General features: G+C 67.5%; 50 protein-coding genes and 1 riboswitch (2 of these 51 cut by a window edge). Of the genes, 22 read left to right on the forward strand and 28 right to left on the reverse strand.

Annotated elements, in window-relative coordinates:
* From A9K58_RS13215 to aceB, 4 genes are all read right to left on the reverse strand, one after another.
* Nucleotides 1-607: the beginning of a putative peptide modification system cyclase gene (locus tag A9K58_RS13215; protein ID WP_065199755.1), read on the reverse strand. The gene continues 1883 nt to the left of window position 1, outside the view; 607 of the gene's 2490 nt are visible here — the first part of the coding sequence; its start codon is at nucleotides 605-607; its stop codon lies beyond the left edge, outside the window.
* Entirely contained in the window at nucleotides 604-1662 is a 1059-nt protein-coding gene (locus A9K58_RS13220; RefSeq protein ID WP_065199756.1) for a GGDEF domain-containing protein, read from the reverse strand. The genes A9K58_RS13215 and A9K58_RS13220 overlap by 4 nt, the downstream gene beginning before the upstream one ends.
* Before the next feature lie 331 nt (nucleotides 1663-1993).
* Nucleotides 1994-3286, reverse strand: coding sequence for an isocitrate lyase (gene aceA / locus A9K58_RS13225; protein WP_065199757.1), 1293 nt, complete (start codon nucleotides 3284-3286; stop codon nucleotides 1994-1996).
* 64 nt (nucleotides 3287-3350) lie between these two features.
* Complete coding sequence (aceB, locus tag A9K58_RS13230; protein WP_065199758.1) at nucleotides 3351-4973, reverse strand: malate synthase A; 1623 nt, start codon at nucleotides 4971-4973, stop codon at nucleotides 3351-3353.
* A gap of 109 nt (nucleotides 4974-5082) precedes the next feature.
* Between aceB and A9K58_RS13235 the strand changes: the two genes are divergently transcribed.
* Nucleotides 5083-6051, forward strand: a complete 969-nt coding sequence (locus A9K58_RS13235; protein ID WP_065199759.1) for a LysR family transcriptional regulator — start codon at nucleotides 5083-5085, stop codon at nucleotides 6049-6051.
* A gap of 325 nt (nucleotides 6052-6376) precedes the next feature.
* Nucleotides 6377-7294 carry a LysR family transcriptional regulator gene (locus tag A9K58_RS13240; RefSeq protein ID WP_065199760.1) on the forward strand — a complete coding sequence of 306 codons (918 nt, stop codon included), beginning with the start codon at nucleotides 6377-6379 and terminating at the stop codon, nucleotides 7292-7294.
* A 94-nt stretch (nucleotides 7295-7388) separates the two neighbouring features.
* On the opposite strand, the gene A9K58_RS13245 is transcribed toward A9K58_RS13240, so the two are convergent.
* Together A9K58_RS13245 and lepB are read right to left on the reverse strand one after the other, a co-directional pair.
* Nucleotides 7389-8645, reverse strand: coding sequence for an MFS transporter (locus A9K58_RS13245; RefSeq protein ID WP_065199761.1), 1257 nt, complete (start codon nucleotides 8643-8645; stop codon nucleotides 7389-7391).
* A gap of 122 nt (nucleotides 8646-8767) precedes the next feature.
* A complete protein-coding gene (lepB, locus tag A9K58_RS13250; protein ID WP_065199815.1) occupies nucleotides 8768-9394 on the reverse strand; it encodes a signal peptidase I in 627 nt (208 codons plus the stop codon).
* 273 nt (nucleotides 9395-9667) lie between these two features.
* Between lepB and A9K58_RS13255 the strand changes: the two genes are divergently transcribed.
* The gene (locus A9K58_RS13255; protein ID WP_065199762.1) at nucleotides 9668-10069 is read left to right on the forward strand and encodes a hypothetical protein; all 402 of its coding nucleotides are present in this window, start codon (nucleotides 9668-9670) and stop codon (nucleotides 10067-10069) included.
* A 3-nt stretch (nucleotides 10070-10072) separates the two neighbouring features.
* Complete coding sequence (locus A9K58_RS13260; RefSeq protein WP_065199763.1) at nucleotides 10073-10513, forward strand: 3-dehydroquinate dehydratase; 441 nt, start codon at nucleotides 10073-10075, stop codon at nucleotides 10511-10513.
* Nucleotides 10514-10665: 152 nt separating this feature from the next.
* Here the strand turns inward: A9K58_RS13260 and dcp are convergent, their stop codons facing one another.
* The 3 genes from dcp to arfB all read right to left on the reverse strand — a co-directional run bounded on the left by dcp (nucleotide 10666) and on the right by arfB (nucleotide 13973).
* Nucleotides 10666-12822, reverse strand: a complete 2157-nt coding sequence (gene dcp, locus A9K58_RS13265; RefSeq protein WP_065199764.1) for a peptidyl-dipeptidase Dcp — start codon at nucleotides 12820-12822, stop codon at nucleotides 10666-10668.
* A 112-nt stretch (nucleotides 12823-12934) separates the two neighbouring features.
* On the reverse strand, nucleotides 12935-13537 hold the full coding sequence (locus A9K58_RS13270) for a lysophospholipid acyltransferase family protein (RefSeq protein ID WP_065199765.1): 603 nt from the start codon (nucleotides 13535-13537) through the stop codon (nucleotides 12935-12937).
* Between the two features lie 4 nt (nucleotides 13538-13541).
* Nucleotides 13542-13973: an alternative ribosome rescue aminoacyl-tRNA hydrolase ArfB gene (gene arfB, locus A9K58_RS13275; RefSeq protein ID WP_005420755.1), complete on the reverse strand. Its 432-nt coding sequence runs from the start codon at nucleotides 13971-13973 to the stop codon at nucleotides 13542-13544.
* Between the two features lie 113 nt (nucleotides 13974-14086).
* Here arfB and A9K58_RS13280 point away from each other — a divergent pair, with 113 nt between their 5' ends.
* Complete coding sequence (locus A9K58_RS13280) at nucleotides 14087-14635, forward strand: DUF2059 domain-containing protein (RefSeq protein ID WP_407070829.1); 549 nt, start codon at nucleotides 14087-14089, stop codon at nucleotides 14633-14635.
* Nucleotides 14636-14716: 81 nt separating this feature from the next.
* Here A9K58_RS13280 and A9K58_RS13285 read toward each other — a convergent pair whose 3' ends face one another.
* Both A9K58_RS13285 and A9K58_RS13290 read right to left on the reverse strand, forming a co-directional pair.
* The gene (locus A9K58_RS13285; protein WP_065199767.1) at nucleotides 14717-15457 is read right to left on the reverse strand and encodes a pseudouridine synthase; all 741 of its coding nucleotides are present in this window, start codon (nucleotides 15455-15457) and stop codon (nucleotides 14717-14719) included.
* An 85-nt stretch (nucleotides 15458-15542) separates the two neighbouring features.
* Nucleotides 15543-16127 carry an O-methyltransferase gene (locus tag A9K58_RS13290; RefSeq protein WP_065199816.1) on the reverse strand — a complete coding sequence of 195 codons (585 nt, stop codon included), beginning with the start codon at nucleotides 16125-16127 and terminating at the stop codon, nucleotides 15543-15545.
* Between the two features lie 164 nt (nucleotides 16128-16291).
* Between A9K58_RS13290 and A9K58_RS13295 the strand changes: the two genes are divergently transcribed.
* From A9K58_RS13295 to A9K58_RS13310, 4 genes are read left to right on the forward strand one after another with little or no spacing between them, the layout of a single operon-like run.
* Entirely contained in the window at nucleotides 16292-16903 is a 612-nt protein-coding gene (locus tag A9K58_RS13295) for a PIG-L deacetylase family protein (protein WP_065199768.1), read from the forward strand.
* On the forward strand, nucleotides 16903-18042 hold the full coding sequence (locus tag A9K58_RS13300; RefSeq protein ID WP_065199769.1) for a glycosyltransferase family 2 protein: 1140 nt from the start codon (nucleotides 16903-16905) through the stop codon (nucleotides 18040-18042). The genes A9K58_RS13295 and A9K58_RS13300 overlap by 1 nt, the downstream gene beginning before the upstream one ends.
* A complete protein-coding gene (locus tag A9K58_RS13305; protein WP_065199770.1) occupies nucleotides 18029-18634 on the forward strand; it encodes an LbetaH domain-containing protein in 606 nt (201 codons plus the stop codon). Before A9K58_RS13300 ends, A9K58_RS13305 begins: the two co-directional genes overlap by 14 nt.
* 4 nt (nucleotides 18635-18638) lie before the next feature.
* Entirely contained in the window at nucleotides 18639-19424 is a 786-nt protein-coding gene (locus A9K58_RS13310; protein WP_065199771.1) for a YaiO family outer membrane beta-barrel protein, read from the forward strand.
* A 52-nt stretch (nucleotides 19425-19476) separates the two neighbouring features.
* Here the strand turns inward: A9K58_RS13310 and ubiB are convergent, their stop codons facing one another.
* Both ubiB and A9K58_RS13320 read right to left on the reverse strand, forming a co-directional pair.
* Nucleotides 19477-21132, reverse strand: a complete 1656-nt coding sequence (ubiB, locus tag A9K58_RS13315; RefSeq protein ID WP_065199772.1) for a ubiquinone biosynthesis regulatory protein kinase UbiB — start codon at nucleotides 21130-21132, stop codon at nucleotides 19477-19479.
* Nucleotides 21129-21764: a ubiquinone biosynthesis accessory factor UbiJ gene (locus tag A9K58_RS13320; RefSeq protein WP_065199773.1), complete on the reverse strand. Its 636-nt coding sequence runs from the start codon at nucleotides 21762-21764 to the stop codon at nucleotides 21129-21131. The genes ubiB and A9K58_RS13320 overlap by 4 nt, the downstream gene beginning before the upstream one ends.
* A 446-nt stretch (nucleotides 21765-22210) precedes the next feature.
* Here A9K58_RS13320 and ddlA point away from each other — a divergent pair, with 446 nt between their 5' ends.
* Nucleotides 22211-23329, forward strand: coding sequence for a D-alanine--D-alanine ligase (gene ddlA, locus A9K58_RS13325; protein WP_065199817.1), 1119 nt, complete (start codon nucleotides 22211-22213; stop codon nucleotides 23327-23329).
* A 67-nt stretch (nucleotides 23330-23396) separates the two neighbouring features.
* Here ddlA and A9K58_RS13330 read toward each other — a convergent pair whose 3' ends face one another.
* From A9K58_RS13330 to oleC, 3 genes are all read right to left on the reverse strand, one after another.
* A complete protein-coding gene (locus tag A9K58_RS13330) occupies nucleotides 23397-23552 on the reverse strand; it encodes a DUF1328 domain-containing protein (protein WP_065199774.1) in 156 nt (51 codons plus the stop codon).
* A gap of 82 nt (nucleotides 23553-23634) precedes the next feature.
* Nucleotides 23635-24627, reverse strand: coding sequence for a 2-alkyl-3-oxoalkanoate reductase (oleD, locus tag A9K58_RS13335; protein ID WP_065199775.1), 993 nt, complete (start codon nucleotides 24625-24627; stop codon nucleotides 23635-23637).
* A complete protein-coding gene (gene oleC / locus A9K58_RS13340; protein WP_065199776.1) occupies nucleotides 24624-26282 on the reverse strand; it encodes an olefin beta-lactone synthetase in 1659 nt (552 codons plus the stop codon). The genes oleD and oleC overlap by 4 nt, the downstream gene beginning before the upstream one ends.
* A 104-nt stretch (nucleotides 26283-26386) precedes the next feature.
* On the opposite strand from oleC, the gene A9K58_RS13345 reads away from it, so the two are divergent.
* Nucleotides 26387-26818 carry a YkgJ family cysteine cluster protein gene (locus A9K58_RS13345; protein ID WP_065199777.1) on the forward strand — a complete coding sequence of 144 codons (432 nt, stop codon included), beginning with the start codon at nucleotides 26387-26389 and terminating at the stop codon, nucleotides 26816-26818.
* A gap of 115 nt (nucleotides 26819-26933) precedes the next feature.
* On the opposite strand, the gene A9K58_RS13350 is transcribed toward A9K58_RS13345, so the two are convergent.
* From A9K58_RS13350 to A9K58_RS13365, 4 genes are all read right to left on the reverse strand, one after another.
* Nucleotides 26934-27824 carry an alpha/beta fold hydrolase gene (locus A9K58_RS13350; RefSeq protein WP_065199778.1) on the reverse strand — a complete coding sequence of 297 codons (891 nt, stop codon included), beginning with the start codon at nucleotides 27822-27824 and terminating at the stop codon, nucleotides 26934-26936.
* A 140-nt stretch (nucleotides 27825-27964) separates the two neighbouring features.
* Complete coding sequence (locus A9K58_RS13355) at nucleotides 27965-28981, reverse strand: 3-oxoacyl-ACP synthase III (RefSeq protein WP_065199779.1); 1017 nt, start codon at nucleotides 28979-28981, stop codon at nucleotides 27965-27967.
* 102 nt (nucleotides 28982-29083) lie between these two features.
* Nucleotides 29084-29401 (reverse strand): DUF4156 domain-containing protein, encoded by a 318-nt coding sequence (locus tag A9K58_RS13360; RefSeq protein ID WP_065199780.1) that lies wholly within the window; start codon nucleotides 29399-29401, stop codon nucleotides 29084-29086.
* 160 nt (nucleotides 29402-29561) lie between these two features.
* A complete protein-coding gene (locus A9K58_RS13365) occupies nucleotides 29562-32411 on the reverse strand; it encodes a M16 family metallopeptidase (RefSeq protein WP_065199781.1) in 2850 nt (949 codons plus the stop codon).
* Nucleotides 32412-32827: 416 nt separating this feature from the next.
* Between A9K58_RS13365 and A9K58_RS13370 the strand changes: the two genes are divergently transcribed.
* Nucleotides 32828-33304: an XAC0231 family protein gene (locus A9K58_RS13370; protein WP_065199782.1), complete on the forward strand. Its 477-nt coding sequence runs from the start codon at nucleotides 32828-32830 to the stop codon at nucleotides 33302-33304.
* A 69-nt stretch (nucleotides 33305-33373) separates the two neighbouring features.
* Nucleotides 33374-33853 carry a tRNA (cytidine(34)-2'-O)-methyltransferase gene (locus tag A9K58_RS13375; protein ID WP_065199783.1) on the forward strand — a complete coding sequence of 160 codons (480 nt, stop codon included), beginning with the start codon at nucleotides 33374-33376 and terminating at the stop codon, nucleotides 33851-33853.
* 386 nt (nucleotides 33854-34239) lie between these two features.
* On the opposite strand, the gene A9K58_RS13380 is transcribed toward A9K58_RS13375, so the two are convergent.
* Entirely contained in the window at nucleotides 34240-35403 is a 1164-nt protein-coding gene (locus A9K58_RS13380; RefSeq protein WP_065199784.1) for an acyl-CoA dehydrogenase family protein, read from the reverse strand.
* A gap of 258 nt (nucleotides 35404-35661) precedes the next feature.
* Here A9K58_RS13380 and A9K58_RS13385 point away from each other — a divergent pair, with 258 nt between their 5' ends.
* Together A9K58_RS13385 and A9K58_RS13390 are read left to right on the forward strand one after the other, a co-directional pair.
* The gene (locus A9K58_RS13385) at nucleotides 35662-37338 is read left to right on the forward strand and encodes an electron transfer flavoprotein-ubiquinone oxidoreductase (RefSeq protein WP_065199785.1); all 1677 of its coding nucleotides are present in this window, start codon (nucleotides 35662-35664) and stop codon (nucleotides 37336-37338) included.
* A 66-nt stretch (nucleotides 37339-37404) separates the two neighbouring features.
* Entirely contained in the window at nucleotides 37405-37806 is a 402-nt protein-coding gene (locus A9K58_RS13390; protein WP_065199786.1) for a c-type cytochrome, read from the forward strand.
* Here A9K58_RS13390 and A9K58_RS13395 read toward each other — a convergent pair.
* On the reverse strand, nucleotides 37800-41405 hold the full coding sequence (locus tag A9K58_RS13395) for an ATP-binding protein (protein WP_065199787.1): 3606 nt from the start codon (nucleotides 41403-41405) through the stop codon (nucleotides 37800-37802). The genes A9K58_RS13390 and A9K58_RS13395 overlap by 7 nt on opposite strands.
* A gap of 75 nt (nucleotides 41406-41480) precedes the next feature.
* Between A9K58_RS13395 and A9K58_RS13400 the strand changes: the two genes are divergently transcribed.
* The 5 genes from A9K58_RS13400 to pnuC all read left to right on the forward strand — a co-directional run bounded on the left by A9K58_RS13400 (nucleotide 41481) and on the right by pnuC (nucleotide 47012).
* Nucleotides 41481-42119 (forward strand): response regulator, encoded by a 639-nt coding sequence (locus tag A9K58_RS13400; RefSeq protein WP_065199788.1) that lies wholly within the window; start codon nucleotides 41481-41483, stop codon nucleotides 42117-42119.
* A 189-nt stretch (nucleotides 42120-42308) separates the two neighbouring features.
* Nucleotides 42309-42707, forward strand: coding sequence for a glycine zipper 2TM domain-containing protein (locus tag A9K58_RS13405; RefSeq protein ID WP_065199789.1), 399 nt, complete (start codon nucleotides 42309-42311; stop codon nucleotides 42705-42707).
* A 126-nt stretch (nucleotides 42708-42833) separates the two neighbouring features.
* Entirely contained in the window at nucleotides 42834-43958 is a 1125-nt protein-coding gene (locus tag A9K58_RS13410; protein ID WP_065199790.1) for a phosphotransferase enzyme family protein, read from the forward strand.
* Nucleotides 43959-44074: 116 nt separating this feature from the next.
* Nucleotides 44075-44170: riboswitch (TPP riboswitch) on the forward strand.
* A 71-nt stretch (nucleotides 44171-44241) separates the two neighbouring features.
* Nucleotides 44242-46431, forward strand: a complete 2190-nt coding sequence (locus A9K58_RS13415) for a TonB-dependent receptor (protein WP_065199791.1) — start codon at nucleotides 44242-44244, stop codon at nucleotides 46429-46431.
* An 8-nt stretch (nucleotides 46432-46439) separates the two neighbouring features.
* On the forward strand, nucleotides 46440-47012 hold the full coding sequence (gene pnuC, locus A9K58_RS13420) for a nicotinamide riboside transporter PnuC (protein ID WP_065199818.1): 573 nt from the start codon (nucleotides 46440-46442) through the stop codon (nucleotides 47010-47012).
* A 4-nt stretch (nucleotides 47013-47016) separates the two neighbouring features.
* Here pnuC and A9K58_RS13425 read toward each other — a convergent pair whose 3' ends face one another.
* Both A9K58_RS13425 and A9K58_RS13430 read right to left on the reverse strand, forming a co-directional pair.
* Nucleotides 47017-47991 (reverse strand): Dyp-type peroxidase, encoded by a 975-nt coding sequence (locus A9K58_RS13425; RefSeq protein ID WP_065199792.1) that lies wholly within the window; start codon nucleotides 47989-47991, stop codon nucleotides 47017-47019.
* Nucleotides 47992-48205: 214 nt separating this feature from the next.
* Complete coding sequence (locus A9K58_RS13430) at nucleotides 48206-48781, reverse strand: OmpO family porin (RefSeq protein WP_065199793.1); 576 nt, start codon at nucleotides 48779-48781, stop codon at nucleotides 48206-48208.
* 206 nt (nucleotides 48782-48987) lie between these two features.
* On the opposite strand from A9K58_RS13430, the gene A9K58_RS13435 reads away from it, so the two are divergent.
* Nucleotides 48988-49935 (forward strand): DUF2268 domain-containing putative Zn-dependent protease, encoded by a 948-nt coding sequence (locus A9K58_RS13435; protein WP_065199794.1) that lies wholly within the window; start codon nucleotides 48988-48990, stop codon nucleotides 49933-49935.
* A 304-nt stretch (nucleotides 49936-50239) separates the two neighbouring features.
* Here A9K58_RS13435 and kdpC read toward each other — a convergent pair whose 3' ends face one another.
* The 4 genes from kdpC to A9K58_RS13455 all read right to left on the reverse strand — a co-directional run bounded on the left by kdpC (nucleotide 50240) and on the right by A9K58_RS13455 (nucleotide 55508).
* Nucleotides 50240-50863: a potassium-transporting ATPase subunit KdpC gene (kdpC, locus tag A9K58_RS13440; RefSeq protein ID WP_065199795.1), complete on the reverse strand. Its 624-nt coding sequence runs from the start codon at nucleotides 50861-50863 to the stop codon at nucleotides 50240-50242.
* 9 nt (nucleotides 50864-50872) lie between these two features.
* Nucleotides 50873-52936: a potassium-transporting ATPase subunit KdpB gene (gene kdpB, locus A9K58_RS13445; protein WP_065199796.1), complete on the reverse strand. Its 2064-nt coding sequence runs from the start codon at nucleotides 52934-52936 to the stop codon at nucleotides 50873-50875.
* 10 nt (nucleotides 52937-52946) lie between these two features.
* A complete protein-coding gene (gene kdpA, locus A9K58_RS13450; protein ID WP_065199797.1) occupies nucleotides 52947-54674 on the reverse strand; it encodes a potassium-transporting ATPase subunit KdpA in 1728 nt (575 codons plus the stop codon).
* A gap of 105 nt (nucleotides 54675-54779) precedes the next feature.
* On the reverse strand, nucleotides 54780-55508 hold the full coding sequence (locus tag A9K58_RS13455; protein ID WP_065199798.1) for a TorF family putative porin: 729 nt from the start codon (nucleotides 55506-55508) through the stop codon (nucleotides 54780-54782).
* Between the two features lie 356 nt (nucleotides 55509-55864).
* Between A9K58_RS13455 and A9K58_RS13460 the strand changes: the two genes are divergently transcribed.
* Nucleotides 55865-56077, forward strand: the 5' portion of a protein-coding gene (locus A9K58_RS13460) for a hypothetical protein (protein ID WP_065199799.1). The gene runs 60 nt beyond the window's last position; 213 of the gene's 273 nt are visible here — the first part of the coding sequence; it begins with the start codon at nucleotides 55865-55867; the stop codon falls past the right edge of the window.

A 56077-nucleotide genomic window follows, 5' to 3' on the forward strand; every position in this document is an offset into this window, starting at 1 on the left:
GCGGCGCCGAACCGATCTCGCCCACTTCGATCACTTCCTGCACCACCGGCATGCCTTTGAAGCGCCAGCGTCCGTGCGACTTCCACACCAGCCGCGCGCTGCGCTCGCCCAGCGCGTCGGTGGCACGCCGGGCCAGGGATTCGGCCACGGGTGACAACAGGATCTGGCCCGGGCGCGCCAGCATCATCAGCCGTGCCGCCATCGGTTTGGCCAGCCCCTCCACCTCCATCGACTTGGCGCCGGCGCGGACCGCTTCCGGGCTGTTGTCCCAGGTCAGCACATCACCTACATGCAGGCCGGCACGCGCGCGCATTTCGATCGAACGCTGGCGGCCCAGTACCTGCAGTTCGCGCTGGTAATCCAGGGCGAAACCGAGGGCATCGATGGCGCGCTCGAACAGCATGAACAAGCCATCGGAGCGATCGATCAGCTGGCCGTGCCAGCGTTGCTGCAGCACCAGCACCAGGCGGTCGTGCTCCTGGAACAGGCTCGCAGCCGCCACGTCGCCGATCCGCTCGACCAGTTGCAGCGAATCACACAGATCAGTGAACAGCAGCGCGCGCAGGCGGGGGCTGTGCGGGGTTGGCGCTGCGTTGTCGCCGTTCATTGCCTGCCCTCCGCCGGCTGCCGATCGCCCGGATCCACCCAGCGCAGGCAGTTGCCACCGTCGCGCTTGGCCTGGTACAGCGCCCGGTCGGCGCTGGCATACCACTCGCTCCAGCCCGCATCAGGCGCCAGCAGGGTGGCACCGATGCTGACCAGGCTGACATGCGGCGTGCCATGGCTGCGCTCCAGCAGGCCGTGCACGGCGCTGAGGATGAACTCGGCTGCATGCTGCACGATTTCCCGGTTGCCCCGGCGCAGGATCAGGCAGAACTCGTCGCCGCCGAGGCGGCAGGCCAGGTCCTGCTCACCGGCCATCGAGCGCAGGATGTTGCCCATGCTCTGCAGCACGCGGTCACCGGCCTGGTGGCCGTGGCGGTCGTTGATCTGCTTGAAGCGATCACAGTCGATCAGCAGCAGTGCCTGCGGCAACCCCGCGCCGTCGGCCCGGCAGTCCTGCAGGTACAGGGCGAGGCCACGGCGGTTGTGCAATCCGGTCAGTTCGTCGGTACGTACCAGTTCGCGGGTGTGGCTCAACTGGTGGGCGGTGACGTACAGGTTGTCCAGCGCGGTTTCCAGGTCATGGTTGCGCCGGCGCAGCTGGCTGATCAGGGCCTGCTCGTTGGCCAGCACGCGCATGATCGTGCGGCGCAGGAAATAGGCCACCAGCCCGGGATCGGACTCAACCAGCTGATGGAAATCGGCCGGGCCAAGCTCCAGCACATCGCAGTCGGTCAGCGCGCGCGCGCTGGCACTGCGCAGGTGATCGCCAACCAGCAGGCCAAGCTCGCCGAAGAACTCGTATCGCCCGAGCGTCTTGATCACCAGGTCCTCGCCGAAGTCCAGTTCGATCTGCCCTTCGAGGATCACATACATGCGTTCGCCGCGGTGCCCGCGCTGGAACAACCACTGCCCGGCCTGGAGCTTGCAGGGGCGGGCGAATCTGGCGAACAATGCGACCTCGGCCCCGGACAGCAGCGCACGCACGATCTCGGCCATCGCCACCTGGGCGATACCTGTCCTCGTGTTACCGTTCTCGGCCGCACCCCTGCCGGTCATTCCCTGCACCCGCCGCCAGCGTCCCCTGGTGAGCCGCGGAGCATAGCACCGCTTTAAAATGTGCGCCGCATCTCATTTTGCCCCTCCAGCACCCTTTTCCGGCCAGACACGCCGGCATGGCCCTTTCCGGTTACGGATGTCCGGAAAAAACGCTGCCGGATCAACCTGATGCCGGCCTTCACAGGATTCCGGCCAAGTTGCCGTGGCGGCTGCGCCGATTGACGCCGCCCGCCGCAGCCCCTCGATATAGCAACGCCGGCCGGTCCCCCGACCGGCCGGCGTTGCCTGGCCCTTCCCTGGCCACCCTGATTGATCGATCCGATGTCCCCGGTCAGGCGGCGCGCTCGCTGCGGAACTGCTCCTCTTCGGTGGAGCCGGTCAATGCGGTGGTGGACGACTGGCCCTGCTGGATGGCCTGGGTGACCGCATCGAAGTAGCCGGTGCCAACCTCGCGCTGGTGCTTGACCGCGGTGAAGCCACGCTCGGCCGCTTCGAACTCGGCCTCCTGCAGTTCCACGAACGCGCTCATCTGGCGGCGCGCGTAGCCGTGGGCCAGGTTGAACATGCCGTAGTTCAGTGCATGGAAGCCAGCCAGGGTGATGAACTGGAACTTGTAGCCGTAGCTGGCCAGCTCACGCTGGAACTTGGCGATGGTGGCGTCGTCCAGGTTCTTCTTCCAGTTGAAGCTGGGCGAGCAGTTGTAGGCCAGCAGCTTGCCCGGGAACTTCGCGTGGATCGCCTCGGCAAACTTGCGTGCGAATTCCAGGTCCGGCTTGCCGGTCTCGCACCACACCAGGTCCGCATAGGGCGCATAGGCCAGGCCCCGGCTGATCGCCTGCTCCAGGCCATTGCGGGTCCTGTAGAAGCCTTCGACGGTGCGCTCGCCGGTGGTGAACGGCTTGTCGTTGCCGTCGATGTCGCTGGTCAGCAGATCGGCGGCTTCGGCATCGGTGCGCGCCACCAGCAGGGTCGGCACACCCAGCACGTCGGCAGCCAGCCGCGCGGCGTTGAGCTTCTCGATCGCCTCGCGGGTCGGCACCAGCACCTTGCCGCCCATGTGCCCGCACTTCTTCACCGAGGCCAACTGGTCTTCGAAATGCACGCCGGCGGCACCAGCCTCGATCATCGCCTTCATCAGTTCGAACGCGTTGAGCACGCCGCCGAAGCCGGCTTCGGCATCGGCCACGATCGGCTGCAGGAAGTCGATGTCATCCTTGCCTTCGGCGTGGTGCAGCTGGTCGGCGCGCAGCAGCGTGTTGTTGATGCGCTTGACCACCGCCGGCACCGAATCGGCGGGATACAACGACTGGTCGGGATACATCTGGCCGGCCAGGTTGGCGTCGGCCGCCACCTGCCAACCGGACAGGTAGATCGCCTTCAGGCCGGCCTTGACCTGCTGCATGGCCTGGTTGCCGGTCAGTGCGCCCAGCGCATTGACGAACTCGCGCTCGTGCAGCGACTTCCACAGCTTCTCTGCGCCCAGGCGGGCCAGCGAATGCTCGATGTGGACGGTGCCGCGCAGGCGCACCACGTCGGCGGCGCTGTAGTTGCGCTGGATGCCTTCCCAGCGCGGGTGGGTATCCCAGTCGTGCTGGATCTGTTCGGCAGTGGGCAGCGTGCTCATGTCTTTGCTCCAGTTCGGTTCGTGCGTGCAGCAGTGAGGGAATCGGTGGAAACGCGGGCAGCGGTCAGTCGATGCGCGCGTAGGCCGGCAGGGTCAGGAAATCGGTCAGTTCGCTGTTGCGGCTCAGTTCGCCGAGCAGGGCGATGGCCTCGCCGATGCGCGCGCCGCCGGGCAGCGCGGCGGTATCGCCCAGCCGTGCGGGCAGCTGCGCCAGCGTGGCGTCGAGCAGGGCCAGATCGATGGCGGTGCCGTCGTCCAGCTGCTGGCCTGGCGTGTGCAGCCACTGCCACAGCTGGCTGCGGCTGATCTCGGCGGTGGCGGCGTCCTCCATCAGGTGATGGATCGGCACGCAGCCGTTGCCGTCCAGCCACGCGGCCAGATACCGCACGCAGACTTCCACGTTGCCGTCGAAGCCAGCGCGGGTGATGGTGCCCGCCGGCCGCGCGATCAGTTCGTCGCGGCCGACGCGCACGTCCTGGCGCAGCACGCTGTGCTGGTTCGGGCCGGGCATGTGCTCGTCGAAGATCGCCATCGCCACCGGAATCAGCGCCGGATGCGCGACCCAGGTGCCGTCATGGCCGGCGGTGACCTCGCGCAGCTTGTCGGCGCGCACGCGGGCCATCGCCTGTTCATTGGCGGCAGCATCGTTGTTGATCGGAATCTGCGCGGCCATGCCGCCCATCGCATGCGCACCGCGGCGATGGCAGGTCTGGATCAGCAGCTCCGAATACGCCTTCAGGAACGGCTGGGTCATGGTCACCTGGCCACGTTCGGGCAGCACCCGGTCGGCATGGCGGCGGAAGGTCTTCAGGTACGAGAAGATGTAATCCCAGCGCCCGCAGTTCAGGCCGACGATGCGATCACGCAGCGCGTGCAGGATCTCGTCCATCTCGAACACTGCCGGCAGCGTTTCGATCAGCACGGTCACCTTGATCTGGCCGTGCGGCAGGCCGAGCATGCCCTCGATGTGCGACAGCGCGGTTTCCCACAATGCGGCCTCTTCCATGCTCTGCAGCTTGGGCAGGTAGAAGTACGGGCCACGGTCCTTCGCCTGCAGGGTGCGGGCGTTGTGGAAGGCGAACACCGCTGCGTCGAACAGGCCACCGGCGAGGAACTGGCCGTCGATGCGCACGTGCTTCTCGTCCAGGTGCCAGCCACGCGGGCGCACGATCAGCACCGCCTGTTCGTCGTACGGGCGCAGCGTGTAGTGCTTGCCATTGGGGGCGGTGTATTCGAGATCGCCGCGCACCGCCGCAGCCAGCGACTGCTGCCCGGCCAGCAGGTTGCGCCAGGTCGGCGAGGTCGAATCCTCGAAGTCGGCCATGAACACCTTGGCGCCGGAGTTCAGCGCGTTGATGACCATCTTCGGGTCGGTCGGGCCGGTGATCTCGACGCGGCGGTCCTGCAGCGCGGCCGGCAGCGGCGCAACACGCCAGTCGCCGCCGCGGATCGCCGCAGTGTCCGTGCGGAAGTCCGGCAGGCCCCCCTGGTCGAAGAATGCCTGGCGCTCGCGGCGGGCCTGCAACCGCGCCTGCCGGCCCGGTTCCACCGCACGGTGCAGCGACACCAGCAGGGCCAGCAGCGGCGCCGGCAGCACGCTGTCCTGGCCCGCCACCCGGGTCGCCAGGGCGATGCCGGGGGTGGCCTTGGCGGCAGGGAAGGGAACAGCGGAAGCGACGGCGGACATGAGACGACTCCAGCAATGGGGAACGCCTCCACCGTGGGGCCAGGGTCCAGTATTTGGCAAAACAGTTTTTGCAATGCTTTACATAAATTGTGCTAATACTTATGACGCCATGACCACGCGCTCCTCTCCAAGTCCGCGTTTTTCCTACAAATCCGACCGGCTGAAGCCGCTGCGTGCGTTCTGCCAGACGGTGCGCCTGGGCTCGGTCTCACGGGCAGCTGAGGCGCTTTTCGTCAGCCAGCCGGCCATCAGCCTGCAGCTGCAGGCGCTGGAGCGCGAGCTGGGGGTCCCGCTGTTCGAGCGCAGCGGGCGCCGCCTGGTCCCCAGTCGCGAGGGCCAACTGCTGTACGAAATGGCGCAGCCGCTGGTGGAGAACCTGGATGGGCTGGAGGCGCGATTCCGGGACAAGGTGCGGGGGCTCGACGCGGGCGAGCTGAACATCGCTGCCAACAGTTCGACCATCCTGTACCTGCTGCCGAAGATCGTCGAACGCTTCCGCATGCACCACCCGGACGTGCGCCTGACCCTGCACAACGCGATCAGCGCCGACGGCACCGACCTGCTGCGCGAGGATGCCGCCGACCTGGCGATCGGTTCGATGACCGACGTGCCAGCCGACCTGACCTATGCTCCGGCCTACCGCTTCGAACAGGTGCTGATCGCGCCGCACGACCATCCGCTGGCCAGTGGCGCAGAGCTGGAGCTGGCCGACATCGCGCGCTATCCATTGGTGCTGCCGCCGAAACGGCAGATCACCTATCGCCTGGTCGACCAGGTGTTCCAGCGCCATCGCATCGCCTACACCGTGGCGCTGGAAGTCGGCGGTTGGGAGGTGATCAAGCAGTACGTGGCGATGGGCATGGGAATTTCGATCGTCCCGGCGCTGTGCCTGAACGATGCCGACCGCGAACGGTTGGCGGCGCGGTCGATGAAGCGCTGGTTCCCCGAGCGCAGCTACGGCGTGATCGTGCGCCGGGGCAAGGCACTGTCGGCGCAGGCGCGGGCGTTCATCGAGCTGATCCAGCCGGAGTTGTTCAGTCCACGCGATTACGACCAGAGCGGGCATTCTGAGCGGTGAGGGTGTTCGGCAGGGCTGCGCCCTGCACCCGCAGAGGCCGAAGCAACAGCAACGGCGACCGCGGGCTTTCCGTGGGATGGCGGGGTGGGTCCGGTTACGGGGGACGCCGTAAATCCGTCCATGGAGGCTCGGTCGCGCCATTCATGGCGCTCACGCCCCGCAACCGGACCCACCCCGCCTTCGACAGTTTTCTGCGAACTGTGGGAAATGCTCCCCATGGTGGGTGCCGACCGTTGGTCGGCACGGGGTCGGATCCCGTTGCTGCGCAACGGGATCCGACCCCGCCTCTGATTCATTTCCGGCTGACGATGAATAAACTGGACCCATGTCCATCGAACTCCGCCACCTGCGTTACTTCCTCGCCGTTGCCGATACGCTGCACTTCGGCCAGGCGGCGGAGCGGCTGGGCATGTCGCAACCACCGCTCAGCCAGCAGATCCGCCAGCTGGAGGATCTGATCGGTGCGCGCCTGTTCGTGCGCAGCCATCGTCGCGTGCAGCTGACACCTGCCGGTGAGCTGCTGCAGGAGCGTGCACGGGCCATCGTGCAGCAGGTCGAAACGGCGGTGGATGAGGTGCAGCGCGCGCAGCGCGGCGAGCAGGGAGAGCTGCGCATCGGGCTGACCCGGGCCACGCCGCTGTCGCCACAGATTCCGCGTTCGATCCTGCGCTACCGCCAACGGTATCCGCAGGTGCGCTTGCAGCTGAGCGAGATGAACACCCTGCAGCAGATCGATGCGCTGCTCGATGGCCACCTGGACGTGGGCATCATCCGCAAGCGCGCACTGCCACCGGAACTGGTGGCGCACAGCCTGTTCGTCGATCCGCTGGCGTTGATCGTGCATGCCGACCATCCTGCCCTGCGCAGACTGCCGAAGCAGGGCACGCTGTCGCTGCGCGACTTCGCTCAGGAGCCGTTCGTGGCGTTCCGGCGCAGCGCGGGTGCGGGCATCCACGACCACATGATCGCGTTGTGTGCGGCTGCGGGCTTCACGCCGCGCATCGTGCAGGAAGCCGGTGAAGCCTCAACCCTGATCAGTCTGGCCGCCGCCGGCCTGGGCGCGGCCATCCTGCCATCGTCATGTGATCACATCCGGGTGGAGGGCGCGCGCTTTGTGGCACTGGCCGATGCCGGTGCACATTCGGAAGTGCAGTTGGCGTGGCATCGCGAGGGAGTGACGCCGCTGATCCGCAACTTCGCCGGGCTGTTGCGCGGGGCGTTCGCCGGTAGAGTCGACTGTTAGTCGACTATCGCGCGCAGCGCGGGTTTTCTGGGTCCTGATGGAAGAGCAGTCGACTAACAGTCGACTCTACCGAGGCAAGCGCAACTCCACAGGGTCACGCGGTGACCGGCTGCGGGGCGCGCTGCTGCAATGCACGGACGATGCCACCGCCGAGCAGGGTCAGTCCGGCGGCGAACACGCACACGCCCAGCCAGCCCCAGGCCGCATACGCCAGGCCACCCACGCCGCCCAGCACGCTGGACCCGAGGTAATAGGCGAACAGGTACAGTGCCGAGGCTTCGGCGCGCATTGCACCGGCGCGGCTGCCGACCCAGCTGCTGGCCACCGAATGGCCGCCGAAGAAGCCGAAGGTCACCAGCGCGATGCCCAATGCCATCGCACTCAGCCACGGCATTGCCAGCAGCACGATGCCAGCGCCGATCAGCGCGAACGAGATCGACAGGATGCGGCCGCGGCCGTAACGCGTGGCCTGCTGGCCCATCCACGCCGAACTGAAGGTGCCCACCAGGTACACGCTGAAGATCAGGCCGACCACGGTCTGGCTGAGGCGGTACGGCGGCGCCAGCAGGTGGTAGCCCAGGTAGTTGTACAGGGTGACGAACACGCCCATCAGCACGAACGATGTGGCGAACAGCCACGGCAGGCCCGGGTCGGCGAACAGAGTGCGCCAGCGCGACGGCAACTGGCGCAGGCCATCGCGGCGCGCCTGGAAATGACGCGACGGCGGCAGCTGCAACCACAGCAGCACGGTGCTGGCGATGGCAATGATCGAGACTACGCCGATGCCCCAGCGCCAGCCCCAGTGGTCGGCGATGATGCCGGCCAGCAGGCGCCCGCTCATGCCACCGATGGCGTTGCCGCCGATGTACAGGCCCATCGCCAGGCCCAGCGCGCGGCTGTCCATTTCCTCGACCAGGTAGGTCATGGCCACCGCCGGCACGCCGCTCAGCGCCAGGCCGAGCAGGGTGCGCAGTACCAGCAGCATGGTCCAGTCGTCCACCAGCGCCGTGCTCAGCGACAGCATGGCCGAGGCCAGCAGCGCGGCGATCATCAACGGGCGCCGGCCGACCGCATCGGACAACAGCCCGGCCAGCAGCATCGCCACCGCCAGCGTGCCGGTGGTCAGCGACAGCGACATCGCGCTGCCCGCAGCCGAGACGCCGAAGTGGCGGCTGAATTCCGGCAACAGCGGCTGCACCGTATACAGCAGGCCGAATGTGGAAAAGCCGGCCAGGAACAGCGCCAGCGCGGTGCGGCGGAAGGCCGGTGTGCCCAGCTGGATGCGGGTTTCGGCGGTGGAATCGGCAGTGTGGGGGCGGCATTCGAGGGCCGCCGCAGTTTCGCCAGTCATGGGATCGATGGGCCGGTGGGGCGGCCGGGCGTGGGAAGGAGCGGACCCAGACTAGGCCCGTCGATCCAGTCGATCCATAACCTGGTAGGTCAGGATTGATACATAAAAAGTATCAGTTCAGCTTACAGGCGCTGCCACTCGAAGCCGTCGCCGCGGCGGTAGTACACCGCCACCGCGCGGCCGTAGACCTTGTCGGCGTCGACGAAGCCGAAGAAGCGGCCATCGAAGCTGTTGCCGCGATGATCGCCCAGCACCAGGACCTTGCCGGCCGGCACCACCAGATCGGCGATGTCCGGGCCACCGCCCATGTCCAGGTCAAGGCGGGCGCGACGCTCGCCGAAGGCCTCCACGTCCTGCAGGTCGGCGATCTGCAGCGGCTGGCCGTTGATGCTGAGGTGGCCCCGGTGCATCTGCACGTGGTCACCGGCCACTGCGGCGATGCGCTTGATCAGGCGGGTGCCATCGGCGGGTGAATCGAACACCGCCACTTCACCGCGCTGCGGAGCGCCGGTCGCCATCAGCGCCTTGCCGGTGAACGGGAGGCGCAGGCCGTAGGCACGCATGTCCACCACCACCCGGTCGCCGGGCTGGAGGGTGGGCTGCATCGAGCCGCTCGGCACCACGTAGTGGTTGGCCAGGGTGTCGCGGGCGGCGGCGAGCAGGCCGAGCATCACCAGCAACGGCAGCGCCTCCTTCTTCAGCCAGGCCAGCGCGCGTTCGGAAAAGGGGGGGCGGGCAACAGCGTCCATGGCAGGCTCGGGAATGGTGGTATCGGAATCTGACCACATCCGGGCCGAAGAGGTTCCCGCGTCGCGATCCTGTAGCCGAGCCCACGCTCGGCTTGTTCCTTGTAGCGACGAGGTTGCCCGACTGGGGCGCAGAGCAGCCGAGCGCAGGCTCGGCTCTACAGGAAGGGTTACGCAGGTTTTACGCCCCAGCCCGGCAGCGGGCATCGCTCCTTTACGGGCACCGCGCGCATCGTGTGCCCACCGCGCCACAGGGCGCATTCCGCAAGGTGTTGTATGACCCTCCTGGTGATCCGCCACGCGTCCTCGCGGGCGCCCCGCCCGCAGCTGCCGGCGCAGTTGTGCGGCCATCGCGTGCTGTGCAGCGACTGCGCCAGCCTGTCAGAAGTCCGCCAGTGCCTGTGCCAGCCGCAGGCACGTTCGGCGGACTGGGTGTTGCTGGACGTCGGCGTGGCCGACGAAACCCAGTGGCAGGCCGAGAGCGGTGCGCTGCAGGCGGCACTGGATCAGCTGCCGGCGCAGTACATCGAACTGCAGGCTTCCAGCGAACCAGGCCTGGACGCGCGCCTGCGCCTGCAGCACGGTCCGGCCGCCGTGGTGGTGGACCAGCGCAGCCAACAGGCCGGCTATCCGCTGTCGCTGGCCATCGTCGGCCGCCGCCTGGCGCGGGAGGGCTGAACCATGTCGATCTTCATCATCCGTGGCCCGGAGGCGTCCGGTGCACTCATCCGCACCGCGATGCCGCTGCCGGCGCCGGTCCTGAAGTCGCTGGTGCACCGCGCGATCGACGCCGGGACCAGCGTGGCGATCCGGGCCTGTGGCTCGGAACAGGAACTGCTGGATGCGCTGCGCGTGGCCGACCACAGCCGCGGCGAGGTAACGCTGCTGGACCCGGGTGCGTGTGCCAACAGCTTGCGCCTGCAGCGCCTGCTGCCCTACCTGCACAACGCCTACGTGGAAGTGCATGACGACGGCGCGGTAGCCGAGCCCTGCCTGCCTGCTGGGGTCGGGCAACGCCTGGGCATCGCCGCCGGCTATGGCGCGCAGAGCTATGTGCTGGCGCTGGACATCGCGCTGGATCACCTGGGCCTGGCCGAGCAGGCCAACCGGGTGGGGACGTAACGCTGTTTGTAGAGTCGAGCCATGCTCGACTGGCTTTTCGTGGACAGGCGGCCGAGCATGGGCTCGGCTCTACACGAGCGGGAATCGCAGCTGAGCGTGGGCTCGGCTCTACACGGAAAAACGGCGGAGTTGCCCCCGCCGTTTTCTGTTTCCTACTTCAGCCCGCGGAACTTCAGCAAAGGTTCCACCGAGGGGTCCTTGCCACGGAAATCGCGGTACAGGGTCGACAGCTCCACGCTGTTGCCGCGCGAGAGGATCTTGTCGCGGAACTCCTGGCCGTTGGCCGCGGTCAGGCCGCCATGCTCGGTGAACCACTGGTAGGCGTCATGGTCGAGCACTTCGGCCCAGAAGTAGGCGTAGTAACCGGCCGAGTAGCCGCCACCCCAGATGTGGTCGAAGTAGGTGGTGCGGTAACGCGGCGGCACCTGCGGCAGGTCGACCTTGAACTTCTTCAGCGCGCTGGCTTCAAAAGCACCGACATCCTGCAGCGGCGCATCGGCCTTCTGCGTGTGCCAGGCCAGGTCCAGCAGTGCGGCCGACAGGTACTCGGTGGTCGCATAGCCCTGGTTGAAGCTGCGTGCCTTGAGGATCTTGTCGACCAGTTCCTGCGGCATCGGCTCGCCGGTCTGGTAGTGCTTGGCGTAGTTGGCGAACACCTTCGGGTCCAGCGCCCAGTGCTCGTTGAACTGCGACGGGAACTCGACGAAGTCGCGCGAGGTGGCGGTACCGGCGATCGACGGGTACTTCACGTTCGAGAACATGCCATGCAGCGCATGGCCGAACTCGTGGAACAGCGTGGTGACGTCATCGAAGCTGATCAGCGCTGGCTGGCCGGCGGCCGGCTTGGTGAAGTTGCAGACGTTGTAGACCACCGGCTTGGCACCGGTCAGGCCATCCTGCTCGACGAACACATCCATCCAGGCGCCGCCGGACTTGCTGTCACGCTTGAAGTAGTCGGTGTAGAACAGGGCCAGCGAGGTGCCGTCCTTGTCGAACACTTCGTACACCTTCATGTCCGGGTTGTAGGTCGGAATGTCGGTGCGCGGCTTGAAGGTGATGCCGTACAGCTGGGTGGCGGCGTAGAAGACGCCGTTCTGCAGCACGTTGTCCAGTTCGAAGTACGGCTTGATCTGCGACTCGTCCAGATCGTACTTGGCCTTGCGTACCTGCTCGGCGTAGAAGTCCCAATCGGAGGCGGCGACCTGGAAGCCGCCCTTCTGCGCGTCGATCACCTTCTGGATCTCAGCCGCTTCGGCACGTGCCTTGGCGGTGGCGGCCGGCACGGTGTCGGTCAGCAGCTTGAGTGCCGCAGCCGGGGTCTTGGCCATCTGGTCGCCCAGCTGGTAGTCGGCGAAGGTGTCAAAGCCGAGCAGCTTGGCCTTCTGCGCACGCAGCTGGGCCAGGCGCTGCACGGTCTGCCGGGTGTCGTTGGCATCACCGCGCTCGGCGCGGGTCTCCGAGGCCTTCAGCACCGCAGCGCGCTGGTCGCGGTCGCTCAGCGAACCGAGCACCGGCTGCTGCGTGGTGTTCTGCAACGGCAGCAGGAACTTGCCGTCCAGCTTGCGTTCCTTGGCGGCGGCCGCGGCGTTGTTGATCGCCGCCTCGTCCAGGCCGGCCAGCTTGGCCTTGTCGTCGACGACGACAGCCGCAGCGGCGGTCGCGGCCACCAGGCGGGTGTGGAACTGGGTGGAGAGGGTCGTCTCTTCCACGTTGAGCTTGCGCAGGGTCGCCTTGTCGGCGTCGGACAGCTGCGCACCCGCGCGCACCAGGCCGTCGTAGTAGTGCTCGACCAGGCGCTTCTGCACCGGGTCCAGCGCCAGCGTGTCACGCTGGTCGTACAGCGACTTCACGCGGGCGAACAGTTTCGGATCGAGGTTGATCTCGTCCTGGTGCGCGGCCAGCTTCGGCGCCACCTCTTCCTGGATCTTCTGGCGCGCGTCGTTGGTATCGGCCTGGACCAGGCCGAAGAAGATGCGCGACACGCGGGTCAGGGTCTCGCCGCTGCGCTCCATTGCCACGATGGTGTTGTCGAACGTGGCGGGTTCGCTGCTGTCGGCGATCCTGCGCACCTCGGCCAGGTGCTGGCGCATGCCTTCCTCGAAGGCCGGCAGGTAATCGCTGTCCTTGATCCTGTCGAACGGCGGCGCCTGGAACGGCAGCGTGCTGGCGCTCAGCAACGGGTTGGTGGAGGCATCGGCCGGCTGCTGGGCCGGGGCTTTCTGTGCATCGGACACGGGGGTGGACTCCTTGCCGGAACAGGCCGCCAGCGCCAGGCTGATGGCGGCGGCCAGGACTACGGTACGCGACATGCAAAACACTCCTTGGGCAGACGGTATTCAATACCAGCCCTCCACCCTACTCCTGTCGCGCCCGCCCGGCATGTGCCGGACGTGGCGTCTATGCGGGTGGCCTTTGCCGGGTTCAGACCGTGCCGCGGGTCTTGCCGATCCAGGGCCGGTAGAACTCGCGGATCGCGGCCATGTCGGCGGCATCATCGCCGGTCGGCGTGAACAGCGGGCCGATGCCGATGATCTTTTCCGGGTAGTGGAAATACGCGGTCAGGATCGGCACATCGGCCATCCGGGCGATCTTCAGGAAGCCGGCCTTCCAGTCCTTCACCGCCTTGCGGGTGCCCTCGGGGGTGATGGCGAACCACATCTTCTCGTTGCTGCGGATCAGGTCCACGGCCTGGCCGACCGTGCCCTGCGGCGAACTGCGATCGAGGGGGATCACCCCCAGCCGGTGCAGCAGCGGGCCCAGCGGCCACCAGAACAGCGATGCCTTGCCCAGCACCTTCACCCTCATGCCCAGCGCGATCTTGGCCGCCATGCCCCACAGGCCATCCCAGTTGGACGAATGCGGGGCGATGATGAAGACCAGCCTGGGGATGTCAGGCAGGGTGCCGGTCACCTTCCAGCCCCCCACACGCAGGGTGCAGCGCGCCAGCCAGCGCAGGAAGGCGTTGGGTTTGACCTGCGGCATCTGCGGCGGCACGGCCGGCAGCAACGGAGTCGGGTTGTTCAAGCAATCACTCCCAGTCACGTGATGAGCGCCCGCGCTTGATCTGCGCGCGCCCGCGTTTGGCGTCCAGACGACGCAGTTTCGACCCGAGGGTCGGCTTGGTGGCCTTGCGCGGCTTGGGCACGCTCAGCCCGGCCTGGATGAAGGCCGCCAGCCGCTCGCGCGCATCCTCGCGATTGCGATCCTGGGTACGGAAACGTTGCGCGTCGATGACCAGCACGCCTTCGCCGGTCATGCGCCGGTCACGCCGCGCCAGCAGGCGCGCGCGCAACGGTTCGGGCAACGAGGGCGAGTTGGCCACGTCGAAACGTAGTTCCACCGCGGTGGAGACCTTGTTGACGTTCTGGCCGCCGGCGCCACTGGCGCGCACGAACCGCTCGACGATCTCGCCGTCGGGGATTTCAAGCTGCGCGCTGATGGTGACCGGTCCACTGCCCATCCGCGCATTGTAGCGGCAGGCACGCGGCCGGGTGCGGCATCGCGCCCCGTATGCCGCCGATCAGGCATCGAACACGCCGCCTTCGCCGTGGCTGCAGGTATGCTGGGCATCCCATGTACCGCAGGAAGCCCCGCATGACCCGCACCCGTCCCGCCCTACCGTCCCTGCTGCGCCGCACCGCTCTGCTGCTGGCCCTGGTCCTGGCCTGCGCTCCGGCCCTGGCCGCCCCGCCGACCGACGGTGACATCAACCGCCTGCTGTCGGCCTCGCGCGCGCAGAGCATGATCGACACCATGCTGCCGCAGATCGAAGCCATGCAGCAGCAGCAGTTCCAGCAGGTGGCCGCGCAGCGCCAGCTCAACGCCCAGCAGCAGGAGCAGCTCGGAAGGATCCAGGCGCGGACCCGCCAGACCCTGCGCCAGGCGCTGTCTTGGCAGCAGCTGCGACCGATGTACGTGGACCTGTACAAGAAGACGTTCAGCAAGGAAGACGTGCTGGCGATGGCCGAGTTCTACGAGAGCCCGGCCGGCCAGAGCCTGCTGGACAAGACCCCGGCACTGATGCAGAACGTGATGGTGGTGATCCAGGCGCGCATGCAGCCGCTGTTTGCGGACCTGCAGAAGGACCTGGAAGCCATCGTCAACGAGCCGGAAAAGAAATAACCGGGAGTTCCGTAGCGCCCGAGCCGGTGCTCGGGCGGCGGCGCGCAGCGCCGGCAAGCGCAGCCGAGCGTGCGCTCGGCTCTACAGGTCCCGGCTCCAGCCGAACAGGTCCAGCGCCTTCTGGAATTCACGGTCCAGCGGCGCACTGACATCCACGTTGCCGCCCTCCGGATGCGGGAAGCGCAGGCGCTCGGCGTGCAGCAGCATGCGATGCACGCCCTGCATGCGGAAGATGCGGTTGTGGCGGCCATCACCGTGGCTGGTGTCGCCGATCATGTGGTGCGACAGGTGCTTGAGGTGCCGGCGGATCTGCCGGAAGCGCCCGGTCTGCGGCTGGCAGCGCAGCAGCGCGTAGCGTGAGCTGCTGAATTCACCGACCGGCACCGGCAGCTCGCCGGTCGCCAGGCGCTGGAAATCGGTGATCGCCGGCTTCTTCACCGGCTTGCCCGGCCCGCCGTCCAGATCATGGTCCACCCGCCAGGACAGCTCGGCCGGCCAGCCACGGCAGACGGTCAGGTAGTCCTTGGCCACTTCGCCGCCCATCAGCGCCTTGCCCAGCGCACTGGCGGTGTCGCGGTCGAAGGCCAGCAGCAGGCAGCCACTGGTGGCCCGGTCCAGGCGATGCACGAGGAAGATCGGCCGCCCCAGCTGCTCGCGCAGGCGGTCGGCCAGGAAATCATCTTCGCCACGGGCCAGCTTGCTGTCGTGGACCATCAGCCCGGCAGGCTTGTTGACCACGGCCAGGCGCTCATCCAGGTGCAGCAGTTGCAGGGGCGCGGTGTCGGTCTGGGCCGCGGCGAGGGTGTCGGGTTCGGTGCTCACCGCAGGATTATAAGGGTGCGCTGCATGGGGCCAGATCCGTTTTCCTGCGGAAAAGGAATCCGACCCCGGGTTTGTGGCGCGGCGGTCAGGCGTTGCGCACGGCCAGCAGCTCGCCATTGCCGACCGGCACCAGGCTGCAGCTGAAGCTCCCGTCGGCCGCCAGCAGCGCCCGCAGCGGCTCCATCTGTTCCGCATGCGAGGTCGCGTTGTCCACCACCAGCAGCCCACCGGGGCACAGCACGCGGCGCAGCTGCGGCCACCAGCCGGCGTACTGTTCGCGGTCCGAATCGAGGAACAACAGGTCGACGCTGGCGTCGGCCGCCTGGGCCAGCCAATGCCCGGCGTCGCCGTGAACGAGCGTGATGCGTTCGGCCAGGCCGCTGCGCGCGAACGTCTCCCGTGCCATCGCCACCTTGTCTTCGGCGTATTCCAGCGTGGTCACGTGGCCGTCGATGGTGGCGGCGGCTTCAGCCAGCCACAGCGTGGAATATCCGTTGGAGGTGCCGATCTCCAGCACGCGGCGTGCAGTGCCAAAGCGCACCAGTACCGACAGGAACTCGCCGGTGTCCGGCGTGATGTTCAGCATGCGCCGGCCGCGTTCGGTTTCATGGGCGTCGTTTTCAGCGCCAAAGCGCGCCAGTTGGTTCTTCAATGCTGAGAGCTGCGTCATCAGGGCCCCGCGTGTTTGCGACATCAAGGCGACCATTGTGGCCGGTCCTGCCATCTTTCGTAATCTTCCTAGTCCTGCCCCGCGTCCATGTTGCGATAGTTCCCGCCTCTCACGCGGGACAGTCCTCTGCCCGCTGCCCCTTCGAACTCCGCAAGGACACGGCCATGGCCCTCGACATTCTGGCAGTCGGCGCCCACCCCGACGATATCGAACTCGGCTGCGGTGGCAGCCTGGCCAAGCTCGCGCGTGCCGGTGCCCGCATCCATGCGCTGGTGCTCAGCCGTGGCGGCCAGGGCTGCCACGCCGGCATCGATCGCAGCGATGAATCGCATCGCGCGCTGCGCCGGCTCGGGGTGACCAGCGTGATCCAGCAGGATTTCCCCGATACACGCTTCCCCGGCTGCCGGAACGACATCATCGCGACCATCGAGCAGGCCTGCGCCACGACCATGCCGCATCGCGTCTATACGATGTGCGGCGAAGACCACCACCAGGACCACCGTGTCGTCCACGAGGCGTCGATCATCGCCTGCCGTGGCATCCCGCAGATCCTCTGCTACGAGAGCCCCAGTACCCTGCCGCAGTTCGCACCCCAGGTGTTCGAGGACATCAGCGCGCAGCTGGAACTGAAGATCCACGCACTGCGGGAGCATGCCAGCCAGGGCGACCGCCACTACATGCAGGAGAGCCACCTGCGCTGCCACGCGCAGTTCCGTGGCCAGCAGATCGGCATCGGTCCCAGCGAGGGGTTCCTGCCCTATCGGCTGGTGCTCTGATGAAGACGTTCCTGTTCCTGGCCATGTGCGCCTTCATCCTGGTGCGTATCTGCGTGCAGGCGTCGCGCAGGCCCAGCACGCGCCTGTACAGCATCGATGCGATCGTGCCGGCCTACAACGAGGCGCCCTGCCTGGAGCGCTCGCTGACCAGCCTGCTGCAGAACCCCTACGTGGCCCGGGTGATCTGCGTGAATGACGGTTCCACCGACAACACGGCCGAGGTGCTCGATGCACTGCAGGCGCGTTGGCCCGAACGCCTGGTGGCAGTGCACCAGGCCAACACCGGCAAGGGCGGCGCGCTGATGCATGGCCTGCAGCACGCCACCGCCGAGCAGGTGTTCCTGACCGACGCCGACACCCATATCGACCCCCGCAGCCATGGCCTGGGCTATTTGCTGGACGAGATCGAACGCGGCGCCGATGCGGTCGGTGGCGTACCCTCGTCCAGCCTGCAGGGTGCCGGCTTCCTGCCGCATGTGCGGGCCAGCCTGAAGCTGCCGATGATCGTGATCAAGCGCAGCTTCCAGCAATGGCTGGGCGGCGCACCCTTCATCGTCTCGGGCTCCTGCGGCCTGTTCCGGACTGCGGTGCTGCGCAAGGTCGGCTTTTCCGACCGCACCCGCGTGGAAGACCTGGACATGTCGTGGTCCCTGGTCGCGCAGGGCTACCGGGTCCGCCAGAGCGTGCGCTGCGTGGTCTACCCGCAGGAGTGCAATACGCTGGTGGAAGAGTGGCGTCGTTGGCGCCGCTGGATCGTCGGCTATGCCGCATGCATGCGCCTGCACCGTGGCCTGCTGCTGACCCGCTTCGGTCTCTTCAGCATCCTGCCGATGATGCTGCTCGCGCTCACCGGGATGGTGCTGACCCTGCAGGTCTGGTTTGGCGCGGCCAAGCTGCATGGGCCTGGCGGCCTCGCGCTATCGGTAATGCCACTGGTCTGGATCGGCATCGTCATGCTGCTGGCGCTGATCAGTGCGATCCATCACCGCCGGGCGTGGCTGGTGCCCGCCGCCGCATTTTCCATGTTGTATGTCCTGCTCGCCTACGCGATCTGGCTGATGCACGGAGTGACCGGGCTGTTCACCGGCCGCGAACCCGCCCGCGACAAGCCGACGAGGTATCCGCATGTGGTGGAATGACCTCGCCGCCATGGCCGACGCGCTTTCGACGCTGCCACCCCACGTCGATGCCAGTGCACGGGTTTCGCCGCATGCGACCGTGCAAGGCCGCGTGCGGATCGACGCAGGCAGCCGCATCTGCGACGGCGCCCAGCTGCAGGGGCCGGTATCGATCGGCCGCGACTGCCTGATCGGCAACAACGCGCTGCTGCGCGGCCCACTGCGTATCGGCGATGGTGTGCGCATCGGCTTTGCAGCTGAACTGAAGAACGCACTGATCGGCGACGGCGTCTGCATCGGCCCGCAGTGCTTCATCGGTGACAGCCGCATCGATGACCGTGCCTATCTTGGCGCGCTCGTGCGCACCAGCAATCACCGCCTTGATGGCACCACGATCGCCGTGCACCTCAATGGCGACATCGTCGACAGCCATCGCGACAAGCTCGGTGCCTGGATCGGTGAAGGCGCCGCACTGGGAGTCGGCGTGATCATCCTGCCCGGTCGCATCGTCGCGCCGGGCAGCCAGTTCGGCCCGCGCATCACCGTGGAACGAAACCTGCCGCCCGGTCGCTACCGGCTGCTGCAGTCGCTGCATTCCCAACCCCTGGAGTAACCCCATGCGATTGATCATCCGAGGCGCACTGCCGTGCGCGCTGCTGCTGGCCGTGTCCAGCGCCCATGCCGGCGTCGACCGCGTCACGGTTCAGCTGGACCACGCCGACTACAGCGACGGCTTCGGCAAGCGTGACGTACAGGCCGTGGATGTGGCCGGTCGCAACGGCCACAGCCGCTGGCACCTGGGCCTGGCCCATGGCGAACGCGACTACGGCAACAAGCGCTTCGGCGGCAACCGCGTGCAGGGCTCGCTGCACCAGCGCTGGAGCCCGCGCTGGTCCACCCGCACCGCCGTCACGGCCTCCAATGACGACCCGGTCTTCGTCAACCGCCAGGTCATCCAGGACGTCCAGTGGAAGGTGGCACCGAAGACCGTGCTGAGCGTCGGCGGCAAGTACGCCCAGTACCACGCCGGTGCCTATGTCAGCGGCTGGTCGATCGGTGCCTCGCATTACTTCCCGCGCGTGACCGCCTCCTTCCGCCATGAACGCCATCGCCAGTCCAACGGGCCCGACGGCCATGGCACCACGCTGTCGCTGCGCCTCAGGGATACCCAGGGCCGTGGCTCGACCCAGTTGTGGGTGGGCAGCGGCACGTCCGGCTATAACGCCGAGTCCGATCCACTGCTGCTTCGCGAACACGAGGCGCGCCGCGCGTTCCTGCGCCGCAGCCAGCCACTGGGCGAGCATCTGGTGCTGGACCTGGGCATCGGCAAGACCTGGCACAAGACGCGCCTGGACCGCTTCCAGAGCGTGCAGTCACACCTGGGCCTGGGCTACCACTGGTAGAGCCGTGGCCGGTCGGCGGCGTGCGTCGCCGCCGACCCTCGATCAACAGGCTTCAGCGCCACCACGCGCGCGCCAGCGCCAGCGCACCAACGGCACCGGACAGCCAGCTCCACATCGGCAGGTCGCCCCAATACCATCCCGGCGGCTGCAGCGCGTACACCAGCGCGGCGATGGCCAGCAGGCCGACACCGGTGATCGCACCGACCGCGCGCTTCTGCAGGCGCTGCACGCTGGCATCCAACGCGGCCAGGTCGCGCGAACGCATCGACAGTTCGTGGCGGCCCTCCACCTGCTGGGTCAGCCAGGCATGCACCAGGCGCGGCATGTCCGGGGCATGGGTCATGATTTCCGGCAGGCGCTTGCCGATCTCGCGCACCACCCTGCGCGGGCTGTAGCGCTCGCGCAGGATCCTGGCCAGCACCGGCTTGGCCACCGCCCAGATGTCGATCTGCGGATCCAGCTGGCGGCCAACGCCTTCGATGTTCAACAGGGTCTTCTGCAGCAGGATCAGCTGTGGCTGCAGGGTCAGCTGGTAACGCTGCGCCACGCGGAACAGCTTCATCAGCACTTCGGCCAGCGAAATCTGCGACAGCGGGCGGGTGAAGTAGGGTTCGCATACCGAGCGCACGGCCGCTTCGAGATCGTCGATGCGCACATGGTCGGGCATCCAGCGCGCCTGCACGTGCAGCTCGGCAATGCGGCGGTAATCGCGGTTGAAGATGGCCATGAAGTTCTCGGCCAGGTAGTACTGGTCTTCCTGCGAGAGCTGGCCCATGATGCCGAAATCCAGCGCGATGAAGCGCGGGTTGGCACGGCGCGCCGGATCGGTGTCGACCCAGATGTTGCCGGCATGCGCATCGGCATGGAAGAAGTTGTCGCGGAACACCTGGGTGTAGAACACCCGGACGCCCTTGGCGGCCAGCGCCTTGCGGTCGATGCCGGCCTTGTCCAGCGCAGCGATGTCGTCGGACGGAATGCCCCAGACGCGCTCCAGGGTCAGCACGCGCTCGGCGGTGTGGCTCCAGATCACGTCCGGCACGTACAGGTCGTCGCTGTCTTCCCAGAAGCGGCGCAGCACGCTGGCATTGGCGCCTTCGCGCTGCAGGTCCAGCTCGGCGGCCAAGGTGTTTTCGACTTCGGCCACCACCTCGCGCGGACGGATCTTGTCGGCACGCGGATGGGTGCGCTCGACCAGCGCAGCCAGCGAGTTGAGCAGGGCGATGTCGGCGTCGATCTGCTTCTCGATGCCCGGGCGCAGCACCTTGACCACCACCTGGCGGCCATCAGCCAGCGTGGCCGCATGCACCTGCGCGATCGAGGCCGAGGCCAGCGGCTCGGTGTCGAAGCTGGCGAAGGCCTCGCTGACCGGCAGGCCGAGGGCGTCCTCGACGATGCGGCGCGCGGTATCGCCATCGAATGGCTTGACCCGATCCTGCAGCAGGGTCAGCTCGTTGGCCACATCCGGCGGCACCAGGTCGCGGCGGGTGGACAGGATCTGGCCGAACTTGACGAAGATCGGCCCGAGGTCCTGCAATGCCAGGCGCAGGCGCGCACCACGCGACTGCGCGGCGATGGCGGCCGAGGCGCGCGGCACGAACGGCTTGGCCAGGCGCAGCCAGCGCTCGGCTGGCGTGCCCTGCAGCAGGTCGTCGAGGCGGTAGCGCAGGATCACCCGGCCGATGCGGCTGGCGCGCAGCACGGCCTTCATGCGGCACCCCGCAGGCGCTGCACGCGCGCACCGAGACGCTCGACGTCGTCACGCAGCACGTCCACGTCGTCGTGGAAAGCATCCAGCTCGGCTCGCGGCACCACGTCGCGCGATTCCTCGGTGATGAACTCGGCGGCGCTGTGAGCCAGATCGATCGCGCCCTGGCGCGCATGCTGCAGGGCGCTGCGCAGGGTGTTGGCGACTTGCACGCCGAGGACCTCGCCGAACACGCTGACGAACGGCTGCTGCCAATCCGGGTCGAAGCCCTTGGCCAGCTGCTGCAGGCGGCGCGCCAGTTCGGCGTCGCCGGCCACCCGCACGCGGCCCTTGCCGTTGGGGTCGGCCCGCCGTGCGTTGGCCAGCAGCGGCAACTGCGCCAGCGCCCCGGCCAGGCTGCTGCGCACGGCCAGGTCGGCCTCCCGCGCATCCACCGGGCCGACCCGCAGCTGGTCAGCGTCGACGCTGATGCGCATCGCCAGCGACGGCGCTTCCAGGGTCAGGTCGATGTGCCGGCCATCGAGACCGGCCAGTGCATGGCGGGTATCCGGATCCAGCGCCAGCGCGCGGTTCAGGGCAATCTGCAGGGCGCGGCCGGCGACCGGCTTGAGGGACTTGAGCAGGGAAGGAGCCATGTGCACATTCTACCTGCGCGGGTGCGGGGCTTGGGCCGGGCCGCCGCCCGGCACCCGCAGAAGCAATAGCCGAAGCAACAACAACAGCGGGCATTCCGTGGGTTGGCGGGATGGGGCCGGTGGCGGGAGACGCCGTAAACCCCGCTCCGCGGTCCGGCCCAGCCGCTGGCGGCTGGGCGTTCGGGCGCTTGCGAAGCAGTGCTTCGCAAGCAAAGCGCCCTCACCCATGGGGGCTTGGCCGCGGCATCCATGCCGCGGACACTCCCGCAACCGGACCCACCCCGCCTTCGACAGGTTTCCTCGCCTGTTGGTGGGTGTCGACCTTGGTCGACACGGTAGATCCACGCCATGCGTGGATGGATTTCTGGTTCATCCGTGCCTCACGCGGAGGGCCGATGAAGGTTCATGCTATGAGGCCACGCAACGCACAGGACATCGCATTCCCCATGGCACGGACCCGGGTCGGCATCATCTTCGGTGGCAAGTCCTCCGAGCACGAAGTTTCGTTGCAGTCGGCGAAGAACATCCTCGACGCCCTCGATCGCAAGCGCTTCGAGCCGGTATTGATCGGCATCGACAAGCAGGGCCAGTGGCATCTGAGCGAGCCAGCGACCTTCCTGCTCAATGCCGATGACCCGGCCCGCATCGCGCTGCATCGCTCCGGCCAGTCGCTGGTGGTCCACCCCGGCGCCGAGCAGATGCAACTGCAGCCCTGCGACGCGGCCAGCGCGCTCGGCCAGATCGATGTGGTGCTGCCGATCGTGCATGGGCCGCTGGGTGAGGACGGCGCCCTGCAGGGCCTGCTGCGCATGGCCAACCTGCCCTTCGTCGGTTCGCCGGTGTTGGGATCGGCGGTGGCGATGGACAAGGACGTGACCAAGCGCCTGCTGCGCGACGCCGGCCTGGAGGTGGCACCGTGGTTGTGCCTGCGCCGCCACCAGGCGGCAGAGGTGGATGTCGACGCGGTGATCGCCCGGCTTGGCCTGCCGCTGTTCGTGAAGCCGGCCAACCAGGGTTCGTCGGTGGGCGTGAGCAAGGTCAAGGATGCGGCCGGCTTCGCCGACGCGGTGGCGCTGGCGCTGCGCTATGACCACAAGGTGCTGGTGGAGTCGGCAGTGGTGGGCCGCGAGATCGAGTGTGCGGTGCTGGGCAACGCGCATCCGCAGGCCAGCCTGTGCGGCGAGGTGGTGGTGCACGACGAGTTCTACGCCTACGACACCAAGTACATCAATGACGCCGGTGCGGACGTGGTGGTGCCCGCCGAGATCGATGCCACCACGCAGGCGCGCATCCAGCAGATTGCAGTGCAGGCCTACCAGGCCCTGGAGTGCGCTGGCATGGCACGCGTTGACGTGTTCCTTGCCGCCGACGGCCGGATCGTCATCAACGAGGTCAACACGCTGCCGGGCTTCACCCGCATCAGCATGTACCCGAAGCTCTGGGGTGCCAGCGGCATCGACTACACCACGCTGATCACCCGCCTGATCGAACTGGCACAGGAGCGCCATGCGGCGGATCGCGGATTGCAGAGCGCGGTGCAGGGTCGAGCCATGCTCGACTCATGAACGCAGTCGAGCATGGCTCGACTCTGCAGCAGGGGTGCCGGTCGGTGACCGGCACGCCCCGCAGGTTCTATCCGCGCTTGCGGAACATCGAAATCACCGCAAGGATCAGGAACACGACGAACAGGATCCAGGCGATGTTGCTGGCGGCACCGGCAATGCCGGAGAAGCCAAGGACGGCGGCGATGATGGCGATGACGAAGAAGATGATGGCGTAGTGCAGCATGGCGCTCCTCGCTGGTGTACGGGCCGTGGGTTGGCGTGCGTCCATCCTCCCGATCCAGCGGTGTGCATGCAGTGACGGCAGCCTATGCGCCAGATGAAGCCTTCAGCCTGCGCAGCCCTTCTTCGATGCTGACCTGCGGCACGTAGCCGAAGTCCCGGCGCGCGGGCTCCATGCTGTACCAGTGCGGCGTGCACAGCTGCTCGGCCAGGAAGCGGGTGAGCGGCGGCTCGCCGCGCAGGCGCAGCAGCGGCCACAGCCGCTCGCAGACCGCGCCGATCCGGTAGGCGGTCCTGAAGCTGATCGCCTTGTCCACGGCCGGCGCACCCACCGCGTGCAGCAGCTTGTTGACCAGCTCGCGCATCGGCAGCGGCTCGCCGTTGGAGATGAAGTAGGCCTTGCCGGCGCAGGCCGCGCCTGGTGCCAAGGCTTCGAAGGCAAGGAAGTGCGCCAGCGCGGCGTTGTCGATGTAGGTGGTATCGACCTTGTTGTTGCCCTCACCCACCAGGCGCAGGCGGCCCTGCCGCGCACGCTCGGCCAGGCGCGGCACCAGCTGCTGGTCGCCCGGGCCCCAGATCAGGCGCGGACGCAGAGCCACCGTCGCCAGCGACGCGTCGTTGGCCGCCAGCACGCGTTGTTCAGCGATCGCCTTGGTCGCCGCATACGGCGCCTGGAAATCCTCCCCGTACGGCACCTCATCGGCCCCCAGGCCTTCCACCGGATGGGTAGCGCGATGGGTCACGCTGGGCGTGGAGGTGTAGACAAGCCGGTTGATGCCGTGCGCGCGGCAGGCGGCGATGACGTTGTCGGTGCCGACCACATTGGCCTGGTGGTAGCTCTCATAGCTGCCCCACGCGCCGGCCTTGGCGCCGTTGTGGAATACCGCGTCAACACCGGCCACTGCATGCAGAACCGCCTGGGCGTCGGCGAGGTCGCCGCGGATCTGGCCAATGCCCAGTGCCTGCAGTTGCGGGTAGTGGCCGCGATTGAATGCCAGCACCTGGTGGCCACGCTCGACCAGCCCGCGGCACAGCGCCTGGCCCAGGAAGCCACCTCCACCGGTGACCAGGATCTTCATGCGCGTTTCTCCAGTTCAGCGCAGGCCCAGGCAGCGAGCTTCTCGCGGCCGATCTTGGCGTTGTGACGGATGTCGACGGGGAACGCCGGATGCACGAGGAAATGCTGCAGGCCCGCGTCCGGCAGGCGCGCGGCCGCGTGGGCACGCAACGCATCCTGCAGTGCAGGGCTGTCGGCCTGGCCTCGCTGCAGTTCCACGCACAGCACCGGTACCTGCGCACCCGTAGCCCCGACGCCGACCAGCGCACTGCGGGCCACGCCGGCCACGGTATTGAACACCGGCTCGACCTGCTCGGTGTACAGCGGCCCGCGCGCCGTCTCCACGCGCTGGGTCTTGCGCCCGCAGAACCACAGGCGGCCCTGGGTGTCGAAGTAGCCCACATCCCCCATGCGATGCACGATGCGGGTGCTGCCGTCGGCCAGCGTCTCGCTGATCTTCGCTGCAGCGGTGGCCTGCGGGCGGTTGAAATAGCTGTCGGTAGCGGTCGGCCCGGCCACGGTGATTTCGCCCACTTCACCCGCGGCCAGCACGCGGGCCAGCGACCAGTCGGCCAGCGGTGCATCGTCGATGGCGATGATGCGCACGTCGTTCGGCGCGACCACGCGACCCACGCAGGTGCCGGCGCCGGCCTCGGTCGCGGCACGGGTATGCTCCAGCTCGCGGCCCTCGACCACGGCCACGGGCAGGCATTCGGTGGCGCCGTACGGCGTCCAGAACTGCGCATCGGACGGGAGCAGGCTGCGCAGGGTGGCCACCACGTCCGGCGGCACCGGCGCGCCGGCCGAGGTCACCCGGGTCACCGTCGGTAACGGCCGGCCATGGCGGGCCAGCACCCGCATCAACGCCGGTGAACCGAACAACTGGGTCACCCCGAAGCGCTGGATGGCGTCGTGCAGGCGCGCCGGGTCGGCGTGCGCCGGCCGGGTCGGGTCCATGTCCGGAATCACCGAGGTCAGCCCCAGTGCCGGGTCGAACAGGGCGAACGGTGGAAAAGTGGGCAGGTCCACCCCTCCCGCTTCCATGCCGAAGGCGCTGCCCAGCAACTGGATCTGGCCGACGAAGTGGCGGTGGCGATAGACCACGCCCTTGGGAACGCCGGTGGAGCCGCTGGTGAACAGGATCGCGGCCATGTCTTCGCCATCGGTGTCGGCCAGCATCGGGCCAGCGCCGGCCCCGGCACGCTCCAGCGCGGCCAGGGTGGTGCCGCCCCAGCCAAAGCGGCGGCCGACGGTGACCAGGCGGTTCGCCGACGGCGCCCAGCGCAGCAGCAGCCGCGCCACGTGGGCCAGCGGGATGCCGATGAAGGCCTGCGGCTGCGCCTCGTCCAGGCACTGTTTCAGCGCGCGCTTGTCGATGCCCGGATCGACCAGCACCGGCACCGCGCCCAGCTTGAACAACGCGAACATCAGCAGGAAGAACTCCGGCGACGGCCGCACCATTACCACCGTGCGCACTCCACGGCCGATCCCATAGCCGGCCAGGCCGGCGGCCATGGCATCACTGCGGGCGTCCAACTGGCGGTAATCCAGGGTGACATCGTAGGCGGCCATGCCGTTGCCGGCGCCGCGGCGGCCGGGGCAGCGGATGGCGATCTGGTCGGGGCGTTCACGCGCCAGTTCAGGCAGGCGCGCGGCGATATTGCAGGGTCGGTTCATCCGTTCATTGTCGCCGCTTACGGAATTTCTTGCGCGGCGGCCCGCTTCGTGGAAAATCCGCACCCTCGTTCCTGATTCCGACTGCCGCCCGGGGCGGCGTGACCATGCAACATCCCTGCATGACCTGCGGCGCCTGCTGCACCCAATACCGCGTGGCGTTCCACTGGATGGAATCGGACGAGGTCACTCCCGGCGGCGTGCCGCACGCGCTCACCGAGGTGCTCGACCCGCATCGCCTGTGCATGCGCGGCACGCACTCCAAGCCGGTACGCTGCGTGGCGCTGGACGCACAGATCGGTGTGTACTCGCGTTGCACCATCCACCCCAACCGGCCCAGTGTGTGCCGCGAGGTGGACGCGTCGTGGGAGTTCGGCAAGGCCAGCCCACAGTGCGACAGGGCGCGCATCGCCTACGGCCTGGATCCGCTGACGCCGGCCGACTGGCGCTGGCGCGACGAGGCCGGTAACGACGACGACCACCCGGACGACAACGGCAGCAGCCCGTCCTCGCCACCGCAGGCGCCGGTTGCCGCGTAAGTGGTAGTGCCGGCCGTTGGCCGGCAACCTCATGGACCCTTCGGGTGTGCCGACCAACGGTCGGCACCCACCGGAAGAGGAAGGGGTGGGTGCCGGCCGTTGGCCGGCACGTCGCTCAGATCGGGTTGGCGTCCAGGAACGCGCGGATCTCCGGCACCAGCACTTCGTGCTTGTCTTCCAGCACGTAGTGGCCGGCGTCCTTGAAGGCACGCACCTGGGCCTGCGGCAGCGCAGCCTGGAAGCCTTCCAGGAAATGATGGTCGAACACGAAATCACGCAGGCCCCAGCCGAGGAAGGCGGGGCGGTCGGCGAACGACGGCAGCGCCTTGCCGGCACGCTCCAGCAGTGACCAGGCCTTGTCCGCCGGCGACAGCGGAATGTCCTGCATGAAGCGGATCGTGCTGATGCGGTTGGCGTAGCTGTTGTACGGCGAGACGTAGGCACGGCGCACATCGGCCGGCATCCTGCGCTCCACGCCCAGCCACGAGGCGCCGGACGAGAAGGCATTGAAGGTGCGGATGATCCACTCGCCGATCTTCCAGTGGCGGCCCAGCGCGATCTGCCATGGCATCTTCTTCGCCGCGGGCATGGGGAAGGCAGCGGTATTGAGCACCACCAGGCGCTTCACCTGGTCGTGGTGCGACAGCGCCCAGCCGAAGCCGATCATGCCGCCCCAGTCGTGCACCGCCAGGGTCACCGGGCCGGTGATGCCCAGGTGCTTCAGCAACGCATCGAGGTCATCCACGCGCGACTGCAGGGTGTATTCGTAGCGGCTGTCATCGGGCTTGTCCGACAGGCCCATGCCGATGTGGTCCGGCACGATGCATCGATACCGGTCCGACAGGCCGGCCACCAGCGTACGCCAGTAATAGCTCCACGACGGGTTGCCGTGCACCATCACGACCACTTCGCCATCGCGCGGGCCTTCGTCGAGATAGCTCATCGACAGGCCGGGGCGCACGTCGAAACGTTGCGGATAGGCGGGGTAACCGGGAAGTTCGCGCATGCGGAGCACCTAGGGAGAATCGCGGCGCAATGTAGAGCCGAGCCGACGCTCGGCTGCTCTCCGGTCCGCTGCGGAAGAGCCGCGCGCTGCGCGCGCGCCGGGCATGGCTCGGCGCTACAGGAAATCGGGCGGCGGGCTGCTTACCAGACTACCTCAGCCATCGAGCAGTTCAGGCCCGAGCCGATGCCCAGAAGCGCGATGCGATCGCCCTTCTTCAGCTTGCCCAGCTGCTTGAGCTTGCTCAGCACGATCGGCACCGAGGCCGGACCGATGTTGCCGTGCTCACCGAAGATGGTCATGACCTTCTTCGGGTCGATGCCGAAGTTCTTGATGAACGCTGCGGTGTGCGGCTGGCTGACCTGGTGGATCACGAACTGGTCGAGCTCTTCCACGGCCCATCCCAGGGCGATCTTGGCGGCGCTGAACGTCTTCTGCGCCAGCTTGATGCCTTCGATCAGCAGCAGGCGGGTGTCGGTGACCATGCGGTCCAGGTTGCCCAGGCACAGCTGGTTCCACTCGGTGGCCGAGCGGGTCACGCCGCCCTTGTAGCGCGGGGCGTCCGGCACCAGTTCCGAGCGCGCCATCACCATCGCGGCGGCGCCCGACCCGGTGGTCAGGGCGGCCAGCTCATTGCGGAAATCATCGGCGGTGACATCCGGCGCAGTCATGCGCTCCAGGGTCTTCTCGTACACCAGGTTCGCGGTCTCGCCATCCACCACCAGCGCGTAGTCGATATCACCGCGCTCGATCATGCGCGCGGCGATATCCATGCCGTTGATGAAGGCCAGGCAGGCGTTGGCGACGTCGAAGGTCATGCATTCGTCGCTGACGCCGAGATTGCCGGACACGATCGAAGCCGTGGACGGCTCCAGGTAGTCGCGGCTGACCGAAGTGTTGACCAGCAGGCCGACCTGGGTCGCTTCGATGCCGGCATCCTCCAGCGCCTTGCGTCCGGCCAGGGTAGCCGCATCAGAAGCCAGCACGCCGTTGTCCCACAGGCGTCGCGCGTGGACACCGGCAATATCGCCGAGCACGTCGGTGCGGATGCCGAGGCGATCCAGCGTCGGTTGCAGGCGTTCGTTGATTTCCTTGGTCGTCAGCGTGTGCGGCGCGTCGACATGTGCAAGGCCGGCGATCGAGACATTCTTGAAGAGCATCGAGGTTAGCGCCAAGGCTCAGGCAAAAGGGGGCGCTATTCTATAACCCCTGGGCCTTCACCGCATCTTTACGAATTCAGCCCTGGCCGTATGGTGAAGCGTTCAGCGCGGCGGGCACTGGAAAGCGGCAAAGCGCTGGCTGCCATCGGCCGGGGCGGCAGCAGCCTGCACGGCATTGGCACCGGCGCTGGGAGCCTCGTTGCGGGCCAGCGTCTCCAGCTCTTCCTGCACCCGCAGCGGATTGCGGTTGTAGAAGCCGACCTTGCTCTTCACGGTCACCACGATTTCGCCCTTGGCCATGCAACCGGCCGGGACCGGGCCGGCCGGCAGTACGCGGGTCGCCTTGCCTGCCGGTTCGATCGGCACCCAGGTGCAGGCAGTGACGGTGAGCAGCAGGGTCGAAAGCAGCAGAACGCGCATGGGCAGATCCTGGAAGGGTATGGGGGGATTCTGCCTGAACAGCCTGAATCGGGGGTAGCCGGTGGAGGGGCAGATCCCCCGCAGGGGGCTCTGGCCCAGTGCACGAAGGGGGTCGGAGCCCTCCCGATGGGAGGGATCCGACCCCTGGCCGGGTATTGCCTTATTTCTTGACCGGGTTGCCTTCGGCGTCAATCACCGTCACCTCGCCCAGGTTCAGCGCGCGCACGGCCGCTTCGGTCTGCTTGAGGTCACCCACCACCACCCAGGTCAGGGCCTGCGGCTTGATCTCGGCGGCGGCCTGCTGCACCTGCGCCGGGGTCATCGCCTCGATCTCGGCCTTGCGCCGCAGCACGTAGTCGTCCGGGCGCTTGAACTGCACGATCGAACCGATGGTGGCCGCCACCGCGCTGGCGGTCTCGTAGGCACCCGGCAGGCTGAGGGTCTGGATGTTGCGGATGCGGTTGACCTCGGCGGCGGTGGCCGGCTTGCTGCCATCGGCGAACGCAGCGATTTCCTTGCGCATTTCCGCCAGCGCCGGGCCGGTCTTGTCGATCTGCACCGGCGCACTGGCCGCCCACGGCCGCTGTCCGACCGAGTTCGTGGCACTGCTGCGCGCACCATAGGACCAGTGCTTGTCCTCACGCAGGTTCATGTTGAGCCGCGAGGTGAAGTCACCGCCGATCACGCCGTTGGCAATGTCGAAGCGGGTCGAGCTGGCGTCGCTGGACGGCGGCACCACCTGCCCGGCGAACAGGTTGGCCTGCACCGCGCCCGGCTGGTCGATCAGGAACACGCGCGGGCCCTTCGGCAGCGCGACATCGGTGGCCGCCTGCACCTGCGGGGCCTGGCCGCTGGCTTTCCAGTCACCCAGCTGCTTGTCCAGCAGCGGCACGATCTCGGCCAGGGTGGTGTCACCGACCACGATCAGGGTGCCATCCTGCGGACGCAGCCAGTCATGGTGGAAATCGACCAGGTCGTCACGGGTGAGGCTGTTGATTGCCGCCTCATCGCCGCTGCCAGTGAACGGAATCGCGTACGGATGGCCCTTGCCGTACAGCAGCGGCGGCAGCACCCGCATCGCCACTGCCGCCGGATTGACCTTCTCCTGCTGGATGCCCGCGATCCAGCTCGCCTTGACCCGGTCGATCTCGCCCTGCTCGAACCGCGGTTCGCGCAGCAGATCGCGGTAGAGCGCCAGCGACGGCACCAGGTTTTCCTTCAGTGCCGACAGGTCCACGCTCATCGAATCCAGGCCAGCCGAAGCATCCAGGCTGGCGCCCAGCGCGTCGGCGGCATCGGCAAAGGCCAGCGAGCCGAGCTTGCCGGCGCCTTCGCTCATCAGGCTCATGGTGAAGTTGGCCGTGCCCGGCTTGCGGCCCTGGTCGGCGCTGAAGCCGCCGGGGAACTGGTAGCTGAACTGCACCACCGGGATCTCGTGGCGTTCGGCCAGGATCACGCGGGTGCCGTTCTTCAGCGTGGCACGCTGCAACGCCGGGAACTTCAGCTGCGGGAACTCGCGGGTCTGCGGCACGCCAGCCTTGCGGTCCACCTGCTCGGGCAGGGTGCTGTACTTCGGATCCACCGCCGGCACCTGGAAGGGCTTCGGTGCCTGGCTCGGGTCTTCCTGCAGTGCCACCCGCTGGCCCGGCTCCACCACCAGGGTGTGGCTGCCGGTGTCCAGCCACTGCGCGCCCAGGCGGCTGAGGTCGGCGGCGCTGGCCTTTTCGATGTTGGCCAGCGAGGTGCGGAAGCAGCCCGGGTCGCCGGTGAACACCGCGCACTCGGCCAGCGCGTCGGCCTTGCCGCCGAAGCCACCGATGCGCTCGATGCCGCGGATGAAGCCGGCGCGCGCGCCGGTCTTGGCGCGCTCCAGTTCGGCGGCGGTCGGGCCCTGCGCGATCAGCCGATCCAGTTCCTCGTCGATGATCTTCTCGATCCTGGCCGGGTCCTGGCCCTGCTTGACCGTGGCCATGATCACGAAGTTGGAGCCCAGCTGTGACGTGGAGAGTCCGGCAGCAATGCTGTCCACCAGCTTGTCCTGGTGTTGCAGGCGCTGGCTCAGGCGCGAGGATTTGGCACCGCCCAGCACCTGCGCGAACAGCTGCAGCTGATCGACCTCGGTGGTGCCGACCTGTGGCACGTTCCAGGCACGGTAGATGCGCGCCTGCGGCACCTTGTCGGTCATGGTCTCGCGCGTATCTGCACTGCGCTTGGCTACGTTCACGGCCGGCTGTGCCATGGTCGGGCCAGCCGGGATGCTGCCGAAGTACCGGGCGACCTTTTCCTTGGCGGTGGCCAGGTCGATGTCACCGGCCAGCACCAGCACCGCGTTGTTCGGGCCGTACCAGGTGCGGAACCAGGTCTTCACGTCATCCAGCGAGGCGGCGTTGAGATCGTTCATCGAACCGATCACGCCGTGATGGTACGGGTGGCCGGCCGGATACAGCGCCTTGTTGAGCTGGTCCCACACCTGCCCGTAGGGCTGGTTCTCGCCCTGGCGCTTCTCGTTCTGCACCACGCCGCGCTGCTCGTCCAGCGCCGCCTGGTCGATCGCCCCGACGAGGTGGCCCATGCGGTCCGATTCCATCCACAACGCCATGTCCAGTGCGGTGGTCGGCACGTTCTCGAAGTAGTTGGTGCGATCGGTGTTGGTGGTGCCGTTCTGGTTGGTGGCACCGACCTGCTTGAAGGGTTCGAAGAACTCGCCATCGTGGTTCTCGCTGCCCTGGAACATCAGGTGTTCGAACAGGTGCGCGAAGCCGGTGCGGCCGGCCGGTTCGTCCTTGCTGCCGACGTGGTACCAGACGTTCACCGCGACGATCGGCGCCTTGCGATCGGTATGCACGATCACGCGCAGGCCGTTGGGCAGGGTGAACTGCTCATAGGGAATGTCGACCTTGGCCGGCGCAGCCGGCTTGGCAGCCAGCGCGTGGGAGGGCACGAGCGTGCCCAGGGCAGTGCTGAGGGCGACAGCCAGCAAGGCAGCGCGCGGGCGAACGGCAAGAGACATATCCGGATCCTTGGTCACGTAGGTGAACCGCGATCCTAGCCTGTGCACGCATGGGCAGGAATCGGCCAGCAGTCACTGGGGGTGTTTGCCCCCATCCACCCTGCGGCCCGGCCGCGTCCGCGGTCCTGAACCGTCACAGGGAGCGGCGACTGGCGTCCGGACAGTGTCCGCAGCGCGATGAGTGGACAGGTGTCCGCCCACCGGACACTTCCCGTTTGATCAAAAAGCCTTGTAGATCAACAACTAAAAGTTGGCACGGGGATTGCTTGGTACTTCCCGCGCCAAGAAGGGCTTCAGACAAAAGCTGACTGAATGCTGAACCAACGCAGGAAATCGAAAATTTTCCTTGCATGCCCAGAACTGGTGTACTACCTTACTACCACACCACTGCTCAACAACACTAAACAGGCCCCGTCATGAACGCCAAGACCATTGCCATCGCCATCGCCCTGATCGCCGGCACCGCGGTTGTTTCGTCGGTGCAGGCCTCCGAATCCATCAAGACCCTGGCCACCGTGCAGGTCCGCCCGGCCGCCGACCAGCTGGCCCAGCAGGCCTGGGAACGCGCCAGCGGCATCCCGACCCTGGCCACCGTCGAAGTGCGGCCGAGCGCCGACCAGCTGGCCGAGCGCAGCGGTTACGCCGCCGCCCCGGCTGCCGCCGCGCTGCCGATCACCACCCTGGCCGCCGTGGAGGTGCGCCCGAGCCTGGAACAGCGCGTCGCGCTGGCCGCCGAACTGGAAGCCGAGCGCTACGCTGCCACCCTGGCCGCTGCTGCCACCAACGTCGCCAACTCGGTCATCGTCAACCTGCCGGCCCTGCAGGTGCGCCCCAGCGCCGCCGACCTGCAGGCCCTGGCCAGCGGAACCGCCCAGGTCCTGCTGCGCCCGTAACCGGTGCCGCCCTGCCTCGTGCGGGGCGTGCGCCATCGAGGCGACGGTCGCCGCAGGTACACTGCGCCGATGAATGCCGCACCCCAGTTCCACGTGATCCTGTTCCAACCGGAGATCCCGCCCAACACGGGCAATGTGATCCGGCTCTGCGCCAACACCGGCGCGCAGCTGCACCTGGTCGAGCCGCTCGGCTTCGCACTGGAAGACAAGCAGCTCAAGCGCGCCGGGCTGGACTACCACGAGTATTCGCGCCTGCAGGTGCACCCCGACCTGGACACCGCCCTGGCGAGGATCGCGCCCCAGCGGCTGTTCGCGCTCAGTACCCGGGCCAGCGTGCGCTACGACAGCGTGGCCTTTGAAGAGGGCGATGCGTTCCTGTTCGGCCCGGAGAGCCGTGGCCTGCCGCAGGACGTGCTCGATGCCCTGCCCGATGGCCGGCGCCTGCGCCTGCCGATGCGGCCGGGCAACCGCAGCCTGAATCTTTCCAACACGGTTGCCGTGGTGATGTACGAGGCGTGGCGGCAGCACGGGTTTGCCGGCGGCGCGTAGCGCCACGCGTCTCTCTTCTGCCTGATTGTTGCTGTGGCGGGCGCATGCGTTCATGAGCGTTACTTTTCTTTCCGCGCGGAAAGAAAAGTAACCAAAAGAAACGCGCCGCCATCCGCGAGCCGGTGCTGCGCACCGGTGCCCTGCGCTCCTCGGCCCGCCGGGGGACGGCGCGGAACTCGCTGCGCTCAGACACCCGCGCCTCTTCGCCCCCGCCGGACCTGCGGTGCTCGGCTCGCTTCAAGGCGGACCCAACAGCCGCGCGGTAGATCGACGCCATGCGTGGATGCCTTCCGCCTGGATCACTCAGTTGCGGGCGCCATCGCGTTGCCCGGGGCGCGTGCACCCCAGCCGGCAATGCCGGCCAGCGGCCGGCACTACCGGTGCACTCAGAACGCGTTGATGCCGGTCAGTTCGCGGCCGATCACCAGCTGGTGCACGGTTTCGGTGCCTTCATAGGTGATCACCGATTCCAGGTTCAGCGCATGCCGGATCGCCACGTGTTCGGTGGTGATGCCGGCGCCGCCGAGCAGGTCGCGACACTCGCGGGCGATGTCGATGGCCATGCGGCAGTTGTTCCACTTGGCCAGGCTGACCTGCTGCGGCTGCAGCTGGCCGGCTTCCTTCAGGCGGCCCAGCTGCAGCGCCAGCAGCTGTGCGGTGGTGATGCGGCGGGCCATCTCGGCCAGCTTGATCTGCGCGCTCTGCGTGGCCGCCAACGGGCGGCCGAACAGCACGCGCTCCTTGGCATAGCCCAGCGCCTCATCCAGGCAGGCGATGGCGGCACCGATCGGGCCCCAGCTGATGCCGTAGCGGGCCTGGGTGAGGCAGCCCAGCGGTCCCTTCAGGCCCTTCACGTTCGGCAGCCGGTGGCTGTCGGGCACGCGCACGTCATCGAAGTACAGCGCGCCAGTGAGCGAGGCACGCAGGCTCATCTTGTGCTTGATCTCCTGCGTGGTGAAGCCGGCCATGCCCTTTTCCAGCACGAAACCCTGGATGCCGTCCTCGGTCTGCGCCCAGACGATGGCCAGGTCGGCCACCGGGCCGCTGGTGATCCACATCTTGCTGCCGCTGATGCGCCAGTCGCTGCCGTCGCGCACCGCACGGGTCTTCATGCTGGCCGGATCGGAACCGCCGTGCGCTTCGGTCAGGCCGAAGCAGCCGATCAGTTCGCCGCGCGCCATCGGCGGCAGCCACTGCTGGCGCTGCTCCTCGCTGCCGTAGGCGTAGATCGGGTACATGCACAGCGAGCTCTGCACCGAGACGAAACTGCGCAGGCCGGAGTCGCCGCGCTCCAGCTCCTGGCAGATCAGGCCATAGCTGACCGCACGCAGGCCGCCGCCGCCGTACTCGGCCGGCAGGGTAGCGCCGAGCAGGCCCAGCGCGGCGATGTCCGGCACCAGCTCGGCGGGGAAACGGGCCTGGTCGAAGGCATCGCCGATGATCGGCAGCACCCGCTCGTTGGTGAAGCGGGCGACGCTTTCCTGCACCGCGCGCTCCTCCTCGTTGAGCAGGGAACGGACATCGAAAAGATCGTACGGATGCAAAGCCATGGCACTCACGCGCAGTCAGGACCCGGTCATTGTCGGTCATCCGGGCAGAGCGTGCCGGCCAAGGTCGGCACCCACCAGAGCTGCGGCCCTACGCTGCATTGCAGCAATCCGGACGTGAACATCGTCGATCTAGCTCGATCACGCGCGGCCCGGTACCCTGACACATTCAAACAACCGTTTCGCCCGTGGCATCACGCGCGATTCCCAGGCACCGCCGGTGGCCCCCGATGCCGGCCCTACCCACGAGTCATGCAATCGATGAGCGCTGAAGCCAACGCCCTGCCCCCGCGTGAAGTAATGGAGTTCGACGTGGTGATCGTCGGCGCCGGCCCCGCCGGCCTGGCCACCGCGATCCGCCTGCGCCAGCGCGCGATCGAAGCCGGCCGCGAACTGTCGGTGTGCGTGCTGGAGAAAGGCTCCGAGCCGGGCGCGCACGTGCTGTCTGGTGCGGTGATGGATCCGCGCGCGCTGACCGAGCTGTTCCCGGACTGGGCCGAGCGCGGCGCACCGCTGAAGCAGAAGGTCACCCGTGACGAATTCCTGTTCCTCAGCGAAACCGGCGCGCGCAGCACGCCCAACGCGCTGCTGCCGGAGTGCTTCCACAACGAAGGCAACTACATCATCAGCCTGGGCGAAGTGACCCGCTGGCTGGCGCAGCAGGCCGAGGCACTGGAAGTGGCGATCTTCCCCGGCTTCGCCGCCGCCGAGGTGCTGTACGGCGGCAACGGTGAAGTGATCGGCGTGGCCACCGGCGACATGGGCATCGAGAAGGACGGCAGCATCGGCCCGGCCTTCGAGCGCGGCATGGCCCTGCACGCGAAATACACGATCTTCGCCGAAGGCGCACGCGGCCACCTCGGCCGCCAGCTGATCGCCCGCTACAAGCTGGACGAAGGCAAGGACCCGCAGGCCTACGGCATCGGCATCAAGGAACTGTGGCAGATCGACCCGGCCAAGCATGAGCCGGGCTTGGTCGTGCATGCGGCCGGCTGGCCGCTGGACAGCGACACCTACGGCGGCGCGTTCCTGTACCACGCCGACGGTGGCAAGGTCGCCATCGGCTACGTGGTCGGCCTGGACTACAAGAACCCATGGCTGAGCCCGTTCGAGGAATTCCAGCGTTTCAAGACCCACCCGTCGATCCGCAAGCACCTGGAAGGTGGCACCCGCATCGGTTACGGCGCACGTGCGATCACGGCCGGTGGCCTGCTCTCGCTGCCGAAGACCGTGTTCCCCGGCGGTGCCCTGGTCGGCTGCGAGGCCGGCTACCTCAACGCCAGCCGCATCAAGGGCAGCCACGCCGCGATCAAGACCGGCATGCTGTGCGCCGACGCCGCCTTCGACGCGCTGGCCGCCGATCGCCAGCACGATGAACTGAGCGCCTACCCGAAGGCCTTCGAAGCCAGCTGGCTGTTCACCGAACTGCAGCAGTCCAAGAACTTCAAGCAGTGGTTCAAGAAGGGCCAGACCGTGGCCACGCTGATGACCGGCGTCGAGCAGTGGCTGCTGCCGAAGCTGGGCGTGCGCAACCCGCCGTGGACCCTGCACCGCACGCAGCCGGATCATGCCTGCCTGGAACCGGCCGCCAAGCACACCCGCATCGCCTACCCGAAGCCGGATGGGGTGCTGACCTTCGACCGCCTCAGCTCGGTGTTCCTGAGCAGCACCAACCACGACGAGAACCAGCCCAGCCACCTGACGCTGAAGGATCCGGGCATTCCGGTGAAGGTGAACCTGGCCGAGTACGCCGGCCCGGAAGCGCGCTACTGCCCGGCCGGCGTGTACGAGTTCGTCGGTGAAGCCGACAGCGCGCGCCTGCAGATCAACGCGCAGAACTGCGTGCACTGCAAGACCTGCGACATCAAGGACCCGACCCAGAACATCGTCTGGGTGACCCCGCAGGGCGGCGGCGGCCCGAACTACTCGGGCATGTGATCGCCCCCGGGCTGCGACCGCGTGTCGCAGCCCGGCCGTTCCGCCGCGCCGCTATCCTGCCCGCCCATGCGTGCCTCCCGCCTGCTCATCACTGTTGCCGTGGCCTTGCTTGCCACGGCCTGCCAGCGCCCGCCAGCGGCACCGGCCACACCGGAACAGGCCCGGGAGCAGGCCATGCAGCGCGCGTTCGAGCTGTGTGCCGGCTGCCACACCGTGCAGCCCGGCGGCATCCACCGCTTCGGGCCGAACCTGCATGGCGTGATCGGTCGTCGCGCTGGCAGCTTGCCCGACTACGGCTATTCCGACGGCATGCGCCGCGCCGACTTCACCTGGAGCGCGCAGACCCTGGATACCTTCCTGCAGTCGCCCACCCACCTGGTGCCCGGCACGCGCATGTACAACGCCTTCCCCAGCGCCGAACGCCGTGCGCTGGTGATCGCCTACCTGCAGCAGCAGTCGGCTCAGTGAGCCAGGCGCTGCAGCTGTCGCTGCAGCCGTGCCACGAACGCCTCCACCGCCGCGAACACCGCCGCCGGATCGGTCTCGGCCGCATCGTGCAGGCGCTCGACCAGCGCACTGGCCTGCCCGGCCAGCACCGTTGCGCCCACCGCGCCCAGGCCACCGGCTTGCCGGTGCAGGTGCAGGGCCGCCGCCGTGCGGTCTCCCGCGCCGATCGCATGCTGCACGGCCGCCAGATCGGCCTCGCTGGCCTGCAGCAGACTGTCACGCAGCTGCTCGGCGACCGCACGCGAACCACAGCGCTGTTGCAGGGTGGCCAGATCAAGCGACATGTCAGCGGCGTCCGCGTCCTCGGCCTCCTCCTGCAACGAGGCGTCGAACCCGTGCCCCTGCGCCTGCGGCAGCCAACGCAGCAGGGCCGCGCGCAGGGCGGCCAGCGACAGCGGCTTGGCCAGCACTTCATCCATGCCGGCCTCCCGGCACCGGCGTGCATCGTCGTCCAGCACGCTGGCGGTCAAGGCCAGCACCGGCAGCCGCGGCTGCCCGTTGCGGCCCTCGCGCTCGCGCAGCAGGCGGGTGAAGCCGAATCCATCAAGCACCGGCATCCGGCAGTCGGTGATGACCAGATCGAAGTGCTCCACCGACAGCCGGTCCAATCCCTGCTGGCCGTCTCCCACCAATACATGCGGTATGCCCAGCTGCTGCAGGCGCCAGGCCATCATCGCCTGGTTGGTCGGGTGGTCTTCGATCACCAGTACCCGCGCCTGGCGCAATGCCGCCGGCAGCAGCGCTGGCTGGTCCTGCTCGGCGACCAGGGCTTCGACATCGCCGCTGCCGGCCTCCACCAGCGACAGCCGTACCTCAGCGCGGGTACCTTCACCCAGCACGCTGTGCAGCGCCAGTTCGCCGTCCATCATCTGCACCAGGCGCTGGCAGATGCTCAGTCCGAGGCCGGTACCGCCATGGTCGCGCTGGATGTAGGCGCCCGCCTGGGTGAACGGCGCGAACAGATGCTGCAGCTGTTCCGGCGCAATCCCCATGCCGGTGTCGGTCACGCTCAGGCACAGCGGCTGGCTGCCATCGGCGGCGGTCGGTCCCGTCACCTCCAGCTGCAGGCGGACTTCGCCACGGGCGGTGAACTTGATGGCATTGCTGAGCAGGTTGAACACGATCTGGCGCAGGCGTACCCCATCGACTTCGTGGGCCGACGCCAGCTGTGGATCGATCTGCACGTGCAGCGCCAGCCCGCGCGCGCTCGCCTGCGGCGACAGCAGCGTGCAGACACTTTCCAGCAATGGACGCAGCGGTTGCGGCACCGGCTCCAGGCGCAGCGCGCCGGCCTCCAGGCGCGAATAGTCGAGAATGTCATCCAGGATCTGCCGCAGCATCTGCGCCGAATCCTCGATCACCCCCAGGATGCGCTGCTGCTCGGCGTCCAGCGGCGAATGTGCCAGCACTTCCAGCATGCCCAGCACGCCACTCATGGGGGTGCGGATCTCGTGGCTCATGGTGGCCAGGAAGCGCGACTTCGCCTCGGCCGCCTGCTCGGCCTCGGCCTTGGCCGCGGACAAGGCATCGGCCTGCGCACGTGCCTCGCTGACATCCACCCAGTAGCCGCTCCAGGTCACTGCGCCGGCCTCGGCCGCATAGGGGTGGGCCTGGCTGCGTACCCAGCGCACCTCCGCCCCGTCGGCGCGCAGGCGGAATTCGAGGCTCAGCGGCGCGAACTGCCGCGCCGCCTGTTCGACGGCCTGCAGGATGCGGTCGCGATCACCGTTCTCGACGCGTTCCAGCAGGCTGCCCGCGTCCTGCTCGGCCTGCTGCCGGGTGATTCCGAACAACGCCTGGAGGTCTCCGGCGATGAACGGGAAACTGAGCGTGCCGTCGGCTGCACGACGCGCCTGGTAGACCACGGCGGGAAGATTGTCGGTGACTTCGGCGAGGCGTTGTTCCAGATGGCGCCGCCCGGCCACTTCACGGCGCAGCCGCCAATGCCCGACGCCGTGGACCAGCAACGCGGTGAGCAGCACCATCAGCACCGGAACGCCCCAGCGCAGCGCGCTGTTCCAGTCGATGCCGCGGCGGTACTCCACCGCCAGCCAGTCGCCACGCAGTGCCTCGTGCTTGCGGGGCGGCATCTGCAACAGCAGGCGATCGAACGTCGTGGCCAGCGCGGCATGGCGGCGGTCGACGGCCAGCACCAGCTGGTCGTTGAAGCCCGCCGGCGCGGCAACCTGCAGGTGCCCCGGGAAGCGGCTGCGCAGCATGTGGTCGACCAGTGCCAGATTGCCCACGTACGCATCGGCCTCGCCCTGGACCAGGCGCTGCAGGGCCTGTTCCGTGCTGCGTGCGGCGATGATCCTCGCCTGCGGCGCCTGCTGCAGCACGTAGTCGCGCACGCGCTCCGGATCGGACAGCAGCACGCGCCTGCCCTGCAGGTCCGACAGCCCCAGCAGCGCCGGGCTGTCGCGGCGGCTGACGATCACGTTCGGTACGCTGATGAAGGGTTGGCTGAACACCCAGTCCGGGCCCAGGTAACGGGAGTCGGCGGGAATGCCCATCACCGCCTGCAGTTCACCGCGGCGGGCCTTCTCGCGCACCTCGTACCAGTCGTGGCTGTTTTCCGGGTGCAGGTTGGCGCCGGCCTGCATCAACCGTCGCAGGTACTCGCTGGCCAGGCCGCTGGGCCGGCCATCGGCGTCGGCAAACGACAGCGGCGCCGCGTTGGGGGCAAAGCCGATCTTCAGCGGCTGCTCCAGTACCCGCTTCTCGGCCTGGCTCAGTGCCAGCTGCGCCGACGCTGACCACCTCGGCGGTGGCAGCCAGCGCGTTGCCAGCGCGTCCCGCTGGGCCTGGCTGGTCGCGGCCAGGGCCAGGTCCAGCGCTTCGGCCAAGGGCTGCTTGCTGTGGGGAACACCGAAATGCAGGCGCTCGGGCGGCAGATCGCTGGGCCGCAGCAGCACGACGCCCTGCAGGCGGTGGGCAGCGATGAGTTCGGTGGCGACATAGGCGTTGCCGATATAGACGTCGGCTTTGTCGTCTCTGACCATCTGGAGCGCCGCCAACGAGCTGTTTGCGACAAGCTGTCGGGCCCGCGGGAACCGAGCCCGCACCTGCGGGCCGGTCAGGAAGTCCTGCTCGATCACCACCCGCAGCCCGTCCAGATCCGGCATGTCCGAAGCTCGCAGGTCACCCGGCCGCCCCACCAGGGCCAGCGGTGCTTCACCGTAGGCGGCGGTATAGACCATGCACCGGGTCCGGTCGGCGCTCAGACCGACATTCATCACTACATCGATCTCGCCACGGCATGCCGCATCCAGCACGGATGTCCAGTCCGGGTAGCGACGGGTCTCCACTTTCACGCCGAGTTGACGGGCCAGCAGCGACAGATAATCCGGCCCCAAGCCGACCTGCCTGCCTTCCTGGAGGGACTCGAAGGGCGGCCAACCGCTGTCATACTGGCCCACGACGATGCTCGGATGCAGGGCGAGGTATTCGCGCTGCAGCGGGCTGAGCGGCAACAGCCCGGGCGCGGCCTGTGCCGATGCTGCGGGCGGCATCAGCACGGCCAGCAGCAGGACCATCGCGCGAACAGCCCAGCTACGCATCGGCGTCAATCTCCTAGAATCCTGCCAGGGACCGCGGCGGTCGCGGCCCAGCCTGCCCCGTGGCCATACTAGAGCATGAGCTTGCGCATCATCATCGCAGACGATCACCCGGTGGTCCGTATCGGCACCCGCGCCGTCATCGAATCGAGCGGGGCAGGCCGCGTCGTTGGCGAAGCCGACAGCGCGCAGGCGCTGATGACCCTGCTCGGCAGCCAACCCTGCGATCTGCTCGTCACCGATTACTCCATGCCCGGCAGCCCACAGGCAGATGGCTTCGCCATGATCGGGATGATCCGCCGCCGCTACCCCGACCTGCCCGTGCTGATGCTGAGTGTCTCCAACAACCTGGCGATCCTGCGCATGGTGCTCGACAGCGGCGTGCTCGGCCTGGTCGACAAAAGCTCATCGATGGACGAGCTGCCGCAGGCCATCCAGTCGGTGTACCGGGGCCAGCCCTATATCAGCCGCAGCCTGCGCGAGCGGGTCGAAGCGGCCGGCGGGTGGCGCATGAGCGAGGGCGATGGCAAGCCACTGTCGCCGCGTGAAGTGGAGGTGCTGCGCCTGCTCGGCACCGGCATGACGGTAAAGGAGATCTCGCAGCAGCTGCACAAGAGCGTCAGCACCATCAGCCGGCAGAAGGGCGACGCCATGCTGAAGCTGGGACTGAAGGGCGACGCAGAACTGTTCGACTACCTGCGCGACGGGAAAATCTGAACCCTGCCCATCCGGTCGTTGAACTTTCAGGCCGCCTTCATGGCCGCTGCCGCTAGATGAATGCGCACGCCGCAGGACCGGCCAGGCAATGTTCCGGCAATCCCGGAACGCCAGCATGGTCCACGGCAGCCGGATGCCCCCGCGTCCGCCCATGCCCCGCGTGGCATGCACCTTACAGGAGAACCGAACATGCCCAGTACTTCCACACTCAGCTTCCGCGGCCTGGCAATGGCCCTGGCACTGGTGGCCGGCGTGGCCGTGGCCACTGATGCCAGCGCGATGTCGAGGAAGGACAAGCGCACCCTGGTCGGTGCCGTGGTCGGCGGCGTGGCAGGCCACCTGATCTCCAACGGCGATCCTGCCGCGACCGTCGGTGGCGCCGTGGCCGGCGGCGCGATCGGCAATCTGACGACGTCCGACCGCCGCGACCGTCGCTACTACGACAACCGTTACTACGGTGACCGCTATGATCGCGGCTACTACCGCAGCGGCTACTACGATCGGGGCGATGACCGCCGCTGGCAGCGCGAGCGCTACTACGACAATCGCTACTACTCCCACGATCGCGGCCGCCATCGCGGCTGGTGATCGCCTCGGCGGCATCATCGCCGCCAGCGTGACGACGGGCGGGTCCATGACCCGCCCGTTTGCGTTGGCTGCGGTCATGGCGTTGAATGCGCAGCCTTGAACGTGACATTTCCCACGGGCCGCAGCATGACCTCTTCCCCTCATCGCGTGCAGGGCCTCAACAACGATGAGGTCGCCGCCGACTGGCCGCCGGTCGGCCCGCAGGACATCGCCTGGCTGCGGCAGCACTACCCGCAACTGGACGGGCACGGTCAACCGCACTGGCACAGCCCGCGGCCGCTGTCGGCCGCCGCCATCACCGGCGGCACGCACGGCCCGGTGTTCATCAAGCGCCATCACCACAGCGTGCGCAGCGCCGCCTGCCTGGAGGAAGAACACCGCTTCATCGCCCATCTCGCCACCGCCGGCCTGCCGGTGGTGCAGGTGCTGGCCGCAGCCGATGGCCGCACCGCGCTCGAGCATGGCCCATGGACCTTTGAGCTGCATGCCGTAGGCACGGGCGATGACCTGTACCGCGATGCGGTTTCGTGGACGCCGTTGACCGATGTGGCGCAGGCACGCGAAGCCGGCCGCATGCTGGCGCGGTTGCATCAGGCGGCTGCCAGCTACGACGCGCCGCAGCGCAGTACCCACGTGCTGGTGGCACGCGACGACCTGATCCGTGCCGACGATCCGATCGCAGCGATCAAGGCGGATCTGCCGAAGCGGCCGGGCCTGGCGCGCTATCTCGCCCGCATTCCGTGGGAAGCACAGCTTCAGCGCGACGTACTCCCCTGGCACGCCGGCCTGGCCGCGCGCCTGCGCGGGGAACCGCGGCTGTGGGCGCACAACGACTGGCACGCCTCCAACCTGCTGTGGCAGGCCGGGCAGGTCAGCACGGTGCTGGATTTCGGCCTTGCCTCGCCCACCAGCGCCGTGTTCGATCTCGCCACCGCGATCGAGCGCAACGCAGTGGCGTGGCTGGAACTGGAGCGCGGGATGGAGGCGGTGCACATCGATACCGCGCTGGCCCTGCTCGACGGCTATCGCCGGGTGCTGCCGCTGCCAGCCGCGCGCGTGCACCTGATGGCCGACCTGCTGCCCATGGTCCATTTCGACTTCGCGCTGTCCGAAGTGGAGTATTTCGAGGGCATCACGGGCTCGACCGCGAATGCCGACGTGGCCTGGCAACCCTTCATGCTCGGGCATCCGGCCTGGTTCCGCAGGGCACCCGGCCAGGCGTTGCTGCAGGCCCTGCACGCCGCCGCGTGACCCCGGGGGCACGCGGTTGGGGCCAGCCGGGCCCCCGGAAAGGGATCCGACCCCGCAGCGGGTCGCAGCCTGAAGGGCGCCCGCTCGCAAATCCATACCATTTGTAGTGAAATGACCACCTGAAGCGGGGGTGCCTGGATCTGCCAGGCTGAGAGAGTCCCTTGGAACCTGATCCGGTTTGCACCGGCGTAGGGAGCTTTGAGCCACAGCCACACCCCCCGTTGCGGGCCGGTGCAGCTGCGCGCCGTCGCTTCGTCTCCCTTGTTGTCCGAAGACGAACCGAATGAACCGCTGCCTGCGCCCCACCCTGCTCTCCCTTGCCCTCTGCGCCGCGTTGCCGCTGCACGCCAGCGAAGCCGATGCGTCCACCGATGCGGCTGCCACCGGCGCCGAGCGCTCGCCGACCGAACTGGCGGCCGTGCGCGTGCAGGCCGGCAGACCCAAGGCGGACACCTCCCGCGTCAACGCCTTCGGTGGCGGCAGCTGGAAGGACACGCCGGCCTCGGTGAACGTGCTCGAGCGCGACTACCTCGACCGCCGCCAGGTGCGTTCGCTGTCCGAACTGGCCAGCAACGACGCCGCGCTGGGCGATGCGTATGCGCCGGTGGGCTACTACCAGAACATCGCCATCCGTGGCTTCGCGCTGGACGCCGCCACGGGCTACCGCTTCAACGGCCTGTCCATCGCCGGCGAACAGCGCCTGGCACTGGAGAACGTGCAATCGGTGGAAATCCTCAAGGGCGAAGCCGGCCTGGCCGCGGGCGTGATGGCGCCGGGCGGCATCATCAACTACATCGGCAAGCGCCCTGCCGAAGTGCGCACCGCCACGCTCGGGACCGACTCGGAAGGCTCGCGCTACATCGCCGTCGATGCCGGACACTGGATCACCCCGCGATTCGGCGTACGCCTGAACGCCGCATGGGATTCCAGCCATTCCTATGTCGAGCACGCCGATGGCCGCCGCAACTTCTATTCGTTGGCCGCCGACTGGCTGATCGGCGAGCGCGGCAAGCTGGAAGTGGATGCCAACTACCAGACCAGCTCGCAGCGCTCGGTATCGGGCTACCAGCTGCTTGGCGCGCGTGAGCTGCCGCGCGGCGTTGATCGCGAGCACCTGCTCGGCTACCAGCCTTGGCAGCGCCCGGTGGATATCGCCAGCACCAACATCACCGCGCTGCACACCTACGATTTCAGTGAGGCCTGGCAGTCACGCGTCTCGGTCGGCTACAGCCGTTCGGTGATCGATGACAACGTCGCCTTCGCCTATGGGTGTTATTACGCCACGCAATGCGCCGATGGCAGCGTGCCAGGCAATTACTTCGCGCCCAACGGCGACTACGATGTCTACGACTACCGCAGCCCGGACGACACCCGCCGCAACCAGCAGGCGCGTGCCGAGCTGCGGGGCCGCCTCGAGACCGGCCGCGTCGGCCACCAGTTGACCGTCGGTGCCGACCACTTCCGCCGCACCGTGGACAGGCGCCCGAGCGTCAACGAGTACGTTGGCACCACCAATTTCCACGACGCGCAGGTGCCGGCGTTCGAGCCGTCGCCGGAGATGCCGGGGCCGTCTGCCCGGCGCCTGGACAGCCGCCAGACCGCGATCTTCGCGCTGGACCGGATGAGCTTCGGCGATGACTGGCAGTGGCTGGCCGGCGGACGCTTCGTGCGCCTGGACGAGCGCGCCTACGACAAGCGTGGCACCCCGCAGCGGCACAGCCGCCTGTCGCGCTTCCTGCCGCAGACCGCCGTGGTGTGGAAGGCCACCGACCAGCTCAACGCCTATGCCAGCTATGTGCGCGGCATTTCGCTGGGCCAGGAGGCACCATTCTGGACCAGCAACGCCGACACCTTCCTGCCCTCGGTGCAGTCGCGGCAACTGGAAGTGGGGGTGAAGTACGTGCCAGTCGAGGCGCTGACCCTGGGCGCGGCCGTGTTCCGCATTTCGCAGCCGTACCAATACGCAAAGCCGGACAGCAGCGATGCCGGCTACACCTTCGTCGAGGAAGGCACGCAGGCCCACACCGGCCTGGAATTGACCGCCAATGGGCAGCTGACCGATGCACTGCAGATCGTTGCCAGCGCCAGCGTGCTGCAGGCACGCGCGCGCGGCACCGGCACGCCGGCCCATGAAGGCCACCAGCTGGTGAACGTGCCGAAGGTGCGCGCCAGCGTGCACCTGGCCTATGCGCTGCCGTTCGCGCAGGGCCTGGATGTGACCGGTGGGTGGCGCTATGCCGGCGCCAATGTCGCCCGCGCCGACGGTGGCGTGCGCGCGCCGGACTACTCGGTGTTCGACGCTGGCCTGCGTTTCCAGCATCGCCTGCACGAGCGCGCGGTGACCTGGAACCTGTCGGTGGACAACGTGTTCAACCGCTTCTACTGGCGCGATACCGGCAGCAGCGGCGGTGACTATTATCTGTTCCCGGGTGCGCCACGGCAGGCTCGCCTGTCGGTGACGTTCGCGTTGTGAGCGGCGCCGTGCTCGAGTGGGCCGCGGCGCTGTGCAGCGTGCTTGGCGTCTGGCTGATGGCCCGTCGCCGGCTGGTGGCGTGGCCGGTGGGCCTGCTGTCGGTGACGTTGTACGGGCTGGTGTTCGCCGAGGCCAGGCTGTACTCGGACACCCTGCTGCAGGTCGCCTTCGGGGGTTTCCTGGTCTACGGCTGGCTCAACTGGCGGCAGCACGCAGCGGATGAAGGCAGCGTCCGCATCGTGCCATTGGCGCGCGGCAAGCTGCTGCGCGACCTGGCCATCGGCCTGTGCGGTGGCGTGGCTCTGGGCGCGGGCATGCACGCTTTCACCGATGCTGCGCTGCCATGGCTGGACGCGATGCTGACCGCACTGAGCCTGGTCGGGCAGTGGTGGCAGGCACGCCGCCACGTGGCGTGCTGGTGGATGTGGATCGCAGTGGACGTGGTCTACGTCGGCGCCTATCTGTTCAAGTCGCTGCACGTGACCGCTGCGCTGTATGTGTTCTTCCTCGGGTTGGCCGTGTTCGGCCTGCGTGCATGGACCGCGGCAGCACGCGAGCCGCAGGTTGCAGCCGCGCGTTGAGGGCCTACCGGCCCAGCTCGGCCAGCACCGTGCGCGACGGCGCGAAGAAGGTCACGCCGGTCACGGCGGTGGAAAAATCGAGGATGCGATCATGCAGGGGCGCCGGATCACCGATGAACATGCGTTCGAGCATCTTCTCGATCACCCATAGCCGGCGCGTGTAGCCGATGAAATAGGTACCGTACTCGCCGCGCCCCGGGATGGCGAACGGCATGTTGTCGCGCAGGATCTCGTGCTCGCCCTCGGCGTCCTCGATGGTGCACAGCGTCTTGTGCGACTTCTGCGCGTCGGCCGGCGCGTCGTCCAGCTCGATGTTGTCATGCTTGGTGCGGCCGATGATCGCTTCCTGCGCTTCGGTCTTCTGCGCGCGCCAGGCATCAAGGTTGTGCAGGTACTTCTGCACCACCACGTAACTGCCGCCGGCATGCTCCGGGTCTTCCTCACCCACGATCGTGGCGTCCGGCAGCGCCAACCCTTCCGGGTTGGCGGTGCCATCGACGAAGTCGAGCAGGTCGCGACCATCGAAATAGCGGAATCCGGCCACATCATCGACCGCTTCCACCGCATCGCCGAAGGCCAGCAGCAGGTTGCGCTCGAACGCAACGATCAGGTCCATGGTGCGCGCGCGGATGTGATACAGCAGGTCCCCCGGCGTGGATACTGCAGTGTGGGCGGCGCCCTTGATCTCGCGGAACGGCTTCAGCTCGCGCGGCGGCGTGGTCCCCACCAGCGGCCGCCACACGCGGTGGCCGATGGCCACGTTGCAGGTGAAGGTGCGCTCGATCTCGCGGATGGCGGTGTTCTTGATCAGGTCGTCGGTGCTGGCCAGCACCTCGCGCGCCCTGGCGATCGAGGCCTCGTCATCCTTCACCTTCAGCACCAGGAATGCCGCCGAGTGGGTCAGTGGCGCGGTGATCTGCTGCGGCTCGTTGTCGAGCGTGTGGTTGACGGCGGTGATCTGGGCGGGCTGGGTGTTCACGGTGTTCCTGCGGGCTCTAGGCGGGTGCATCGCCTGTGGCGATGTGCCGGCGATCATAGCCGAACACGGCCGGTCGCAATGGAGCGGTTCTCAGTACGGATCACGCCGCATGGCGCCGGAAAAGAAGAAGCCCGGCGCGAGGCCGGGCTTCGGTTGGCGTGCGGGAGAGAGAGAGTCACACGCCAGCACAACACGCTCTAACGACAGGCGCTTGTTACCAGGTGAAGCGCGGGCCCACGAACCACTCGCGGTCACCGGCCTTGGCCAGCTTCACTTCGCCACTCAGGCCCCAGTTCGGGTTGAACTTGGCGGTGGCGCCGACGCGGCCATAGAACTCACCGTCCGGGTTGATGCCATGCTTCTTGCTGTAATCCTCGTACCCGGCCATCACGTAGCCTTCCACGTAGGGATTGAACGCAGTGCGCACGCCCACTTCAGTGGAGTAACCGTTGAAGTCCAGGCCGTGCTTCATGTCAAACTTCTGGTAGGCAACACGGGCCACCAGATCGGTATTCGGTGCGACGCCGTAGTTGTAACCGGCACCGATGCGCCACTGGTCGACGTCATTCTTGAACGTATCGGTCTCCTGCGCGCTGTAGTCGCCGAAGATGTGGAAGTTCGGATGCACCGCCACGGAACCCTTCACCTTCCAACCGTCGGCGTCGCCGCCCTTGGCGTCGGTGTTCACGTAGCCGCCTTCAACGTAGTTGTACGACAGGCCGTCGGTTGCCGATGCAGCGAACGGCAGGGCAGCCAGGAGACCCAGGGCAAGCAGCGAATTCTTGTTCATCGGGACACACCTTTAATTATTTTGGTTTTGCCGGCCGCCTCCCGGGAGGGGGAGAGAGAAGAGGCGGTCGACAGGTGTGAATTATCCGTCAGGGGGTCTAATCGGCCCTGAATATTGAACTGACTGGTGTATAAATAAGGCTACCATTCAGGGAACTCCGCATGGCATTGCAGTCGGCTTCTTGCCCGCACCTCGCTCGACGCTTGATGCGGGTGCTGATCCTGGTCGCCTCACCGGTTGCGCTGCTGCAGGCGCAGGCGGCTGAGCGCGTCGTTCCTGCCAGGCACATCGTCATGCAGACAGACGATGTCACGCGTTTCTTCCAGGTGCTGGATGCCAGCGGTGGGAAGCCGAGTACCGAAGATCTGCAACACGGTTATCTGGATGCGGGTACGGATGCCCTGCGCAGCTTCACCGACAGCCGTATCGGCTCAATGGAGCGGTTGGCCAAGGCTATCCAGGACAAGCCGGCATTGTTTGCGAAAGCAAGAACCTGTGCGGCGGCATTGCCGGAGATCCGCGATCGGGTTGGCGAAGCACTCGTTCGGTTGGGCACTCTGCTTCCATCGGCACGCTTTCCTCCGGTCACCGTACCGGTCGGCCGGGGAAACAGCGGCGGCGTTACCACCGAGGATGGCGTGGTGATTGGACTGGAAGCGCTGTGCAACGCCGATTGGATGCAGCCCGATGCCGGCGACCGTTTCGTGCACCTTATTGCCCATGAGTACGTGCACGTGCAACAGCCAGGTGCACGCGTGGAGGTCGGGCAACCCACGCTGCTCTATCAGGCGTTGCTTGAAGGCGGCGCCGAGTACGTGGGCGAGATGATCTCCGGTCAACCGGCCAACGCGCATCTGCGTCGTTGGGCGCAGGGCCGCGAGTGCGTGCTGGAGCGCACCTTCCTGCAGAACAGCGCAGGCACTGATCTTTCGCAGTGGTTGTACAACGGCCCCGGCGATGAAGCACGACGCGGAGATCTCGGATACTGGATCGGCTACCGCATTGCCCGCGACTATGTTTCCCGTGCGCCAGACAGGACCAGGGCCATCGCCACGCTGCTGGATGTGCGCCCCGGCGACGCCGTGGTGTTGCTTGAAGCCAGCCGATGGCGGCCTGCGTGTGCTGGCGGCGACGCGATGCCGACACTTCGATGAAATCCGCTCCATGCTGATGAGTACATTGTTCTGAAAAGGCACACGGCAGGCGGGCCGATGCACGAGTGCCTTCCAGCTTCCCCAGACGAAGGAGGGAGTGGAAATGAAACTGACCAAGCGGCACACCAACGCGGCACACGCCATCACCGTCGCCATCGTGGCCGCCGTAAGCCTTGGCGCTTGCCTAATTCCCTCCGATCTGCACAAACCATGAATTCAGTTGCTGCGCCAACTATGGTGTAAGGCCCACTCCTAGCGCTGCTGCTTGCCCGCGAGCGTGCCTGCCCTTAACCATGCCGCAGGATCACTTCGCCCGCGCCGATGACGATGCCCGGTCCAGCGCCAGATTGAGTTCCAGCACGTTCACGCGCGCCGCGCCGTACAGCCCGAAGCGCGGGCCTTCGGTGTGCTCGGCCAGCAGCCTGCTCACCACCGACGGATCCATGCCCCTCGCCTTCGCCACGCGCTGCACCTGGATGCGCGCCGCGGCAGGCGAAATGTGCGGATCGATGCCGCCGCCCGACTGTGTCACCAGGTCACTGGGGACCGCGTCCAGGGCGACGCCTTCGCGGGCCGCCACGGCGGCCCTGGCGTCGTCCAGGCGCTTGCGCAGGTCGGGGTTGCTCCTGGCCTGGTTGCTACCGGCCAGGGCCATCACGTCGTACGCCGCCGCCGATGGTCGTGGCTGGAAGTAGCGAAGGTCGGCGAATGGCTGCGCGACCAGCGACGAACCGACGACGTGGCCATCGCGCTCGACCAGGCTGCCGCCTGCAGCATCGGCGAAGAGCAGCGTGCCAAGCTGGGTGGCGGCGAGCGAATAGGCCAGGCCAAACCCCAGCAGCGAGGTGGCCGCAAGGCCGATCGACGCGCGCCACACGCTGCTGCGCGAACGCAGGTTGTTTCCGGTAGGTTCAATGAAAGTGTTCATGGAATGTCCTCAGGCACCGAACAGCGCAGCCAGCGCCATGTCGATCAGTTTGATGGCGGGGAACGGCAGCAGCACGCCGCCCAGGCCGTAGACCAGCACATTGCGGCGCAGCAGCGCGGTGGCACTGGCGGCGCGGAAACGAACGCCGCGCAGGGCCAGCGGGATCAGGATGGGAATGATGATGGCGTTGAAGATCAGCGCGGCCACCACGGCGTTGGTCGGGCTGGACAGATGCATTACGTTCAGCGCTGCCATCGACGGCACCGCCGCGAACATCGCCGGCAGGATCGCGAAGTACTTGGAGACATCATTGGCCAGCGAGAACGTGGTCAGTGCGCCACGGGTGATGAGCTGCTGCTTGCCCACTTCCACCACCTGCAGCAGCTTGGCCGGATCCGAATCCAGATCGACCATGTTGCCGGCCTCCTTGGCCGCCTGCGTTCCTGAATTCATCGCCAGGCCAACGTCGGCCTGCGCCAGCGCCGGCGCATCGTTGGTACCGTCACCCACCATCGCCACCAGGCGGCCCGATGCCTGCTCCTGGCGGATGCGCGCCAGCTTGTCCTCCGGTCGCGCTTCGGCAATGTAGTCATCCACGCCGGCTTCGGCGGCGATGGCCGCGGCGGTCAGCGGGTTGTCGCCGGTGATCATCACCGTCCTGATGCCCATCGCCCGCAGCTGCGCGAACTTTTCCTTGATGCCGTGCTTGACCACGTCGGACAGCTCGATCACGCCCAGCAGGTGGCGGCCATCGGCCACTACCAGAGGCGTGGCGCCATTGCGAGCGACCTGCTCCACGCGCGCCGTCAGCTCCGGCGAGGCCTCCGTGCCCAGCGACTGCGCGTACTTCACCATGGCATCCAGCGCGCCCTTGCGGATGGCCCGCACCTGCCCGCCGGCCAGGGGCAGGTCGACACCGGACATGCGCGTGTGCGCGCTGAACGGCACGAAATGCGCGTGCTCCGGCTCTTCGATGGGGGTATTGGGTTGCCGCGCCAGCTTTACGATCGACTTGCCCTCCGGGGTTGGATCGGCCAGCGAGGAAAGCAGGGCCGCGTCGCGCAGGCGCTCCATGTCCACGCCGGCAAGCGGGTGGAAGGCAGTGGCCTGGCGATCGCCGTGGGTGATGGTGCCGGTCTTGTCCAGCAGCAGCACATCGACGTCGCCGGCCACTTCCACGGCCTTGCCGGACTTGGCCAGCACGTTGGACGACAGCGCGCGGTTCATGCCGGCAATGCCGATGGCCGGCAGCAGGCCACCGATGGTGGTCGGAATCAGGCATACCAGCAGCGCCACCAGCAACAACGGGTCCAGGGTGATGCCCACGAAACCGGCAATCGACGGCAGCGTCAGCACCACGATCAGGAAGGTGAGCGTCATGGTGACCAGCAGCAGGCCCAGCGCGACCTCATTGGGCGTCTTCTGGCGGTTTGCACCCTCCACCAGCGAGATCATGCGGTCCAGGAAGCTGTGGCCCGGTTCGGCGGTCACGCGCACCACGATTTCATCGGAGAGCACCTTGGTACCGCCGATCACGCCGGACCGGTCGGTGCCCGCCTCGCGCAGCACCGGCGCTGATTCACCCGTGACAGCCGATTCGTTGATGGTGGCCAGGCCACGGATGATCTCGCCGTCGGCGGGAACGATCTCCCCGGCAGAAACCACGACCAGGTCATCCGGCCGCAGCTCGGCAGCAGGCACGGACACTGCATTGGACAGCGCGCCGGCATCGGCAAGCCTGCGTGCCACCAGGTCCTTGCGCGCGCGCCGCAGTGACGCGGCCTGTCCGCGGCCTCGTGCCTCGGCGACGGCCTCTGCAAAGTTGGCGAACAGCACCGTGATCAGCAACAGCAGCGTCACCGTCCAACCAGTGGCGGGCGCCGCCTTGCCGGCAAGGGTCAGGCCGGCAGCCAGCAGCGTGCCCAGCCAGACCACCGCCATCACCGGGTTGCGGAAGGCGTGGCCGGGCGAGAGCTTGGCGAAAGACGCGATGACCGCGGCCTTGAACCCGGCCGCATCAAGCAATGCAGGACGGCCGGCAGGCTGCGCCTTGTGAAGCGAAGTGTCATTCATTGGGAAATCCTCAGAAGGCCTTGAGCGCCAGGTGATCGGCGACGGGGCCCAGAACCAGAACCGGCATGAACTGGAGCAGGGTCAGGATGACCACCACGGCGATCAGCGTGAGCGCGAAGGTGGGCGTCTCGACATGCAGCGTGCCGGCGCTTTCGGGCACGGCGCGCTTGCGCGCGAGCCTCGCCGCGATGACCAGCGGGATGATCAGCGCCGGGTAGCGCCCCAGCGCCAGCACCATCGAACAGGTCAGGTTCCACCAGTACGTTGCGTCGCCCAGCCCCTCGAAACCGGAGCCGTTGTTGGCGAATGCCGAGGTGAATTCATAGAAGACCTGGCTGATACCGTGGAAGGAAGGATTGGAATTGCCGGTCAGGCTGGGCACGGCCAGGGTGATGGCGGTAAGCGAGAGCAGCACCAGCGGCTGCAGCAGCACCAGCACCGCCAGCAGCTTCACTTCCGGCGCTTCGATCTTGCGGCCGAACAGTTCGGGCGTGCGGCCGGTCATCAGGCCGGCGAGGAACACGCTCAGCAGCAGGTACACGATGAACTGCTGCAGGCCACAACCGATTCCGCCCCAGATGGCATTGACCAGCATGTTGCCAAGGGTCACCAGGCCGGTCAGCGGCGCAACCGAGTCGTGCATGGCGTTGACCGAGCCGTTCGATGTCTGCGTGGTCAATGCAGCCCACAGCGCCGACGGTTCGGCACCGAAACGGACCTCCTTGCCCTCCATCAACGCAATGTCGGTGGAGGTGGAGGAAAGCGATTCAGACCAGAGCGCGACACCTGCCGATACCAGCGACATCGACAGCATCGTGCCCACCACCAGGGCGGTGAAACGGCGACGCCCGGTGAAACTACCGACCATGAAGGCGACACTGACCGGTATCAGGATCAGTGCCAGTGTTTCCAGCAGGTTCGACAGGGCGGTCGGGTTTTCCAGCGGCACGCTGCTGTTGGGGCCATACCAGCCACCCCCGTTGGTGCCGAGCTGCTTGGCTGCGACCATCGGCGCCACCGGGCCCAGCGGGATCTTCTGTTCAGCCAGGCCCGCCGACGCATCGATCGGCGTGGCCACCGGCCCACCATCCAGCGTGGACGGCACGCCCTGCCAGGTCAGCAGCAGCGACCACAGCAGGCACAGCGGCAGCATCAGGCGCACGCCCGGACGGATGACGTCGGCCCAGTAATTGCCCAGGTCGGGCTCGTCCCGCGCATGCCCGGCCTCCACAGCCGGCTGCGCATCCGCGCCGGCCGCACGGGTACGGCCACCGAACAGCCCGCGCAGGGTAGCTGCGACCAGCGCCAGGCCCATCATGGGAGTGACCACCTGCAGGCCGACAATGCCGGTCATCTGCGCGAAGTACGACAGCTGCGCCTGCCCGGAGTAGTGCTGCTGGTTGGTGTTGGTCAGGAACGAGACCATGGTGTGCAGCGCCAGGTCCCAACGCATGTTCGGCGCATGGTTGGGATTGAGCGGCAACCAGGCCTGGGTCATGAAGATGCCAAGGACCAGCACCGCCAGGACCAGGTTGCTGGCCAGGAACGCGGTGACGTACTGCCTCCAGCCCATGCCCTGGCCGGGCGTGACACCCAGGATGCGGTAGAGCGGCCGCTCGATCAGGCCGAAGAAGCGGTCACCCCGCATGGGGTTGCCACGCATGACGGCCGCCAGATAGCGGCCAAGGGGCCAGCCCAGCAGCAGGGCCAGCGCAAACACGGAAAGGAACTCGAACATGGGATGTCCCACCTGGTGGTTGATGGATCAAAGGCACCGGCGCGCCAGCACCGGCATCCCCGATGGCAGGGGCGCGGTGATGGCAGCGCGGCGCCGTGGTTCAGCTCAGAAGGAGGCCTGCAGGGCAGCCTCGATGCGCGAACCGGCCTGATCCGGGAACAGGCGCTTGGCCGCCGAGTCGGTGGCATGCGCGGTCACGCGCAGCTCGAACGGCGCCTTGAACGCCCAGATACCGCTCAGCTGCCCGTGGGTGTAGCGCTCGTTGTAGGCCTCCTCCAGCCAGTAGTGGCCAACGGCCGCCTCGAGGCGCACGGTGTCGCTGACCGGCAACCTGCCACCCAGCTGCGCGTAGACACCGCGCTCGCCGGTCGCCAGCGCATCCGGCGAGTACGCGACCTGCAGCCAGTAGTTCTGCTTCCAGGTCAGGGTGCTGTTCAGTTCGGTCCAGTTGAGATCCACCGTGGTGGAGGGATACCGGTAATGGGTCAGGTTGACATCCAGTGCCCAGTCGTCGGCCAGGCCGCCCGACCAGCCGGCGACGAAATCCAGTTCGCTGCTGGCATGTGTTTCGGGTGCGAACTCGACATTGGAGCCCCACACCGAGGCATACCAGCCTGGACCGGCGCTGGCCTTGAAACCGGCCTGTACGGCGGCGTCGCCCTGGGTCTGGCTGGAACCCCGCCACACATAGTCATTGGCAAGGGCAGCGGTGCCGGTGAAGGTCGCGGCGTGGCTCTGGAACGCAGCGCCTGCGCAGAGCGCGAGCCCGGCCAGGGCGCGAACGGCCATCGCGCCGGCCATCGGCCGCTGGCCTGGGAAAAGATGCAGGGACATGAAATTCAACAACTCGCAGATGGCTATTCAGCCGATGCGGAAATTGTCCGTTCGCCCCCTGTAAAAAGCCCATTGGCGGCCCAGCGAGCGTGCGTAAATTCTTCATAACGTTTGCTCGGTCCGGCGCACTCGCAGGGCAACCGGCTTGCCTCCCGCTGCGTGCGGGATTGATGAATGCGCAGGCACGCAAGGCGCTGCAAGCGCTCCTGCGTGCTGAACAGCTCGCTTACGGAATTCGGCCCTGGAGCAGAATTTCACAGGCCATCCACGTCTTCCAACTGCAGCTGAAAGCACGTGGTAGCGTTGGGAACAAAGGCCGCTATATTCCAGACTCCCCAGACAAAGGAGGGAGTGGAATGAACCTGACTTCGCAACACCTGAAGATGGCCCGCGCACTCGGCGTGGCAATCATCGCCACCATCAGCCTCGGCGCCTGCGCCACCTACAAGGACGAGTTTGCAACCATCAACTCGCGCCTCGACCAGCTCGACGTGAAGGTGCAGGGCGCCGCCCAGAGCGCCGAATCCGCCAATCAGTCCGCACAACAGGCCAACCAGCGCCTGGATCAG

The sequence above is a fragment of the Stenotrophomonas maltophilia genome (genome assembly GCF_001676385.1).
GTDB classification, from domain to species: Bacteria; Pseudomonadota; Gammaproteobacteria; order Xanthomonadales; family Xanthomonadaceae; genus Stenotrophomonas; species Stenotrophomonas maltophilia_J.

What these genes read in the sequence shown, in the direction of transcription:
- A9K58_RS13220 (WP_065199756.1), bottom strand. Translation starts at nt 1,662, where the DNA reads ATGACCGGCAGGGGTGCGGCCGAGAACGGTAACACGAGGACAGGTATC.
- aceA (WP_065199757.1), bottom strand. Translation starts at nt 3,286, where the DNA reads ATGAGCACGCTGCCCACTGCCGAACAGATCCAGCACGACTGGGATACC.
- aceB (WP_065199758.1), bottom strand. Translation starts at nt 4,973, where the DNA reads ATGTCCGCCGTCGCTTCCGCTGTTCCCTTCCCTGCCGCCAAGGCCACC.
- A9K58_RS13235 (WP_065199759.1), top strand. Translation starts at nt 5,083, where the DNA reads ATGACCACGCGCTCCTCTCCAAGTCCGCGTTTTTCCTACAAATCCGAC.
- A9K58_RS13240 (WP_065199760.1), top strand. Translation starts at nt 6,377, where the DNA reads ATGTCCATCGAACTCCGCCACCTGCGTTACTTCCTCGCCGTTGCCGAT.
- A9K58_RS13245 (WP_065199761.1), bottom strand. Translation starts at nt 8,645, where the DNA reads ATGACTGGCGAAACTGCGGCGGCCCTCGAATGCCGCCCCCACACTGCC.
- lepB (WP_065199815.1), bottom strand. Translation starts at nt 9,394, where the DNA reads ATGGACGCTGTTGCCCGCCCCCCCTTTTCCGAACGCGCGCTGGCCTGG.
- A9K58_RS13255 (WP_065199762.1), top strand. Translation starts at nt 9,668, where the DNA reads ATGACCCTCCTGGTGATCCGCCACGCGTCCTCGCGGGCGCCCCGCCCG.
- A9K58_RS13260 (WP_065199763.1), top strand. Translation starts at nt 10,073, where the DNA reads ATGTCGATCTTCATCATCCGTGGCCCGGAGGCGTCCGGTGCACTCATC.
- dcp (WP_065199764.1), bottom strand. Translation starts at nt 12,822, where the DNA reads ATGTCGCGTACCGTAGTCCTGGCCGCCGCCATCAGCCTGGCGCTGGCG.
- arfB (WP_005420755.1), bottom strand. Translation starts at nt 13,973, where the DNA reads ATGGGCAGTGGACCGGTCACCATCAGCGCGCAGCTTGAAATCCCCGAC.
- A9K58_RS13280 (WP_407070829.1), top strand. Translation starts at nt 14,087, where the DNA reads ATGTACCGCAGGAAGCCCCGCATGACCCGCACCCGTCCCGCCCTACCG.
- A9K58_RS13290 (WP_065199816.1), bottom strand. Translation starts at nt 16,127, where the DNA reads ATGACGCAGCTCTCAGCATTGAAGAACCAACTGGCGCGCTTTGGCGCT.
- A9K58_RS13295 (WP_065199768.1), top strand. Translation starts at nt 16,292, where the DNA reads ATGGCCCTCGACATTCTGGCAGTCGGCGCCCACCCCGACGATATCGAA.
- A9K58_RS13300 (WP_065199769.1), top strand. Translation starts at nt 16,903, where the DNA reads ATGAAGACGTTCCTGTTCCTGGCCATGTGCGCCTTCATCCTGGTGCGT.
- A9K58_RS13305 (WP_065199770.1), top strand. Translation starts at nt 18,029, where the DNA reads ATGTGGTGGAATGACCTCGCCGCCATGGCCGACGCGCTTTCGACGCTG.
- A9K58_RS13310 (WP_065199771.1), top strand. Translation starts at nt 18,639, where the DNA reads ATGCGATTGATCATCCGAGGCGCACTGCCGTGCGCGCTGCTGCTGGCC.
- ubiB (WP_065199772.1), bottom strand. Translation starts at nt 21,132, where the DNA reads ATGAAGGCCGTGCTGCGCGCCAGCCGCATCGGCCGGGTGATCCTGCGC.
- A9K58_RS13320 (WP_065199773.1), bottom strand. Translation starts at nt 21,764, where the DNA reads ATGGCTCCTTCCCTGCTCAAGTCCCTCAAGCCGGTCGCCGGCCGCGCC.
- ddlA (WP_065199817.1), top strand. Translation starts at nt 22,211, where the DNA reads ATGGCACGGACCCGGGTCGGCATCATCTTCGGTGGCAAGTCCTCCGAG.
- A9K58_RS13330 (WP_065199774.1), bottom strand. Translation starts at nt 23,552, where the DNA reads ATGCTGCACTACGCCATCATCTTCTTCGTCATCGCCATCATCGCCGCC.
- oleD (WP_065199775.1), bottom strand. Translation starts at nt 24,627, where the DNA reads ATGAAGATCCTGGTCACCGGTGGAGGTGGCTTCCTGGGCCAGGCGCTG.
- oleC (WP_065199776.1), bottom strand. Translation starts at nt 26,282, where the DNA reads ATGAACCGACCCTGCAATATCGCCGCGCGCCTGCCTGAACTGGCGCGT.
- A9K58_RS13345 (WP_065199777.1), top strand. Translation starts at nt 26,387, where the DNA reads ATGCAACATCCCTGCATGACCTGCGGCGCCTGCTGCACCCAATACCGC.
- A9K58_RS13350 (WP_065199778.1), bottom strand. Translation starts at nt 27,824, where the DNA reads ATGCGCGAACTTCCCGGTTACCCCGCCTATCCGCAACGTTTCGACGTG.
- A9K58_RS13355 (WP_065199779.1), bottom strand. Translation starts at nt 28,981, where the DNA reads ATGCTCTTCAAGAATGTCTCGATCGCCGGCCTTGCACATGTCGACGCG.
- A9K58_RS13360 (WP_065199780.1), bottom strand. Translation starts at nt 29,401, where the DNA reads ATGCGCGTTCTGCTGCTTTCGACCCTGCTGCTCACCGTCACTGCCTGC.
- A9K58_RS13365 (WP_065199781.1), bottom strand. Translation starts at nt 32,411, where the DNA reads ATGTCTCTTGCCGTTCGCCCGCGCGCTGCCTTGCTGGCTGTCGCCCTC.
- A9K58_RS13370 (WP_065199782.1), top strand. Translation starts at nt 32,828, where the DNA reads ATGAACGCCAAGACCATTGCCATCGCCATCGCCCTGATCGCCGGCACC.
- A9K58_RS13375 (WP_065199783.1), top strand. Translation starts at nt 33,374, where the DNA reads ATGAATGCCGCACCCCAGTTCCACGTGATCCTGTTCCAACCGGAGATC.
- A9K58_RS13380 (WP_065199784.1), bottom strand. Translation starts at nt 35,403, where the DNA reads ATGGCTTTGCATCCGTACGATCTTTTCGATGTCCGTTCCCTGCTCAAC.
- A9K58_RS13385 (WP_065199785.1), top strand. Translation starts at nt 35,662, where the DNA reads ATGAGCGCTGAAGCCAACGCCCTGCCCCCGCGTGAAGTAATGGAGTTC.
- A9K58_RS13390 (WP_065199786.1), top strand. Translation starts at nt 37,405, where the DNA reads ATGCGTGCCTCCCGCCTGCTCATCACTGTTGCCGTGGCCTTGCTTGCC.
- A9K58_RS13395 (WP_065199787.1), bottom strand. Translation starts at nt 41,405, where the DNA reads ATGCGTAGCTGGGCTGTTCGCGCGATGGTCCTGCTGCTGGCCGTGCTG.
- A9K58_RS13400 (WP_065199788.1), top strand. Translation starts at nt 41,481, where the DNA reads ATGAGCTTGCGCATCATCATCGCAGACGATCACCCGGTGGTCCGTATC.
- A9K58_RS13405 (WP_065199789.1), top strand. Translation starts at nt 42,309, where the DNA reads ATGCCCAGTACTTCCACACTCAGCTTCCGCGGCCTGGCAATGGCCCTG.
- A9K58_RS13410 (WP_065199790.1), top strand. Translation starts at nt 42,834, where the DNA reads ATGACCTCTTCCCCTCATCGCGTGCAGGGCCTCAACAACGATGAGGTC.
- A9K58_RS13415 (WP_065199791.1), top strand. Translation starts at nt 44,242, where the DNA reads ATGAACCGCTGCCTGCGCCCCACCCTGCTCTCCCTTGCCCTCTGCGCC.
- A9K58_RS13430 (WP_065199793.1), bottom strand. Translation starts at nt 48,781, where the DNA reads ATGAACAAGAATTCGCTGCTTGCCCTGGGTCTCCTGGCTGCCCTGCCG.
- A9K58_RS13435 (WP_065199794.1), top strand. Translation starts at nt 48,988, where the DNA reads ATGCGGGTGCTGATCCTGGTCGCCTCACCGGTTGCGCTGCTGCAGGCG.
- kdpC (WP_065199795.1), bottom strand. Translation starts at nt 50,863, where the DNA reads ATGAACACTTTCATTGAACCTACCGGAAACAACCTGCGTTCGCGCAGC.
- kdpB (WP_065199796.1), bottom strand. Translation starts at nt 52,936, where the DNA reads ATGAATGACACTTCGCTTCACAAGGCGCAGCCTGCCGGCCGTCCTGCA.
- kdpA (WP_065199797.1), bottom strand. Translation starts at nt 54,674, where the DNA reads ATGTTCGAGTTCCTTTCCGTGTTTGCGCTGGCCCTGCTGCTGGGCTGG.
- A9K58_RS13455 (WP_065199798.1), bottom strand. Translation starts at nt 55,508, where the DNA reads ATGTCCCTGCATCTTTTCCCAGGCCAGCGGCCGATGGCCGGCGCGATG.